The organism is Streptomyces sp. 17_S59 (assembly GCF_056930295.1).
The window spans coordinates 2,163,699-2,221,369 of the sequence record NZ_JBXOWD010000001.1 but is presented as its reverse complement, the minus strand read 5'-3'; the positions used below and the strand labels follow the sequence as shown (position 1 = coordinate 2,221,369).

General features: G+C 71.8%; 48 protein-coding genes and 2 tRNA genes (2 of these 50 cut by a window edge). 36 read left to right on the top strand and 14 right to left on the bottom strand.

Annotated features, from left to right (window positions below):
• Positions 1-295: the start of a zinc-dependent alcohol dehydrogenase family protein gene (locus AC1Z4A_RS09850; RefSeq protein WP_483677502.1), read on the bottom strand. It extends 695 nt beyond the left edge of the window; only the first 295 of its 990 coding nucleotides appear in the window; its start codon is at positions 293-295; its stop codon lies off the left edge, out of view.
• A 146-nt stretch (positions 296-441) separates the two neighbouring features.
• On the opposite strand from AC1Z4A_RS09850, the gene AC1Z4A_RS09845 reads away from it, so the two are divergent.
• Both AC1Z4A_RS09845 and AC1Z4A_RS09840 read left to right on the top strand, forming a co-directional pair.
• Entirely contained in the window at positions 442-1,374 is a 933-nt protein-coding gene (locus tag AC1Z4A_RS09845; RefSeq protein WP_483677501.1) for an AraC family transcriptional regulator, read from the top strand.
• Positions 1,375-1,496: 122 nt separating this feature from the next.
• Positions 1,497-1,868 carry a hypothetical protein gene (locus AC1Z4A_RS09840; protein WP_483683549.1) on the top strand — a complete coding sequence of 124 codons (372 nt, stop codon included), beginning with the start codon at positions 1,497-1,499 and terminating at the stop codon, positions 1,866-1,868.
• Between the two features lie 23 nt (positions 1,869-1,891).
• On the opposite strand, the gene AC1Z4A_RS09835 is transcribed toward AC1Z4A_RS09840, so the two are convergent.
• Positions 1,892-2,134, bottom strand: coding sequence for a DUF6255 family natural product biosynthesis protein (locus AC1Z4A_RS09835; protein WP_483677500.1), 243 nt, complete (start codon positions 2,132-2,134; stop codon positions 1,892-1,894).
• Positions 2,134-2,391, bottom strand: coding sequence for a hypothetical protein (locus tag AC1Z4A_RS09830; RefSeq protein ID WP_483683795.1), 258 nt, complete (start codon positions 2,389-2,391; stop codon positions 2,134-2,136). Before AC1Z4A_RS09830 ends, AC1Z4A_RS09835 begins: the two co-directional genes overlap by 1 nt.
• Here AC1Z4A_RS09830 and AC1Z4A_RS09825 point away from each other — a divergent pair.
• The 7 genes from AC1Z4A_RS09825 to eccCa all read left to right on the top strand — a co-directional run bounded on the left by AC1Z4A_RS09825 (position 2,276) and on the right by eccCa (position 10,670).
• Complete coding sequence (locus tag AC1Z4A_RS09825; RefSeq protein WP_483677499.1) at positions 2,276-2,917, top strand: DUF5753 domain-containing protein; 642 nt, start codon at positions 2,276-2,278, stop codon at positions 2,915-2,917. The two genes, AC1Z4A_RS09830 and AC1Z4A_RS09825, sit on opposite strands and share 116 nt — an antisense overlap.
• Positions 2,918-2,941: 24 nt before the next feature.
• Complete coding sequence (locus AC1Z4A_RS09820) at positions 2,942-3,070, top strand: DUF397 domain-containing protein (RefSeq protein WP_483677498.1); 129 nt, start codon at positions 2,942-2,944, stop codon at positions 3,068-3,070.
• A gap of 148 nt (positions 3,071-3,218) precedes the next feature.
• Positions 3,219-3,770: a hypothetical protein gene (locus AC1Z4A_RS09815; RefSeq protein WP_483677497.1), complete on the top strand. Its 552-nt coding sequence runs from the start codon at positions 3,219-3,221 to the stop codon at positions 3,768-3,770.
• A gap of 52 nt (positions 3,771-3,822) precedes the next feature.
• Positions 3,823-4,149, top strand: coding sequence for a hypothetical protein (locus tag AC1Z4A_RS09810; RefSeq protein ID WP_483677496.1), 327 nt, complete (start codon positions 3,823-3,825; stop codon positions 4,147-4,149).
• Positions 4,150-4,162: 13 nt separating this feature from the next.
• Positions 4,163-5,524, top strand: a complete 1,362-nt coding sequence (eccD, locus tag AC1Z4A_RS09805; protein WP_483677495.1) for a type VII secretion integral membrane protein EccD — start codon at positions 4,163-4,165, stop codon at positions 5,522-5,524.
• Between the two features lie 29 nt (positions 5,525-5,553).
• A complete protein-coding gene (locus tag AC1Z4A_RS09800) occupies positions 5,554-6,696 on the top strand; it encodes a MinD/ParA family ATP-binding protein (protein ID WP_483677494.1) in 1,143 nt (380 codons plus the stop codon).
• A complete protein-coding gene (gene eccCa, locus AC1Z4A_RS09795) occupies positions 6,693-10,670 on the top strand; it encodes a type VII secretion protein EccCa (protein WP_483677493.1) in 3,978 nt (1,325 codons plus the stop codon). Before AC1Z4A_RS09800 ends, eccCa begins: the two co-directional genes overlap by 4 nt.
• A gap of 21 nt (positions 10,671-10,691) precedes the next feature.
• On the opposite strand, the gene AC1Z4A_RS09790 is transcribed toward eccCa, so the two are convergent.
• Complete coding sequence (locus AC1Z4A_RS09790; protein WP_483677492.1) at positions 10,692-11,768, bottom strand: acyltransferase family protein; 1,077 nt, start codon at positions 11,766-11,768, stop codon at positions 10,692-10,694.
• 289 nt (positions 11,769-12,057) lie between these two features.
• On the opposite strand from AC1Z4A_RS09790, the gene AC1Z4A_RS09785 reads away from it, so the two are divergent.
• Positions 12,058-12,252 (top strand): hypothetical protein, encoded by a 195-nt coding sequence (locus AC1Z4A_RS09785; protein ID WP_483677491.1) that lies wholly within the window; start codon positions 12,058-12,060, stop codon positions 12,250-12,252.
• Positions 12,253-12,324: 72 nt separating this feature from the next.
• On the opposite strand, the gene AC1Z4A_RS09780 is transcribed toward AC1Z4A_RS09785, so the two are convergent.
• A tRNA-Gly gene (locus tag AC1Z4A_RS09780) sits at positions 12,325-12,398 on the bottom strand.
• Between the two features lie 191 nt (positions 12,399-12,589).
• Between AC1Z4A_RS09780 and AC1Z4A_RS09775 the strand changes: the two genes are divergently transcribed.
• From AC1Z4A_RS09775 to clpX, 5 genes are all read left to right on the top strand, one after another.
• Positions 12,590-12,666, top strand: a tRNA-Pro gene (locus AC1Z4A_RS09775).
• Positions 12,667-12,811: 145 nt separating this feature from the next.
• Positions 12,812-14,182 (top strand): trigger factor, encoded by a 1,371-nt coding sequence (gene tig, locus AC1Z4A_RS09770; protein ID WP_483677490.1) that lies wholly within the window; start codon positions 12,812-12,814, stop codon positions 14,180-14,182.
• Between the two features lie 464 nt (positions 14,183-14,646).
• Positions 14,647-15,252 carry an ATP-dependent Clp protease proteolytic subunit gene (locus tag AC1Z4A_RS09765; RefSeq protein WP_483683548.1) on the top strand — a complete coding sequence of 202 codons (606 nt, stop codon included), beginning with the start codon at positions 14,647-14,649 and terminating at the stop codon, positions 15,250-15,252.
• A gap of 69 nt (positions 15,253-15,321) precedes the next feature.
• Positions 15,322-15,975 carry an ATP-dependent Clp protease proteolytic subunit gene (locus AC1Z4A_RS09760; protein WP_483677489.1) on the top strand — a complete coding sequence of 218 codons (654 nt, stop codon included), beginning with the start codon at positions 15,322-15,324 and terminating at the stop codon, positions 15,973-15,975.
• Positions 15,976-16,152: 177 nt separating this feature from the next.
• Positions 16,153-17,439, top strand: a complete 1,287-nt coding sequence (gene clpX / locus AC1Z4A_RS09755; RefSeq protein WP_086566545.1) for an ATP-dependent Clp protease ATP-binding subunit ClpX — start codon at positions 16,153-16,155, stop codon at positions 17,437-17,439.
• A 79-nt stretch (positions 17,440-17,518) separates the two neighbouring features.
• On the opposite strand, the gene AC1Z4A_RS09750 is transcribed toward clpX, so the two are convergent.
• Positions 17,519-18,502, bottom strand: a complete 984-nt coding sequence (locus tag AC1Z4A_RS09750; RefSeq protein WP_483677488.1) for a hypothetical protein — start codon at positions 18,500-18,502, stop codon at positions 17,519-17,521.
• A 155-nt stretch (positions 18,503-18,657) separates the two neighbouring features.
• A complete protein-coding gene (locus AC1Z4A_RS09745) occupies positions 18,658-19,635 on the bottom strand; it encodes a hypothetical protein (protein ID WP_483677487.1) in 978 nt (325 codons plus the stop codon).
• Between the two features lie 148 nt (positions 19,636-19,783).
• Between AC1Z4A_RS09745 and AC1Z4A_RS09740 the strand changes: the two genes are divergently transcribed.
• Positions 19,784-22,420: a valine--tRNA ligase gene (locus tag AC1Z4A_RS09740; protein ID WP_483677486.1), complete on the top strand. Its 2,637-nt coding sequence runs from the start codon at positions 19,784-19,786 to the stop codon at positions 22,418-22,420.
• A gap of 116 nt (positions 22,421-22,536) precedes the next feature.
• Here the strand turns inward: AC1Z4A_RS09740 and AC1Z4A_RS09735 are convergent, their stop codons facing one another.
• The 5 genes from AC1Z4A_RS09735 to AC1Z4A_RS09715 form a co-directional block, all read right to left on the bottom strand.
• Positions 22,537-23,757, bottom strand: coding sequence for a hypothetical protein (locus AC1Z4A_RS09735; RefSeq protein ID WP_483677485.1), 1,221 nt, complete (start codon positions 23,755-23,757; stop codon positions 22,537-22,539).
• Between the two features lie 125 nt (positions 23,758-23,882).
• Entirely contained in the window at positions 23,883-25,247 is a 1,365-nt protein-coding gene (locus AC1Z4A_RS09730; protein WP_483677484.1) for an XrtP-associated glycosyltransferase, read from the bottom strand.
• Positions 25,248-25,388: 141 nt separating this feature from the next.
• Entirely contained in the window at positions 25,389-26,519 is a 1,131-nt protein-coding gene (wecB, locus tag AC1Z4A_RS09725) for a non-hydrolyzing UDP-N-acetylglucosamine 2-epimerase (RefSeq protein ID WP_483677483.1), read from the bottom strand.
• A 157-nt stretch (positions 26,520-26,676) separates the two neighbouring features.
• On the bottom strand, positions 26,677-27,429 hold the full coding sequence (locus AC1Z4A_RS09720; RefSeq protein WP_483677482.1) for a response regulator transcription factor: 753 nt from the start codon (positions 27,427-27,429) through the stop codon (positions 26,677-26,679).
• Positions 27,426-28,568 carry a PAS domain-containing sensor histidine kinase gene (locus tag AC1Z4A_RS09715; protein WP_483677481.1) on the bottom strand — a complete coding sequence of 381 codons (1,143 nt, stop codon included), beginning with the start codon at positions 28,566-28,568 and terminating at the stop codon, positions 27,426-27,428. Before AC1Z4A_RS09715 ends, AC1Z4A_RS09720 begins: the two co-directional genes overlap by 4 nt.
• Positions 28,569-28,767: 199 nt before the next feature.
• Between AC1Z4A_RS09715 and folC the strand changes: the two genes are divergently transcribed.
• The 15 genes from folC to obgE all read left to right on the top strand — a co-directional run bounded on the left by folC (position 28,768) and on the right by obgE (position 49,153).
• Entirely contained in the window at positions 28,768-30,318 is a 1,551-nt protein-coding gene (gene folC, locus AC1Z4A_RS09710) for a bifunctional tetrahydrofolate synthase/dihydrofolate synthase (protein WP_483677480.1), read from the top strand.
• A 1-nt stretch (position 30,319) separates the two neighbouring features.
• On the top strand, positions 30,320-30,676 hold the full coding sequence (locus AC1Z4A_RS09705; RefSeq protein WP_483677479.1) for a DUF4233 domain-containing protein: 357 nt from the start codon (positions 30,320-30,322) through the stop codon (positions 30,674-30,676).
• 98 nt (positions 30,677-30,774) lie between these two features.
• Positions 30,775-31,188, top strand: coding sequence for a nucleoside-diphosphate kinase (gene ndk, locus AC1Z4A_RS09700; RefSeq protein WP_483677478.1), 414 nt, complete (start codon positions 30,775-30,777; stop codon positions 31,186-31,188).
• A gap of 350 nt (positions 31,189-31,538) precedes the next feature.
• Positions 31,539-32,558, top strand: coding sequence for a rod shape-determining protein (locus tag AC1Z4A_RS09695; RefSeq protein WP_004950903.1), 1,020 nt, complete (start codon positions 31,539-31,541; stop codon positions 32,556-32,558).
• A 129-nt stretch (positions 32,559-32,687) separates the two neighbouring features.
• Positions 32,688-33,620: a rod shape-determining protein MreC gene (gene mreC, locus AC1Z4A_RS09690; protein ID WP_483677477.1), complete on the top strand. Its 933-nt coding sequence runs from the start codon at positions 32,688-32,690 to the stop codon at positions 33,618-33,620.
• A gap of 4 nt (positions 33,621-33,624) precedes the next feature.
• Complete coding sequence (mreD, locus tag AC1Z4A_RS09685) at positions 33,625-34,332, top strand: rod shape-determining protein MreD (protein WP_483677476.1); 708 nt, start codon at positions 33,625-33,627, stop codon at positions 34,330-34,332.
• A complete protein-coding gene (mrdA, locus tag AC1Z4A_RS09680; RefSeq protein ID WP_483677475.1) occupies positions 34,329-36,533 on the top strand; it encodes a penicillin-binding protein 2 in 2,205 nt (734 codons plus the stop codon). Before mreD ends, mrdA begins: the two co-directional genes overlap by 4 nt.
• Positions 36,530-37,729, top strand: coding sequence for a rod shape-determining protein RodA (rodA, locus tag AC1Z4A_RS09675; RefSeq protein WP_483677474.1), 1,200 nt, complete (start codon positions 36,530-36,532; stop codon positions 37,727-37,729). The genes mrdA and rodA overlap by 4 nt, the downstream gene beginning before the upstream one ends.
• A gap of 72 nt (positions 37,730-37,801) precedes the next feature.
• The gene (locus AC1Z4A_RS09670) at positions 37,802-39,328 is read left to right on the top strand and encodes a CYTH and CHAD domain-containing protein (RefSeq protein WP_483677473.1); all 1,527 of its coding nucleotides are present in this window, start codon (positions 37,802-37,804) and stop codon (positions 39,326-39,328) included.
• A gap of 85 nt (positions 39,329-39,413) precedes the next feature.
• Positions 39,414-41,336, top strand: coding sequence for a TIGR03960 family B12-binding radical SAM protein (locus AC1Z4A_RS09665; protein WP_483677472.1), 1,923 nt, complete (start codon positions 39,414-39,416; stop codon positions 41,334-41,336).
• Between the two features lie 224 nt (positions 41,337-41,560).
• On the top strand, positions 41,561-42,340 hold the full coding sequence (locus AC1Z4A_RS09660; protein WP_483677471.1) for a TIGR03936 family radical SAM-associated protein: 780 nt from the start codon (positions 41,561-41,563) through the stop codon (positions 42,338-42,340).
• A gap of 224 nt (positions 42,341-42,564) precedes the next feature.
• Complete coding sequence (locus AC1Z4A_RS09655) at positions 42,565-46,758, top strand: Rne/Rng family ribonuclease (RefSeq protein WP_483677470.1); 4,194 nt, start codon at positions 42,565-42,567, stop codon at positions 46,756-46,758.
• Positions 46,759-46,993: 235 nt separating this feature from the next.
• Positions 46,994-47,314 (top strand): 50S ribosomal protein L21, encoded by a 321-nt coding sequence (rplU, locus tag AC1Z4A_RS09650; RefSeq protein ID WP_483677469.1) that lies wholly within the window; start codon positions 46,994-46,996, stop codon positions 47,312-47,314.
• Between the two features lie 14 nt (positions 47,315-47,328).
• Entirely contained in the window at positions 47,329-47,583 is a 255-nt protein-coding gene (rpmA, locus tag AC1Z4A_RS09645) for a 50S ribosomal protein L27 (RefSeq protein WP_030961848.1), read from the top strand.
• Positions 47,584-47,713: 130 nt separating this feature from the next.
• Positions 47,714-49,153: a GTPase ObgE gene (obgE, locus tag AC1Z4A_RS09640; RefSeq protein ID WP_483677468.1), complete on the top strand. Its 1,440-nt coding sequence runs from the start codon at positions 47,714-47,716 to the stop codon at positions 49,151-49,153.
• Between the two features lie 274 nt (positions 49,154-49,427).
• Here the strand turns inward: obgE and AC1Z4A_RS09635 are convergent, their stop codons facing one another.
• Positions 49,428-51,461, bottom strand: a complete 2,034-nt coding sequence (locus AC1Z4A_RS09635; RefSeq protein ID WP_483677467.1) for a hypothetical protein — start codon at positions 51,459-51,461, stop codon at positions 49,428-49,430.
• Between the two features lie 262 nt (positions 51,462-51,723).
• Here AC1Z4A_RS09635 and proB point away from each other — a divergent pair, with 262 nt between their 5' ends.
• The 5 genes from proB (at position 51,724) to AC1Z4A_RS09610 (ending at position 57,032) form a co-directional block, all read left to right on the top strand.
• Positions 51,724-52,863, top strand: a complete 1,140-nt coding sequence (gene proB / locus AC1Z4A_RS09630; RefSeq protein ID WP_483677466.1) for a glutamate 5-kinase — start codon at positions 51,724-51,726, stop codon at positions 52,861-52,863.
• 342 nt (positions 52,864-53,205) lie between these two features.
• Positions 53,206-53,691 (top strand): hypothetical protein, encoded by a 486-nt coding sequence (locus AC1Z4A_RS09625; RefSeq protein ID WP_483677465.1) that lies wholly within the window; start codon positions 53,206-53,208, stop codon positions 53,689-53,691.
• A 109-nt stretch (positions 53,692-53,800) separates the two neighbouring features.
• The gene (locus tag AC1Z4A_RS09620) at positions 53,801-55,099 is read left to right on the top strand and encodes a glutamate-5-semialdehyde dehydrogenase (RefSeq protein WP_483677464.1); all 1,299 of its coding nucleotides are present in this window, start codon (positions 53,801-53,803) and stop codon (positions 55,097-55,099) included.
• Positions 55,100-55,164: 65 nt separating this feature from the next.
• A complete protein-coding gene (locus AC1Z4A_RS09615; RefSeq protein WP_483677463.1) occupies positions 55,165-55,800 on the top strand; it encodes an SCO2584 family spore wall biosynthesis protein in 636 nt (211 codons plus the stop codon).
• Between the two features lie 173 nt (positions 55,801-55,973).
• A complete protein-coding gene (locus tag AC1Z4A_RS09610) occupies positions 55,974-57,032 on the top strand; it encodes an SCO2583 family membrane protein (RefSeq protein WP_483677462.1) in 1,059 nt (352 codons plus the stop codon).
• A 24-nt stretch (positions 57,033-57,056) separates the two neighbouring features.
• On the opposite strand, the gene AC1Z4A_RS09605 is transcribed toward AC1Z4A_RS09610, so the two are convergent.
• A protein-coding gene (locus tag AC1Z4A_RS09605) for a M48 family metallopeptidase (RefSeq protein WP_483677461.1) crosses the window boundary here: on the bottom strand, positions 57,057-57,671 show its 3' portion. Its footprint extends 519 nt past the window's final position; only the last 615 of its 1,134 coding nucleotides appear in the window; its start codon lies beyond the right edge, outside the window; its stop codon occupies positions 57,057-57,059.

The window sequence follows — 57,671 nt, the reverse complement described above, 5'->3', positions numbered from 1 at the left end:
CGGAACTCATCCCGCCGACGCCCGCCGTCAGCACCGCATCGCCCACCGTGAAGCCGGACACCCCCGCACCGACCGCCAGCACCTCCCCGGCCGCCTCGTAACCGATCCGCGACCCCGGCAACGTCGGCTGGTAGTAATAGCCGCCCGAGCGGAACAACGCCTCCGCCCGGTTCAGCCCCAGCGCATCCACCCGCACCAGCACCTCGCCCGGCCCGGGCTCACCGAGATCCACCTCCTCGAACCGCAGCACCTCGGGTCCGCCCAGCTCGTCGAACACCACACGCTTCGCCATCATCCACACTCCGCACGTAAGTCGAGTGACGGAGCGTCAGATACCTCGCGCCCCGCCCGTAGACCCACCGTACGAAGGTCACACCCGGCCGCCCATGCCACAGCGTCTCGCGATCATGTGCGTCCGTCTCCCCGGCTACGCTCACCTGCATGGACGTACTCAGCGACGCGATCACCGCCATGCGCACCGGTCGCCCCCACGCTGCCCGCAAGCACCGCCACGGCGCCTGGGGCCTGCGCTTCCCCGCCACGGCCGGCGTCGGATTCCACGCGGTCCTCGACGGCACCTGCTGGGTACTCCCCGAAGACGGCACCCCACCCATCCGGCTCGACGCCGGCGACCTCGCCTTCGTCCACGGCGTCGCACACGGTCTCGCCGACGACCCCGCCACCCCACTCGGCGAAATCACCCAGAACCCCGATGGCTCCTGGCCCCCCGGCCCGCCGACACCGGACGACGGAACCCCCGGCACCCAGCTGATCTGCGGCGCCTACCGCCTCAACCGCTCCCGCCCCCACCCCCTGCTGACCTGCCTCCCCACCGTCATCCGTCTCCCCACCCGCAACCGCCCCCTCGGTGCCGTCCTCGACCTGCTCCGCGCCGAGACCGCCCGCCCCCGCCCCGGCGCGGCCGCCGCCACCAGCGCACTCCTCGACACGACCCTGCTCTACATCCTCCGCGCCTGGTACGACGAGCACGCCCGGGCCACCACCGGCTGGGCGGCGGCCCTCCACGACCCCGCCATCGGCCAGGCCCTCGGCGCCGTCCACCACGACCCGGCCCACCCCTGGACCGTCGAGGAACTCGGCACCGTCGCCGGCCTCTCCCGCGCCGCCTTCGCCAAACGCTTCACCGCACTCGTCGGCGAACCACCCCTCGCCTACCTGACCTGGTGGCGCCTCACCCTCGCCGGCCGCCTCCTCCGCGAGGGCGACCAGCCCCTGCGCGCCATAGCGCAACGCACGGGCTACACCTCGGAATTCGCCTTCGCCAAGGCATTCAAGAGGGAATACGGCACAGCTCCGGGCCGCTACCGCACCCAGCAGTCCGCCGCGCTTGCGGCGACGGGGGCAGCGCTCTAGGACTTCGTGCAGGAGGGCGACGGAGATGTTCAGCGCCTTACGGCTCTAAAGGTGGGGCGAGCGGCTCCGGCGGTTCGTTGTGGGCGTGCGATCGTTGGCGGGTGACTGCTGCTGCTGAGAACATGCTCCCGGGACGGCCGGACGACCGCATCGCGTCTGTCCTGCGCTTCGCGGTGGAACTCGTCGCCTGGGTGGCGGCGCCCTGGGCACTGGCCAACTACTCGTGGCTTCTTGCCGTTCTGTCTCTGGTGCTCCTGATCGGCCTGCCGACGTGCCTGTCCACTCCGGGTGACAAGAACAGCGTGATCATTGCGGTGCCGGGTTGGGTCACGGTTCTTCTCGTCCTGCTCCAGATCGTCGCGGCGGTGACGTTCTCGTGGATGACCTGGCCGGCGTGGGCGGCGGTCCCGGCGACGTTGCTGGCTATGGCCACCTTCGTCACCGAGCGTCGACGCTGGCGGTGGCTCCTCTCCGCCCGCCGAACCGCCAGCTGAAGGCCTGCGCCGGGGCTCGGGGTCTATTGACGAGCTGTGACGCACCCTTCTGATGGAGGGAATCTGCCAAAGAAAGGTCGAATTGCCCCTTTCTTCGGCAGGTTTTCGCCATCAGGATCGGCGATGACAGCCTGCGGCAGCCCCGGGGGTCGGAGTGCGCCGTAGTCGGTGAAGCGGCGGACGCCGCACCGGGTGCAGCGGGATTCGCCTCCCGTGTGGGTCCAGCTCTCGCGGTGCTGGCAGTTGCCGGTGAGGAGGTGATTCATCACGCGCCTCCACTGTGCGACAGGTGTGCCTGACGGAAGTGGTTCCGCACCGCGATCGTCGCGGCCACGGCGCGCACTCTGTTCCCGCCGTCGACGGCCGACCGCTGGGTGGTCTGCAGGTCGACGCACTCGGCGCAGCTGATGGGCGTGGCGGACACGTTGCCCGGAAGGCCGGCCGCTTCGCGCTCCTCGCGCGTCGCCAGTCGCAGTGCGGCCGTGGGTACCTCCCACTCACGGCCTCCGGCGGGCGGCCTCACCTGGACACACGGCGAGGTTGTCCCGGGGCTTCTGCAAACCCGACCGTACGCGACGGCCGTCATGTCTGGATCCCCTGATCCCTTGACCGATGCTGAGCTGGAGTTCTATGTCGACCTCCGGTTGAAGCGGCAGGGCATCTTCAGCAAGGAAGTTCCTCCGCAGTACCTGTGCATTTTGCCGGAAGGAGTTCTCCGGCAACGGATTGGGGGATCCGTGGTCATGGCTGCGCAGCTCCGCCACCTGAATGCGATGGGTCAACTGCCGTACGTGACGATCCTGGTCATCCCGTTCTCCCAAACCGCGTTCACCTGCACCAGTGGAAGCTTTATCTTCTACTCGTACCCGGATCACCTGGACTTGGACGTTGTTCGGATCCCCTACCTCGACGGTTGGGTGTCCTTGGAGGAGCGCGAGGCCGTGGCAAAGTACCGTCGGGTGCTCGGCATGCTTCGGGCTTCGGCATTGTCTGCGCAGCAATCAGCCGAGCTGATTGCGTCCGTCGCGCATGAGCTTGAACGGGAGTGATGCACGGAGCGGCATCTCTTGCTCATGACTGATGGCAACCTCATAGCCGTACGTGACAGCAAGGATCACGCGCGTGGTGGGTTCGTCCTTAAGCCTGCGATGTGGTCCGTTTTCATCGGGGCTGTGCAAGTCGGCCGCATGGGTGAGTCGTGACGGGTAGGAGCCAGATCCACCGGCCCATCTGATCGGCTGCGTTGCACGCCCAATGCAACGTTGATAGACAATGGTCGCCGGTGCGCGGCCGTACCGTACGCGCTCGCGCCCGCTATCTGTTTACTTGAGCCACTTCGGGGGATATTTCGTGGCGACTCCGCCGCCTCAGCAGCCCTTCCCGCCTGCCCAGCCTCAGCAGTTCGCACCCCAGCAGCCGGGATTCCCGCAGCCCGGAATCCCGCAGCAGGGCGGCTTCCCGCCGCCCCAGGGCTTCCCGCCCCCGCAGGGTTTCGCGCAGCCTCACCCCACCCAGGCCTACTGCCGTATCTGCGGCGGATTCCCCGCCGTCGAGGCGACCGTCCGTGGGCATCAGGGCATTCTGATCATGATGCGGTTCCTGACCCTCAAGGGGCCGTTCTGCCGCACCTGCGGCACGTCCGTGGTGCGGGAGATGACGGGCAAGACGCTGTTGCAGGGGTGGTGGAGCCCCGTTTCCCTTGTCATCTTCACCCCGTTCACCCTGCTCTGGAATCTCTTCGTCCGGGCCAAGGTGAAGAAGCTTCCCGAGCCCGTTCCCGGGCAGCCCCGCCCGCAGCTGGATCCCGGTGTTCCGCTGCTGAAGCGGCCTGCTGCGCTCGGGCTGTTGCTGCCCGTCGCGTGGGTGATCTTCCTTGCCATTCAGTACGCGCGGGGCACCTGAGTCCCGGAACACCCGGAACGGGACGGTCGAAACAACGGCGTAGGGACCCAACATGTCGAAGGATTACGACAGTCAGCTGCTGGAGTCCGTCTCCGTGCGGCGCCGTCGGCTGCGCGATGCGCTGCTCCACGGCGCCCAGCGGGCCCGCCGCACCGCCGACGAGAAGCTCGGCAAGGTTTTCGCCGGAATCGCCATTGCCGCGGTGCTGTGCGCCGGTTGTGTCGGATGGTCGTTCATCCAGCACACCCTGGCGAAGCAGAAGGAACAGCAGAAGCAGCAGCAGCGACAACAGCAGCAATATGCACCAAAAGTGACGGATAAGCCGGCGGATGAGCCGACGGATAAACCGACGGAAAAAGTGACGGAGTCACCCCAGTGATAGGTTCGGCCGCGTGGTGAATGTGGGGGCGGGGCAGCGCACGGAATTGAGCCGGGTCACCCTGATCGGCGAGCGCCGCCGGGTGGATCTGGTACTGCCCGCCGACGAGCCGATCGGGCGGCTTCTTCCCGATGTGCTGCGGCTGCTGGACGACAAGGTCGGCGAACGGCCCGCCGCCCGGCACCTGGTCACCTCCGACGGAACGGTTCTGCCGCAGGACGGCACCCTCGCCGGGGCCGGCGTGCCCGACGGGGCGCTGCTCCGGCTCGTACGGGTCCACGACGCGCCCTCCGCGCCCGTCGTGCACGACGTCACCGACGAGGTCGCCGAGGACCTGGACGTCCGCGCCTGGCGCTGGCGTCCCGAGGCCCGGGAGTGGACCGCGGGACTGACTGCGATGGTCCTGGCCGTGGCCGCAGGTCTGCTCGCGCGCACCGGGCTCGGTGCCGGAGCCGTGGCGGGCCCGCTCGTGGTGGCCGCCGTCTGCGTGGCGGCTGTCGGAGCCGTGGCCGGGAAGGTGCTCCGGGCCGACGGCCGGGCGCTCGGCACGACCCTCGTGCTCACCGGAGGCGCCCTCGGCACGCTCGCCGCCTGGACCGCCGCCGACGCGCACGCCTGGTCCGGGACCGCACGCCTGGCGGGAGTCGCCACCGCGCTCGCCGCCACCCTGGCCCTGCTCGGCCTGTTCTCCCGCCTCGGCAGGGGCGGGCTGATCGGGGCGGGAGCCGTCGCCGCGATCACGGCCGTCTGGGAGACCGTCGCGGCGTTCCAGGGCGACCCGGCGCGCCTCGGCACCGTCATGGCCGTCGTCTCCGTCGTCCTCCTCGGGCTGCTCCCGCGCCTCGCGCTGATGGCGGCCGGTCTGACCGCGCTCGACGACAGCCGTTCCGGCGGCGCGTCCGTCAGCCGCCACGCGGTCGAGACCGCCCTGGCGGCCACCCACCGGGGCCTGACCCTGGCCACGGTCGTGGTCGCCGCGTCCGCCACGGCGGGTGGGCTGCTGGCCGTCAGCAGGGTCCCCACCGTGTGGACCGTCGCGCTCACGGCCGTGCTCGCCGTCGTCCTGCTGTCCCGCGCCCGGGCCTTCCCGCTGGTGGCCGAGGTCGTGACGCTGCTGTCCGCGGCCCTGGTGCTGCTCGTCCGCCTCGCCGTGCTCTGGCTCGACCGCCCCCACGGCACCCCGTACGGGCCAATCGCCGCGCTCTGCCTGGCCGCGCTCGTACCGCTCGGCGTGCTGGCGGTCCGGCCGCCGGAGCACGTGCGCGTACGGCTGCGCCATGCCGTGGACCTGGTCGAGACCGCCGGCGTGATCGCCCTGTTCCCGCTCGCGGTCGGGGTGTTCGGCGTGTACGCACGCCTGCTCCACCAGTTCTAGTTCCGTTCCGGGAAGGCAGGGAGAGACACATGTCCCAGGACGAGGACTGGCAGGGCGACGTACTGCGGAGCCTGCGCAATCTGTCGGCAGGGCTCGGGGAGGCGGCCAAGGCCGTGGAGACGGCCAAAGAGCCGGAGCCGGAGCCGGAGGCGGCAGCGGCAGCGGTGGCGGAGCCCGCGCGGCCCGTACCGCCGCCGGCCGCCGAGGCCCCCGCGCCGCCGCCCCCGCCCCGCCCCCTCCCCACACCCATCACCCTCGAACTGCCCCTCCCCGACGAGCTGACCAAGGGCAAGCCCCTCAACGGCGACTCCGCCGCCAAGCGCACCGGCCGCTCGCTGCGCCGCCTCGTCGGTTCCTCGGCCGCCCGCGAGGTCGAGGAGGCCACCCGCACCGCGCAGGCGCTCCAGCAGCCCCTGACCACCGGTCGGCAGATCGTCGTCACCGGCATCCGCGGCGGCGCGGGCAAGACCACCGTCACCGCGCTGCTGGGGCGCACGTTCGCGCACTACCGCCAGGACCCGGTGCTGATGCTGGAGGCGGACGCCTCCCTCGGCACCCTGCCGGCCCGGCTGGGCGTGACCAAGGTGCGCTGGACCACCAGCGACCTGGCGCAGATCCTGGACCCGTCCATGCAGCTGACGGACGTCGTCGGCTACCTGGTCCAGCTGCCCGAGCGCGGCTGGCTGCTGCCCGGCAGCCAGGGCCGCGTCGGCAACCGGCTGGAACTCGCGGAGTACCGGGCGGCGATGGTGGCGCTGCGCCGCTACTTCGGCATCACCGTCGTCGACTGCGACTCCCTGCCCAGCGAGCTGTCGCGCACCGCCCTCTCGGCGGCCCAGGCGCGCGTCCTCGTCACCCTGGCGACCACCGAGGGCGTCATCAGCACCCGCGCCGTGCTGGACTGGATGGCCTCCGTGCCACGGCCGAAAATGCTGGCCGGAACCGTCGTGGTCGTCGCCGCGTCGTCCCCCCATATGACGCTCGACGTGACCGCGGCGAGCGAGCACCTCCAGCTCGACGGCGTGAAAGTGCTGATGCTTCCGTACGACCGGCACCTCGCCGCCGGCGGCCCGATCCGCACCGATCTGCTCGGCCAGGTCACCCGCGAGGCCGTGGCCGAACTCGCCGCCGAAGTCCTCACCCGAGCCATGAGCAGGCGAACCTCCCGATGACCACGCGCATAGTCCACCGCCCCGCCCGCACCACCCGGCCGCTGCCCACGCCGGAGGAGCGCACCATCGAGCCGCCGCCCAATCTGCCCGAGGGCAAGGCGGGCGGCGTCCTGCACACCCTCATGCCCATCGCGGGCGTGATGAGTTCCGTCGTGATGATGACGGTCGTGCGCAACAGCCAGTTCGCGGGCATCGGCGCGATCGTGCTCGTCATCACCGTGCTCGGCTCCATCGGCATGCTGGTGTCGCAGCGCGGCAAGGCCCAGCGCACCCGGCGCCGGCAGCGCGAGCGCTACCTCGAGTACCTGGAGGAGCTGCGCGAGGAGCTGGGCGGCGAGGAGCGCGAGCGCCGCGCGGCGGCCCGCCTCCTGGACCCGCCGCCCGAGGCGCTCCACGACATCGTGCGCGACCCGGCCCGGCTGTGGGAACGCCGCCGCCTCGACGCCGACTTCCTGCGCGTGCGCGTGGGCACCGGCCGGATGCCCGTACGGTCCCTGAAGGTCGGCCAGCAGGGCGGCAGCGTCCTCACCCCGCCCGACCGCTTCATGCTCAACGAGGCCGGGGCGCTGAAGAACCGCTTCTCCAGTGCGGCCGACCTGCCGCTGACCGTCCCCCTCGACCGGGCCGGCGACGTCAGCATCGTCGGCGCCCGCGAGGACGTGCTGCGCGTCGCCCGCGCCCTGCTCGCCCAGACCGCCGTCGCCCACGCCCCCGACGACGTCGCCCTCGCCCTTGCCTGCCCCGGTGACCGGATGGCCGACTGGGCCTGGCTGAAGTGGCTGCCGCACACCCTCGACCCCGAGGAGCACGACGGGCCCGTCGCCGCCCGCCGTATCGCCCCCTCGCTCGGCACCCTCGGCCGCCTGATGAGCCGGGACCTGCGCCGCCGCGCCTCCTACGCCGCCGAGGTACGGCGCGGCCTGTCCGGCAAGGACGCCCTCGAGATGGCCGGCCGCCTGCTGGTCGTCAGCGACGGCTACGGCGCGGACGCCGCCGAACTGCCCCGCCCCGACGAGGCGGTGGACCTCCGGCACATGGGCGTCACCGTGCTGCACCTGGTCGCCGAGCGCATCCAGGAGCCCGGCCAGGTGTCGCTGCGCATCACCGTCGACGGCGACGCCGTCGGCATCGAGGACCTGCGCCACCCGGAGCCGGTCACCTCCGACGGCACCGCCGACCCGGCCACCGCCGCGGGCGCCGAGGGACTGGCCCGGCTGCTCTCCCCGCTGCGGCTGTCCGCCGAGTCGCTCGTGGACGCGCCCCTGTCCGGCCCCGTCGACTTCGCCGAACTGCTCGGCATCGACGACCCGGCCGCCCTCGACGTGCGCAGCCTGTGGCAGCCGCGCGGCGAACGCGCCTTCCTGCGCGTGCCCATCGGCGTCAGCGACGGCCGCGAGCCCGTCCTGCTCGACCTCAAGGAGTCCTCCGAACTCGGCATGGGCCCCCACGGCCTGTGCGTCGGCGCCACCGGCTCCGGCAAGAGCGAGCTGCTGCGCACCCTCGTCCTCGCCCTGGTCGCCACCCACCCGCCGGAGGACCTGGCCATGGTCCTCGTCGACTACAAGGGCGGCGCGACGTTCGCCCCCTTCGCCGACCTGCCGCACGTCGCGGGCGTCATCACCAACCTGGAGAACCAGGCGGGCCTCGTCGAGCGCGTCCACTCCTCCCTCGCGGGCGAGGTCCAGCGCCGCCAGCAGGTCCTCAAGAACGCGGGCAACGTCGCCGACATCGGCCACTACGCCGCCCTGCGCGCGACCCGGCCCGACCTCGACCCGCTGCCGCACCTGTTCGTCGTCATCGACGAGTTCGGCGAACTGCTCACGGCCAAGCCCGACTTCATCGACCTCTTCCTGTCCATCGGCCGCATCGGCCGCTCCATCGGCGTGCACCTGCTGCTCTCCAGCCAGCGCATCGAGGGCGGCAAGCTCAAGGGCCTCGACACCTACCTGTCGTACCGGCTGGGCCTGCGCACCTTCTCCGCCGATGAGTCCCGCACCGTCCTCGACACCACCGACGCCTTCCACCTGCCGCCCATCCCCGGATTCGGCTATCTGAAGGTCGACGTCAGCGCCTACGAGCGGTTCAAGGCCAGCTTCGTCTCCGGCCCCTACCGCGGCCCCGCCCTGCGCGAGACCGAGGACACCGGCCCGGTCGTCCTGCCGTACACCGACTACAACACCCTCGACGGGCCCGAGGCCGCCCCCGGCGACGGCGAGCCCGCCATGCGCCACCGCAACCCCGGGCCCACCACGATGTCCGTCATCGTCGACCAGCTGCGCGCGGCCGCCGCCCCCACCCGGGCCATCTGGCTGCCGCCGCTGCCCAGGGCCGTCTCCCTCGACGTCTCCGCAGGGCCCGTGAACTCCGGCCCGCGCGGCATGCAGCTCGCCGGGCGCCCGGGCTTCATGAAGGTGCCGCTGGGCATCCTCGACGACCCCGCCAAGCAGTGGCAGGGCCAGTGGGTGCTCGACCTCTCCCTGGCCGGCGGCCACGCCGCCGTCATCGGCGGACCCCAGTCCGGCAAGACCACGCTGCTGCGCACCCTCGCCCTGTCGCTGGCGATGACCCACACCCCGCGCGAGGTCGGCATCTACGGCCTCGACCTGGTCGGCGGCGGCCTGGCCGCGCTGTCCGGGCTGCCGCACGTCGGCGGCATCGCGGGCCGGGCCGACCGCGAGCGCGCGGCCCGCACGGTCGAGGAGGTGCGCGCCATGCTCATCGCCCGCGAGGACCTCTTCCGCGAGCACGGCATCGACTCCGTCGAGCGGCTGCGCGAACTGCGCGCCGAAGGCAAGGTCCCCGAACTCGCCTCCACCGAGATCGTCCTGGTCATCGACGGCTTCGGCGCCCTGCGCGACGATTTCGCCGAGATCGAGGACGCCGTCACCGACCTCCTCAAGCGCGGCGGCGGCTACGGCATCCACGTCGTCGCCTCCATGCTGCGCTGGAACGACGTGCGCATCGCCACCCAGGCCACCTTCGGCACCCGCGTCGAGCTGCGCCTGAACGACCCCGGCGACTCCAGCATCGACCGCAAGCTCGCCGAGACGATCGCGCCCGACGAGCCCGGCCGGGTGCTCACCGACGGCAAGCTGTTCGCCCAGACCGCACTGCCCCGCATCGACTCCCTCGCCTCGACCTCCGAGCTGGGCCCGGCCGTCGAACAGGCGGCCATGGTCGTCCGCGCGTCCTGGTCCGGCGACGGCGCCCAGCGGGTGCGCGTCCTGCCCGCCCGCATGCCCGCGGCCTCGCTGCCCTCGCCGACCGCCGAGCCCAACCGGGTGCCCGTCGGCCTCGACCAGACCGCGCTGGCGCCCGTCCTGCTCGACCTGTTCAAGCGCGACCAGCACCTGGTGATCCTCGGCGACAGCGAGTGCGGCAAGACCAACCTGCTCAAGCTCGTCGCCCAGGGCCTGATGGAGCGCTACAGCGACGAGGAGCTGGTCTTCGCCGTCATGGACCCGCGGCGCGGCCTGCGCAAGCTCGTCCCCGAGGAGTACCGCGGCGGCTACGCCCACAACTCCCGGCTCTGCGGCGCCCTGGCGACCGGCATCGCCACCGAGCTGGAGAAGCGCATGCCGGACGATCTCGGCGCCCAGGACGCCCTGTCCTCGGGCACTTGGTACTCCGGGCCGCGCATCGTCATCCTCATCGACGACTACGACGTGCTCACCACCGCCGGTCAGCAGCCGCTGGCGCCCTTCCTGCCGTTCATTCCCTCCGCGCAGGACATCGGCCTGCACTTCGTCGTCACCCGGCGCGTGGCGGGCGCCTCCCGGGCCCTGTACGAGCCGTTCCTGATGACGCTCAGGGAGAGCGGCACGACCGCCCTCGTCATGACCGGCGACCGGCAGGAGGGCCAGCTGTTCCCCGGCGTCTACGCGGCCGCGCAGCCGCCCGGCCGGGGGACGCTCGTACGCCGGGGCGAGCCGACCCGGCTGATCCAGACGGCGCTGGCCGAGGAGGACGCGTAGGACCGGCGCCGTGTGCGGCCGTTACGAGGTCTTCCGGAAGGCCCAGTCCATCCGTGGTTCCACCACGAACCGGAAGACCCGCCGCACCGGCTCGGTGCACAGCACGGTGATCAGCGCGATCGCCAGCAGCGTCACCACGAGCAGCCCGAGGGGGCCCCGGATCCACGGGGCCGCCTCGTACCAGTCCCACCAGCGTGAGAGCTTGATCACGAAGCCGTGCAGCAGGAACCCGTACAGGGTGCCGCCGCCGAGCGCGGTGAACCACGTCGTCCGGCGCGGCACCCAGGCGAAGAAGCACACGGTGAGCACGACGGCGACGGCGAAGAGGACGAACGTCATCACCGGGGCCGTCCAGAGCGGCTGGTGCAGGGCCTGGACGGCGTAGTTGCGATTGAGCCAGCCCTCGTCGAAGTCCGGCGCCAGCCAGTAGGCCACCGCGAGGGCGGCGGCGAAGACCGGCACCGCCGCGATCCGCACCCGGCGCTGCCGCACCAGCTCGAAGTGCTCGCGCTTCAGGTGCAGCCCGAGCACGAAGTACGGCAGGAACTGGAGCACCCGCTGGAGGTCCAGGTCACCGCCGATGTGGGGGCAGACCGCGCCCACGATCGCGAGCGCGAAGGCGACCGGCAGGGGGTGGCGCACGACCTGCCAGATCGGCGTGGTCAGCCGCCAGAGGAAGAGCGTGGCCAGGAACCAGTTCAGATACCAGGGGTTGAACGGCTCGAACGGGTCCGGTGCCGCGTCCTCCGCCACGTGCTGGAAATAGGTGTACGCCACCTGGAAAATTGCGTACGGCACAGCGACACCCGTGACCAGCCGTTTCACCTTGGCCGGACGCAGATCGAAGCCGCGCGAGAAGTAGCCGGAGATGACGATGAAAGCCGGCATGTGGAACGCGTACACCGTGAGGTACAGCGCCGTCGCCGCACGGCTGGTGTAGGTGAGCGGCTGCCATGCGTGGCCGAGAGCCACCAGGACGATCGCCAGATACTTCGCGTTGTCGAAGAACGGATCGCGTCCCGCCGGGGCGGCGGAGGCCCCGGCAGGGCCGGCCGATGGGGTGCGGGCCACCGTGGCAGGTGTGGCGGTGGGGGACATTCGAGGCACCCTAGCGGCGGAAAGTGAACCGGTAAAACCCCCTGTTCGAGCGGCTTGTGCGGGGCTTCTCCAGGGTCCGTCCTTTGTCGGACTTTTGCTCCGTAAGCATGGATCCGTGGCGGAATGCGGCTGAATGCAACCCCTACGAACCCCGGGTAAGTGGTCGATGAATCGTCACGGAACCACACTGGTGGCCGAGTTGGTGGCACGATGGGTTCGAGTGGGGGGCGTGCGGAGGGCAAGGCTCCCGGGCCCGGCCAGGTGTTTCCGACCGAAGGTGTGATCAGTTGTGGCCATTTCGCTGTCCGTGGTGCTGCTCCTGGCGATCATCCTGGTGGTGATGATCCGCAGCAACAACATCAAGACCGGGCCTGCGATCGTCGCCATCCTGTTCGGCTTCTTCCTCGCTTCCACGGGCATGGCGCCGTCCATCAACCGGTTCCTCGAATCGGTTGCGCAGACCATCAACGGCATCAAGTTCTGACGTTCTGCTCGCGCTGCCGCAAAAAGGTCGTAAGAAAACAAGAACGCCTCCGGCCGTGGCCGGAGGCGTGTCTGGAGCGGGCGACGGGAATCGAACCCGCGTAGCCAGTTTGGAAGACTGGGGCTCTACCATTGAGCTACGCCCGCGCGCGCCGCTGAATCGACTCGCGGCTCACCCCGGGGTGAGCGCGTGAATGCGGCGCGGCACGTCGTGCATCGTAGCGGGTCCGGGCCGCGCGCCGCACGTCACCCCCGCGAATGCTCCGCACGCCCGGAGGAGACGGCCGTCAAGCGGTCTGCGGGGCGTCTTCGGGCATGTACCCTACGTCTCGCACCGACGGGGTGTGGCGCAGCTTGGTAGCGCGTCCGCTTTGGGAGCGGAAGGTCGTCGGTTCGAATCCGGCCACCCCGACCAGCAAGATCACCTTGTGGGCCCCATCCTGCTTGCGGTTACTATGCAAGCTGCGCGTCTGTGTGTCTCTGTACCGGGCGCGGTCGGCTGCACAGCGACAACCGCTGAGCAGCAGAAACCCAGAAGTCAGCCCCAAGGAGACCGAACCGTGAAGAGCGCCGTGGAGACCCTGAACCCGACTCGGGTTCGGCTCACTGTCGAGGTGCCCTTCGAGGAGCTCAAGGCCAGCCTCGACGCGGCGTACAAGAAGATCAACAACCAGGTCACGGTGAAGGGCTTCCGTCAGGGCAAGATCCCGGCCCGCGTGATCGACCAGCGCTTCGGCCGCGGTGCGGTGCTGGAGGAGGCCGTCAACGACGCGCTTCCGAAGTTCTACACCGAGGCGATCAACGAGGCCGAGCTGAACCCGCTCGGTCAGCCCGAGGTCGACATCACCGAGCTGAAGGACGGCGAGCTGCTGGCCTTCACCGCCGAGGTCGACATCCGCCCGGCCCTGGAGATCCCGGACTACTCCGGCATCGAGGTCACCGTCGACACCGTCGAGGTGTCCGACGAGGACGTCGAGAAGTCCGTCGAGCAGCTCCGTGAGCGCTTCGCCACCACCTCCCCGGTCGAGCGCGCCGCCGCCGAGGGCGACATCGTCACCGTGGACCTGGAGGCCAAGGTCGACGGCGAGGTGCTGGAGGACGGCGTCGCCAACGACGTCGACTACACCATCGGCTCCGGCCAGCTGCTCGAGGGCATCGACGCCGCCGTCACCGGCCTGGAGGCCGGCGCCTCCGCCACCTTCGCCTCCGAGCTGAAGGGCGGCTCCGCCGAGGGCAAGGAGGCCGAGATCTCGGTCACCGTCAAGGCCGTCAAGGCCCGTGAACTGCCCGAGCTGGACGACGACTTCGCCCAGATGGCCAGCGAGTTCGACACCCTCGACGAGCTGAAGGCCGACAGCCGCAAGCGCCTCGAGCGGATGAAGAAGTTCGACCAGGCCACCCAGGCCCAGGAGAAGGTCCTCGACGAGCTGATCAAGCTGGTCGAGGTCCCGATGCCGGAGAAGCTGCTCGCGGACGAGGTCAACACCCGCAAGCACAACCTCGAGCACCACCAGCTCGGCCAGATCGGCATGAACCTCGAGAAGTACCTCGAGATGCAGGGCAAGACCGTCGAGGAGTTCGAGGACGAGCTGAAGCAGCAGTCCGAGAAGGGCATCAAGACCCAGTTCATCCTCGACGAGATCGTCAACAAGGAGAAGGTCTCCGTCGGCCAGGACGAGCTGACCGAGCACCTCATGCGCCGCGCGCAGTCCTCGGGCATGGCCCCCGACCAGTTCGCGCAGGCCATCGTCGAGCAGGGCCAGGTCCCGATGCTCGTCGGTGAGGTCGCCCGCGGCAAGGCCCTCGCGACCGTCGTCGAGGCCGCCACGGTCAAGGACACCAACGGCGAGATCGTCGACCTCGAGGACGAGGACGACGAGGTCGAGGCCGCCGTCGAGACGGTCGAGGCCGCCGAGGGCACCGAGGCCTGAGCCTCGCCCCTCTCCTGAGCTTCCCGAGGCGCTCGCGCCTCCCGAGGCAACCGGGCCTCCGGCCCCCGGGCCCGTACGGACTCCCTCCCGGAATCCGTACGGGCCCGGCCCGGAGGCACCACGGACGGGCCCGGACCCTGAGCCCCGCCGACAGCGGCGGACGGCTCACGGCCGGGCCCGTCCGTGCTCCCCGGACCCCGGGGGTGTCCGATGGCCCGCACCGGCCCATTGGACACCCCCGGCCCGGACGCCCCGCGGGGTGGCCGAACCTGCGCTCAGAGCGAACAGTTACTGATGCGGGATGGCGGCTGCCGACCAGCGCGTTAGGGTCCGTAGATACGAGGGCAGGGGAAGACTCGGCAGTGCGCGGGCAGCAGTCCGGACGCGCCGGCCCCGGCCCCCGAGAAGACGCGGAGACGGCCCGTAGCCGTCAGAGACGAGCAGGTGGATACGTGACGAATCTGATGCCTTCCGCCGCCGGTGAGATCGCCATCGGTGGTGGCCTCGGCGACCAGGTCTACAACCGGCTGCTCGGGGAGCGGATCATCTTCCTGGGCCAGCAGGTCGACGACGACATCGCCAACAAGATCACCGCGCAGATGCTCCTCCTGGCCGCGGACCCGGACAAGGACATCTTCCTCTACATCAACAGCCCCGGCGGCTCGGTGACGGCCGGCATGGCGGTCTACGACACCATGCAGTACATCCCGAACGACGTGGTCACCATTGGCATGGGCCTCGCGGCCTCGATGGGTCAGTTCCTGCTGACCGGCGGTACGCCGGGCAAGCGCTTCGCGCTGCCCAACACCGACATCCTCATGCACCAGGGCTCCGCGGGCCTCGGCGGCACGGCCTCCGACATCAAGATCCAGGCCGAGCAGCTGCTGCGCACCAAGAAGCGCATGGCCGAGATCACCGCCCTCCACACGGGCCAGACGGTGGAGACGATCATCCGCGACGGTGACCGCGACCGCTGGTTCACGGCGGAGGAGGCCAAGGAGTACGGGATCATCGACGAGATCATCACGCACGCCTCCGGCGTTCCGGGCGGCGGCGGCACCGGGGCCTGAGCCCCGGCAGTACCTTCCGCCACCAGCCGCACCCAGCCCACCGACCGCCATCAGGATGGTGAAACCCGCATGAACATCTCGTCCCCCAGCGGCCTGTACACGGGCCCCTCGGCCGAGGCCCGCTACGTCGTCCCGCGCTTCGTCGAGCGCACCTCGCAGGGCGTGCGCGAGTACGACCCGTACGCGAAGCTCTTCGAGGAGCGCGTGATCTTCCTGGGCGTCCAGATCGACGACGCCTCGGCCAACGACGTCATGGCGCAGCTGCTGTGCCTGGAGTCGATGGACCCGGACCGCGACATCTCGATCTACATCAACAGCCCCGGCGGCTCGTTCACGGCCCTCACGGCCATCTACGACACGATGCAGTTCGTGAAGCCGGACATCCAGACGGTCTGCATGGGCCAGGCCGCCTCCGCCGCGGCCATCCTGCTGGCCGCCGGCACCCCCGGCAAGCGCATGGCGCTGCCCAACGCCCGCGTGCTGATCCACCAGCCCTCCAGCCAGACGGGCCGCGAGCAGCTCTCCGACCTGGAGATCGCCGCCAAGGAGATCATGCGGATGCGGACGCAGCTGGAGGAGATGCTCGCCAAGCACTCCACCCAGCCGATCGAGAAGATCCGCGACGACATCGAGCGCGACAAGATCCTCACCGCTGAGGACGCGCTCGCGTACGGTCTCGTCGACCAGATCGTCTCGACCCGCAAGTCGTCCGTGACGGTCTGACCGGTACCACCCACCGGTCGGTCCGGTCCCGGCCATTGCGCGCCGCCGTGGACGGGCCCTCCCTTGGCCGAGTAGGGCCAAGGGGGGCCCGCGCGGGGGCCCCGGCAAGGTACCGTCGATAGGCAAGCACCCGGGTCCGCAGAACAAGGCGGATCCCAGGCGAAGGGGAAGCACCTCGTGGCACGCATCGGTGACGGCGGCGACCTGCTCAAGTGCTCGTTCTGCGGCAAGAGCCAGAAGCAGGTGAAGAAGCTCATCGCGGGTCCTGGTGTGTACATCTGCGACGAGTGCATCGACCTCTGCAACGAGATCATCGAGGAAGAGCTGGCGGAGACCTCCGAGGTGCGCTGGGAGGAACTGCCCAAGCCCCGTGAGATCTACGAGTTCCTCGAGGGCTATGTCGTCGGCCAGGAGGCCGCGAAGAAGGCCCTCTCCGTCGCCGTCTACAACCACTACAAGCGGGTCCAGGCCGGCGAGAACGGCGGCCACAACCGCGACGACGGCATCGAGCTGGCGAAGTCCAACATCCTGCTGCTGGGCCCCACCGGCTCCGGCAAGACGCTTCTCGCCCAGACGCTCGCGCGCATGCTGAACGTCCCCTTCGCGATCGCGGACGCCACGGCCCTCACCGAGGCCGGCTACGTCGGCGAGGACGTCGAGAACATCCTCCTGAAGCTGATCCAGGCCGCCGACTACGACGTCAAGAAGGCCGAGACCGGCATCATCTACATCGACGAGATCGACAAGGTCGCCCGAAAGAGCGAAAATCCGTCGATCACACGGGATGTGTCCGGCGAGGGCGTCCAGCAGGCCCTGCTCAAGATCCTCGAGGGCACCACGGCCTCCGTCCCGCCCCAGGGCGGCCGCAAGCACCCGCACCAGGAATTCATCCAGATCGACACGACGAACGTCCTGTTCATCGTGGGCGGCGCCTTCTCCGGCCTGGAGAAGATCATCGAGTCCCGGGCGGGCGCCAAGGGCATCGGCTTCGGCGCCACGATCCGCTCCAAGCGCGAGATCGAGGCCAGTGACCAGTTCCAGGAGGTCATGCCGGAGGACCTGGTCAAGTTCGGCATGATCCCGGAGTTCATCGGCCGCCTCCCCGTCATCACGAGCGTTCACAACCTCGACCGCGAGGCGCTCCTCCAGATCCTGGTGGAGCCGCGCAACGCCCTGGTGAAGCAGTACCAAAGGCTCTTCGAACTCGACGGTGTCGAGCTGGACTTCGACCGCCCGGCCCTGGAGGCCATCGCCGACCAGGCGATCCTGCGCGGCACGGGCGCGCGCGGCCTGCGCGCCATCATGGAGGAAGTCCTGATGTCGGTGATGTACGAGGTGCCGTCCCGCAAGGACGTGGCCCGCGTCGTCATCACGGCCGACGTGGTCCAGTCGAACGTCAACCCCACGCTGGTGCCGCGCACGCGGGGCAACGAGCCGGGCGAGCGGCACGAGAAGAGCGCGTAGCGCGCGCGATGCGCATGCACTGAGGGGGCGCCCGGCGGATGCCGGGCGCCCCCTCAGTTGTGCAGGCCCTTTCGGGCAGTTACTTGTTCTTGCGGACCTCGCCGCGGACCTTGACGGCCGTCTCGGAGAGTTCCTTGGGGGCCAGCACGGCGCCCGTGGGGACCGGGGCGCCCGGCACGGAGCTCTTGGAGATCTGGTGCTGGACGATGCCCACCGCGCTGGCATCACCCCAGATGCAGGCCGAGGCGTCGGACGACGAGGACATTGTCCCGAGGGAGCTGGTGATCTTCTGCTGACGGCACTTCATCACCTTGCCGTCGAAGCCGCTCGGCTTGTAGTCCGTCCACGGGGAGACCGTCTCGATCTTGGCGTTGAGGGAGCCCGCGACCTTCTGCTGCTGCTCGTCGATCTTGGCGATCAGCGCGTCGACGGCCTTGCCCGGGTCGGCGACGTCGCCGTAGGCACCGCTGACCGTCAGGCGCTGGTTCTCGGAGTTGGTGTAACCGCCGCTGACCGCCGTGCCGTTCTGAATACCCATTGCCTGGGCGTCCTTGTCGTTGGCGACGCTCTGGGACCCCTTGTCCTGGCCCGTCGGGGACGCCGCCTTCGTGTACTTGCCGTCCAGCAGCGTCTGGGGCAGCTCCATGGTGTACGGCGTGAAGGGCTTGCTGCTGTCGCCGCCGACGGTGCTGCTGCCGCCACCGCCCCCGCTGTCGCTCTTCCCGCCCTTCATGAGGACGACGCCGCCCACGATCGCGCCCACCACCACGAGCACACCGATGGTGATACCGATGGCCTTGCCCTTGCCGCCGCCCTGCGGGGGCACCGGCGGCGGGTACTGGCCGGGCATGCCCGGCTGCTGGCCGTACGGGCCCGGGGCCTGCGGCTGGCCCCAACCGCCGGGCTGGGGCTGGCCGTACGCGGGCGGGGCGCCGTAGGGGGCCGGGGGCTGCTGGGGGTAGCCGTAGCCGGGCTGGCCGGGTGCGCCGCCCTGGCCGTACGGGTTGGGTCCCTGGGGCGGCTGCGGGGGCTGGCCGTACGGGCCCGGCTGGTTGTAGCTCATCGTGTCCTCTTCAGACTTCAGACTCGAGACTTCGGACGCAGGTCTCACGCGACAGTTCTGCGCCATCTTTCCCGATGGCTTATCCCGGCATTACCTCGGGCCCGCAACGGTTTCGGAACAGTGGTGCACGGAGCGGCGCTTCGGGTTACTTCGGGTTACTTCGTCACCTCGACGCGCAGCGCCTGGCGGAGCTTGGCCGCCCGGTTGGCCGCCTCGTCCAGGCCGAGGGTCTTGCCCTGAAGGATCGTCGGCATGTCGCCGACGAACACCATCCCGACAGTGCTGTGGTCCGCCCAGATGCACACCGGCATCGAGATGTTCTGGGGGCCGGAACCCTTGCCGCTCATCTTGGCGTTCTGGCACTTCATCACGGCGCCCGGCTCGAGCCCTTCAGGCGTCACCTTCTGCGGGCTGCCCTCCACGCCCGTGTGCACCTCGGGGTCGTTGTCCTTCGCCGTCCCCTGCTTGACGCTCATGAACATGAGGTCCACCGCCTGCTCGGGGTTGTCGACCTTGTCGCCCCAACCACCGGTGAACGTCAGCAGCTTCTGCGTGGCCTTGGCGTCGCCGCCGGACTTGTACACGGCGTCGACGCTCTGCGGGTTGGTGACCCCGAAGAGCCTGAGCGCGTCCTGGTCCTCCTTGGAGCCTGCGGCGCCCTGGTCCTCCGAGTGGTCCCGGGTGTACCCGTCGGGCAGCGTCTCGGGGGTGGTGAGCTTGTACCGCTTGCCGGCGGGGCTCGGGGAGGCGCCCTGCGACGGGTTCGCCGGGGCGCTGGGCGTGGCCTTGCCGCTCGCCTTGTCCGCCTCGTTGGAGTGATCGCCCTTCTTGTCCTTGCCGCCCTTGAGGAGGAGGGCCCCGCCGCCCACGATGGCGCCCACCAGCACGACCACGGCGACCGCGATCGCGGCCTTCTTCCCCTTGCCGCCGCCCTGCGGGGGCACCGGCGGCGGGTACTGCGCGCCGGGGTACTGCGGCTGTCCGGGGTAGGGCTGCCCGGGGTACGGCGCCGCCGGGTACTGCGGCGGGGCCGACGGTGCGCCGTACGGGGGCTGAGGCGCGCCGTACGGAGGCTGCTGCGGCGGCTGGGGCGGGGGCTGCTGGCCGTACGGGCCCGGCTGGTGGTGGCTCATCGCGTCTCGGGTTCTCTACGCCGGGGAGGCCCACGGCAGTGACAGGTCCGGGACATCTTTGCCGATCCCCCCGCGGGGTCCGGCGGCGGGGCGCCACAGGGGGGAAACGGGTTCGTGAGCTGTCGGCCCCTCCCCGTAGAATTCCCCCGTGACCGAGAACACTCAGCAGAGCCCCGACCGCGGGCCGAACGACAGCACCCCCGAACTGCCGACCCAGTACGCGCCGGCCGAGGTAGAGGGGCCGCTGTACGAGCGCTGGGTAGAGCGGGGCTACTTCGAGGCCGACGCCAAGAGCGACAAAGAGCCGTACACCATCGTCATCCCCCCGCCGAACGTCACGGGCTCGCTGCACCTGGGCCACGCCTTCGAGCACACGCTGATCGACGCCCTCACCCGCCGCAAGCGCATGCAGGGCTTCGAGGTCCTGTGGCAGCCGGGCATGGACCACGCCGGCATCGCCACGCAGAACGTGGTCGAGCGCGAGCTGGCCAAGGAGGGCAAGTCCCGTCACGACCTCGGCCGGGAGGCGTTCGTCGAGCGCGTCTGGCAGTGGAAGGCGGAGTCCGGCGGTCAGATCTCCGGCCAGATGCGCCGTCTGGGTGACGGCGTCGCCTGGTCGCGCGAGCGCTTCACCATGGACGAGGGCCTGTCCAAGGCCGTCCAGACGATCTTCAAGAAGCTCTACGACGACGAGCTGATCTACCGCGCCGAGCGCATCATCAACTGGTGCCCCCGCTGTCTCACGGCCATCTCCGACATCGAGGTGGAGTACCAGGACGACGACGGCGAGCTGGTCTCCATCCGCTACGGCGAGGGTGACGCCTCCATCGTCGTCGCCACGACCCGCGCCGAGACGATGCTCGGCGACACCGCCGTGGCCGTCCACCCCGAGGACGAGCGCTACAAGCACCTCGTCGGCACCGAGATCGAGCTGCCGCTGACCGGCCGCCGCATCCCGGTCGTCGCCGACGAGCACGTCGACCCCGAGTTCGGCACGGGCGCCGTCAAGGTCACCCCGGCCCACGACCCGAACGACTTCGAGATCGGGCGTCGTCACGGCCTGCCGAGCCTCACCGTGCTCGACGAGCACGGCGTCATCACGGTCCACGGCCCCTTCCTCGGCCTGGACCGCTTCGAGGCCCGCTCCACGATCGTCGGCGCGCTGCGCGCCGAGGGCCGGATCGTCGCCGAGAAGCGCCCGTACACCCACTCCGTCGGCCACTGCTCGCGCTGCAAGACGACGCTCGAGCCGCGTCAGTCCATGCAGTGGTGGGTCAAGACCGCGCCGCTGGCCAAGGCCGCCGCCGACGCCGTCCGCGACGGCAAGGTCAAGATCCACCCGCAGGAGATGGAGAAGCGGTACTTCGACTGGGTCGACAACCTCCACGACTGGTGCATCTCGCGCCAGCTGTGGTGGGGCCACCGCATCCCGGTCTGGTACGGCCCGGACGGCGAGATGGTCTGCGTCGGCCCGGACGAGCAGCCGCCGGCCGGCGAGGGCTGGCACCAGGAGACCGACGTCCTCGACACCTGGTTCTCCTCCGGCCTGTGGCCCTTCTCCACGCTCGGCTGGCCCGAGAAGACCGAGAGCGTCGAGAAGTTCTACCCGAACTCCGTCCTGGTCACCGGCTACGACATCCTCTTCTTCTGGGTCGTCCGGATGATGATGTTCGGCCTGTACGCGATGGACGGCACCCCGCCGTTCCACACCATCGCCCTGCACGGCATGGTCCGCGACCAGTTCGGTAAGAAGATGTCGAAGTCCTTCGGCAATGCGGTCAACCCGCTGGACTGGATGGACAAGTACGGCTCCGACGCCGTCCGCTTCACGCTCGCCCGCGGCGCCAACCCCGGCGTCGACGTGCCGATCGGCGAGGACTGGGTCCAGGGCTCGCGGAACTTCGCCAACAAGATCTGGAACGCCACGCGCTTCGCGATGATGAACGGCGCGACGGTCGAGGGCGAGCTGCCGCCGGTCGAGAAGATGTCGGCCGCCGACCGCTGGATCATGTCGCGCCTCAACGCGACCGTCGCCGAGGTCGACGCGTACTACGACGACTACCAGTTCGCCAAGCTGTCCGACGCCCTCTTCCACTTCGCGTGGGACGAGGTCTTCGACTGGTACGTCGAGCTGTCGAAGACGACGTTCATGGCGGGCGGCGAGCAGGCCGCGGTCTCCGCGCGCGTGCTCGGCGAGGTCCTGGACGTCACGCTCAAGCTCCTGCACCCGGTCGTGCCCTTCGTCACCGAGACGCTGTGGACCACGCTCACGGGCAAGGAGTCGGTCGTCGTCGCCGACTGGCCGACGGACAGTGGCTTCCGTGACACCGCCGCCGAGGCGGAGATCGAGCAGCTGCAGCAGGTCATCACGGAGGTCCGCCGCTTCCGCGCCGACCAGGGCCTCCAGCCCGGCCAGCGCGTCCCGGCCAGGCTCGACCTGGCGGGCACGGTGCTCGCGGCCCACGAGGACGCGATCCGTCAGCTGCTGCGTCTCCAGCCGGCCGAGGACGGCTTCCAGGCCACCGCGACCCTCCCGGTCGCCGGGGCCACCGTCGCCCTCGACCTGTCCGGCACGATCGACGTCGAGGCCGAGCGCAAGCGTCTGACGAAGGCGCTGGCCGCGGCCGAGAAGGAGAAGACACAGGCCACGGCCAAGCTGGGCAACGAGGCCTTCCTGGCCAAGGCCGCCGAGGTCGCCGTGGAGAAGATCCGCACGCGCCTGGCGACGGCCGAGGCCGATATCGAGCGGATCAGCGCTCAGCTCGCGTCGCTCCCGGGCGCCTGAGCCGGTACCGGACGCCTTACGCGGTGCGGCCGGGTCATCCCCACTCCGGTGGGGGTGACCCGGCCGCGGCCGTTTTCGGATGATCCAGGCGATCAGACGATCAGGGGTTCAGGGGATCAGCGGTCGGTGACCGGCCGTGCCTCCCACGGCCTCGTCCGCCCCGGGTCCCACATGGGACCCCACGGCCCTTCCACAGGCACCTCTTCCACCCGGTCGAGGGACCTGTGCTGGTTCCGGTCCCGGCGGTCCCGTACGGGGGCGAAGAGCACATACGCCGTGGACACCACGACGAAGCCCAGCCGGATCAGGCCCTTGGCCGACTCGTCGTGCACGGCGAACACGCTGCCGTACAGCACGATCAGCGCGATCCAGCTCCACCACGGCACCAGCCGCCGCTGCCCGCACACGTCCCACAGCAGGGTGCCCAGCAGCACGGAGGCCGTGTAGTACGTGTAGACGCTCGGGTCGAGGACGATGCGGGCGTTGGCGCCCAGCAGGACGACCGCCGCCCACCGGCCGCGCCAGACGGCGATCGCCCCGAGCGCGAGGCCCAGCGCAGCCTGCGCGGGGCGGGCCCAGTGCGGCGTCTGGGGGTCGTTGGCGCCCAGCCAGCGCAGCGCGGACGCCGGGTTGTTGGGGATGGTGAACTTCGCGGCGGCGAAGGAGTGCGGGTCGACGATGAAGAACGGCAGCCAGGCGGCCGCCACCAGACCCACGCACCACAGTCCTGCGCGCAGCCACCGCTCCTTCGGCAGGGCGAGCAGCAGCGGCAGGAAGGCCAGCGCCGTCGGCTTGGAGTCGAGCGCGAGGGCCATGCAGATGCCGGTGCCGGCCGCGTTGCAGCGCGTCAGGTAATAGACGGCGAGAGCGGTGAAGAACAGCGCGAGGACGTCGTCCAGATGGGCGAACCGGACCGAGACCTCGATCCACATGGGGATGAACGCCAAGCCGGCGATCAGCACCCGCTGCCGCAGCCGCTGGTGGTTGGTGCCCGTGCCCAGGAAGTGCCGGGCGGCGCTGCGGCCCGCGAGGACCAGGACCACCAGGCCCAGGACCGACATCAGCGCCTCGGCCAGCACCTGCCCGACGACGGCGGGGAAGGGGTTGAACAGCCCCGCCACGAGGAAGCTGACCGGGCCCATCTGCAGCTCGGGGTGACGGGCGTAGAGGTTGAGCCCGCCGTCGCCCGAGGAGCCGCCGTCGTAGATCAGCTCGCCCCCGGTGCGCAGGTAGTGCCACGAGAAGCCGCCGCTGGGCTCGACTATGACGAACCAGAGCACCGCCCATGCCGTGAGCAGCAGCAAGTGCGTCCGATTGCCGAGTCGTGGTGTGCGCACATCACTCCGTTCCGCCACCCGGAACCGCTCCGGGCATGGACATCACCGGCGGTCAGATGGCGGAACGGAGCGGAAAGTTGCCCCGCCGGCCACTTCTGTGACCGAACTCATGGGGGGTCGGGGGTTTAGGCCTCGACGGCCACCGGCCCGGAGCCGGTGCGCTCGGCGTTGCGCCGGGTCTTGGCCCAGCCGTTGCGGCCGCGCAGCATCCGGACGAACCCGCGGGCGGACGCCGGGAAGAGGTGGTACGCGTACAGCCACAGCGCCAGGCCCCACAGCAGGGCGGTCAGCAGCGACCGGTCGGACGCGCGGTCCCGGCGGTAGACCGGGCCCCACAGCACGAACGGCAGGACGGACACCACGGCCAGGGCGATCACCAGCGGCCAGAGCGCCAGCATGCCGCCGAAGGCCGCACCGGCCCCGTCCTCGGCGGCCGTCAGGCCCAGCAGGACGAACATGACCGCGCACAGCGCCAGCGTCACCAGGTGGGCGACCGGCTGGAGGAAGGTGTAGAGCGTCTCCAGGACGCCCTTGCCGCCGTAGTGGCGCGAGGAGACGATGCGAGGCGCGTAGCGGACGCACTGCAGGTTGCCCTGCGCCCAGCGGGTGCGCTGGGTGAGGAACCGGCGGCCGTGCGGCAGGCCCTCCTGGGAGACCCAGGTGTCGGCTATGTGCACTATCCGGTCACCGCTGAGGATCATGTGCAGGCCCAGCTCGTAGTCCTCCAGCAGCGCCCCGCGCTGCCAGGGGCGGCGCTCGGCGGCGGCGATGCGGTCCAGGGCGGCGAGCCGGGTGAACTGGCCGTTGCCGCCCAGGCCCACGGAGCCGGTGCGGCCGCGCAGCAGCTGCATGCCGGCGTTGGAGACGGAGAACTCCATGTCCTGCATGCGGACGAGGAGGCGGGCGAAGGCGTTGCGGATCCGGCCGCGGTCGGCCAGCGGCCGCGGGTCCTCGGTGTTGCGCATCCGGACACTGACCTGGACGCCGCCGGTCTCGGGGTCGCCGAAGCCCTGGGGGCCGCCGACGAGGGCGAGGGCGTCCGGGGCGAGCTGGCCGTCGGCGTCGATGACGCACACGACGACGCGCTCACGGTCGACGTCCTTCGGCAGGAACTCGTTCAGCTCGTCGTACGCGGCGTTGAGCGCGGCGCCCTTGCCCTGGCGGGCGTTGGGGCGGTGCCGGCGCACGAGATGGACGCGGCGGTCCTCGTCGGCCAGCCCGGCGACGATGGCGCCGGTCCGGTCGTCGCTGTCGTCGTCGATGACCCACACGTGGGCGGTGGGGTGGTCGGCGCGCAGCCGCCCGACGGTGGTGCCGACGACGGCCTCCTCGTCCCGGCAGGGCACGAAGAAGTGCCAGTCGAAGGCGTCGGGGTTGCCGTGCTCGACGGCGGGGCGGCGGAGGTAGGCGTGGCGGGCGCCGGCCCAGTAGAGGAGGAAGCAGAGGAGGAGGAAGAAGGGGAAGGCGAGGAGGAGGGGGCTGGAGAACAAGGGGGAGGCTCCGGGGAGTTCGGGGGGTGCAATTTCAGCCCGTCCGGCGTTTGAGGACCGGGGGTCCGGGGGCGAGCCCCCACGCGGCGGAGCCGCACATCAGGCACAGCCGGGAAGGGGCGGGACTGGGGAAAGAACCCCCTACGCCGCGGCCACCAGCCGGTGCTGCGCGCCGATCGCTACCAGCAGCTCGACGATCCGCTCCGACGCGCGCCCGTCCCCGAAGGGACTGGGCAGCGCGGCCAGCCGGGCCAGACCCACCGGCCCCTCGGCCAGCCGCCGCCGCGCCGCCGCCCCGATCCCCGCCCCCGGCGACACCAGGTCCGCGAAGTCCCCCATCGCCTCCGGCCGTTCCGTCGAGCGCCGCACGACGACCAGCGGCCGCCCCAGCACCGTGCACTCCTCCTGGATGCCGCCCGAGTCGGAGACCAGCAGCGCGGCGTGGCGCGCGAGCGCCAGGAACTCGGAGTAGCCGAGCGGGGCCGTCACGGTCAGCGGGGCCAGCAGGCCCGTGAGGCCGGCGGCCTCGATGCGGGCCCGGGTGCGCGGGTGCAGCGGCAGCACGACCGGCCGGCCGTCCGTCGCCAGTGCGCCCAGCTCGACGAGGATCGCCCGCAGCGCCTCGGCCGAGTCCGTGTTCTCGGGCCGGTGCACGGTGGCCAGTACGTAGCGGTCGGCGGCCAGCCCGTGGCGGGCCAGCAGCGCCGCGCGCCCGTCCGCGCCGGGCAGCTGGCCCAGCACGGCCTCGACGACGGTGTTGCCGGTGACGGCGATACGGGAGTCGTCGACGCCCTCGGCGAGCAGGTTCGCCCGGTTGTCCTCGGTGGCGGCGCACAGCACGTCGGCGATGCGGTCGATGAGGACGCGGTTGTGCTCCTCGGGCATGTTCCGGTCGTGGCTGCGCAGGCCGGCCTCGACGTGCAGCAGCGGGATCCCGCGGGCATTGGCGGCCAGCGCGCCGGACAGGGCGGCGTTGGTGTCGCCCTGCACGACGACGGCCAGCGGCGGCTCGGCGAGGAACAGCTCGTCCAGCTGCGCGAGGGCGGCAGAGATCTGCACCGCCCGCGGCTGCCCGCCGACGCCCGTGAGGAAGGTCGGCTCGGGCAGGCCCAGCTCGCTCAGGAAGCGGCCCGACAGCTCCTCGTCGTAGTGCTGCCCGGTGTGCACCAGGTGGGCGGCGGGGCCCAGCAGGCGCACGAGGTCCGTGAGCTTGACCAGCTCGGGGCGGGTACCGAGAACGATGGCGACGCTACGCGGGGGCAGGGACAGCACGATGAGGCACTCCTGGGGCTGACGGGGGCGGTGACAGCTCCCGAGCCTGTGCGTCGACGGTTGCGCGTCAGGAGGGCCTTCGGTTGCCGGACGGTTGCGAAGGGAAGACCGGGGACCTTGGTCCCGGAGGGAACCGGGGACCTTGGTCCCGCGGGGGTCAGGGACCTTCGGCCCCGGCCTCGCTGTCCTGACCGCCCGGCCCGCCGCCGGGTGCGTCCCCCTCGCCGTCCGCCCGGTACCGGTACCCCAGCCCCCGCACCGCCTCCAGCGGATCCGCCGCCTCGTCCCCGGCCGCCTGCCGCAGCTTGCGCCGCACCCGCAGCACGGCGAACTTCACCCGTTCCCGGCCGGTGCCGTGCGGGTCGTCCCAGACCCGGTCGAGCAGCTGGTCGGTGGTGATCACCCGGCCCCGGTTGCGCACCAGCACCTGGAGCAGCCGGTACTCGATGTCGCTGAGCCGGGCCTCGTGCCCCTGCCACACGGCCGAGCGCCGCTCGGGCACCAGCCGCAGGCCGTCGTCGCCGTAGGCGTCGCCCGCCCAGCGGGCGGGCGCACTGCGCCGCAGCAGCGCCTCGACGCGGGCGAGCAGCTCGTCGTTGCCGAAGGGTTTGGGCAGGTAGTCGTCCGCCCCGGCGCGCAGGCCGCGCACCCGGTCGCTCTCGGCGCCGCGCGCGGTGAGCAGCAGGACGGGCAGGTCGCTGAGGTCCCGGGTGCGCTCCAGCACCTCCCAGCCGTCCAGGCCGGGCAGGCCGACGTCGAGGATCATCAGCGCGGGCCGCTCGGCGAACAGCAGCCGCAGGGCGTCGCGGCCGTCGTCGGCGGGCACCACCTCGTGCCCGGCGCGGGTGAGCAGGACGCGCAGGGCGAGGGCGAGGTCGGGGTCGTCCTCGACCACCAGCACCCGGGTCACGGCTCCTCCCGCGCGGCGGGGGCGGGCGGCGGTCCCGCGACGGGCAGCCGGATCCGGAAGACGGCGCCCTCGCCCACCCGGCCGCCGACGGTGATCGTGCCGCCGTGCAGCTCGACGACGGTGCGCACGATGGCGAGGCCGAGGCCCGTGCCGGGGTAGCCGCCCTTGCGGGCGTTGGGCGCCCGTACGAAGCCGCTGAAGATCTCGTGGCGGTACTCCTCGGGGACGCCGATGCCGGTGTCGGCGACCTCCAGGTCCCAGTGGACGCCCCGGGGCGCGGCGGTGATGCCGATCCGGCCGCCCGGCGGGGTGAACTTGGCGGCGTTCTCCAGCAGGTTGCCGAGCACGTGCTGGAGCCGGTGCCGGTCGCCGCGCAGGGCGGGGCCGGGCTCGCAGTCCAGGACGGCGAACAGGCCGGCCCGCTCGATCTGGCCCATGTGGTCGAGCAGCGCCTCCATGAGCATGTCCGGCACGTCCACGGGGGCGAACTCCAGCTCCGGGCCGACGGCCCGCATCTTCGTGGTGAGCAGCAGGTCGGAGATCACCCGCTGCATCCGCTCGCTGTTGCGCCGGATGGCGTCGACGAACGAGGACTGGTCGGTGTTGAGGGGGCCGTAGGCGGGGTCGGTGAGGAGTTCGGCGAAGCTGCCGATGGTGGTCAGCGGGGTGCGCAGCTCGTGGGAGGCGGCGGCGGTGAAGGCGTTGCGCTGCCGGGCCAGCTCGGTCAGCGCGAGGTTGTCGCGCTCGAGGTCGCGCTCGCGCCGCTTGGCGTCGGTGATGTCGGTGAACGTCCACAGGGCGCCCAGGTACTCGTCACCCTTGCGCAGGGGCTCGACCTGGCGGCGCACGGTCCGGCCGTCGGTGAGCGGGATCTCCGCGACCCGGTGCACATGGCGGCGGGCCTGGATCTCGTTCGGGCTGGTGGGGGCCGCGAAGTCGCCGGTGAAGAAGGCCCGCACGAGGGGGACGACGGGCTGCATGGAGACGCCGGGGGAGAGGTCGACCTTCCCCTCCAGGCCGAACATGGCCACGAACTTCCGGTTGACCGCCAGCACCTCGTCGGCCGGGCTCTGCAGGAGCGCACCGGCCGGCAGCGCCTCCAGGACCGCCTGGAGCCGGTCGCGGTCCTCGGACCCCATGGCTCTCACCCGCCGGAATCTGGCCTGACAGCTGCATTCCCGAATGCAATACCGAATCATTCGGGAGAAGACAGAAAAACCGTAAGCCAAAGCGGATCGGCCCGCTCTTCCTGCCGCCTGCATGCCGCCTGCATGCCGCCTGCATGCCGCCGGAGGTGCGCCGGGCCGTCCCGCGCCCCCGGTCCGTAGACTGGACCGCGTGACCGAGCGCCCCCTGAACGACCCCACCGACGACAACGAACCCGGCGAACCGGGCGAAAACGCCACCCCGGACCAGTTCGACGAGATCGTGGAAGCCGAGACCGACCGCGACCCCGACCTGGCGGTGATCGAGGCCGGCAGCCGCACCCTGCGCACCCAGGCCGGTCCCCCGGAGGGCGACGGCGTTCCCGCCCGCCCGGAGGACCCGGAGGTGGACCGGGCGCTGCGCGAGGTGGAGGCCGAGCTGGCGGGCCGCTGGGGCGAGACCAAGCTGGACCCGTCGCTGGTCCGCATGCAGGCGCTGATGGACATCCTGGGGCAGCCGCAGCGCGCGTACCCGTCGATCCACATCACCGGCACCAACGGCAAGACCAGCACCGCACGCATGATCGAGGCCCTGCTGGCCGCCTTCGACCTGCGCACCGGCCGCTACACCAGCCCGCACGTGCAGTCCGTGACCGAGCGCATCAGCCTGGACGGCGCCCCGATCACGGCCGAGCGCTTCATCGAGACGTACCGGGACATCGAGCCGTACGTCCGGATGGTCGACGAGCGCGAGCAGTACCGCCTCTCGTTCTTCGAGGTGCTCACCGGCATGGCCTACGCGGCCTTCGCGGACGCCCCGGTGGACGTGGCCGTGGTCGAGGTCGGCATGGGCGGCGCCTGGGACGCGACCAACGTGGTCGACGGCACGGTCGCCGTGGTCACCCCGATCGCGCTCGACCACACCGACCGGCTCGGCGCGACGCCCGGCGACATCGCCAAGGAGAAGGCCGGGATCATCAAGGCCGACGCCACCGCCGTGGTCGCCCAGCAGCCCGTGGACGCCGCGCAGGTGCTGCTCAAGCACGCCGTGGAGGTGGACGCCACGGTGGCCCGCGAGGGCATGGAGTTCGGCGTCACCGCCCGCGAGGTCGCGGTCGGCGGCCAGCTGCTGACCCTGCGCGGCCTGGGCGGCGACTACGAGGACGTCTTCCTGCCGCTGTACGGCGCCCACCAGGCGCACAATGCCGCGGTCGCCCTGGCCGCGGTCGAGGCGTTCTTCGGCATCGGCTCGGAGCACGCCCGCACGCTCGACATCGACACCGTCCGCCGCGCCTTCGCCTCGGTCACCTCGCCGGGCCGGCTGGAGGTCGTCCGCCGCAGCCCCACCGTGGTGCTGGACGCCGCGCACAACCCGGCGGGCGCGCTGGCCACGGCCGAGGGCATCACGGAGGCGTTCGGTTTCAGCCGTCTTGTCGGCGTCGTGGGCACCAGCGCCGACAAGGACGTGCGCGGTCTGCTGGAGGCCTTCGAGCCGATCTTCGCGGAGGTCGTCGTCACCCGGAACTCCACCCAGCGCGCCATGGACGTGGACGAGCTGGCCGCCCTCGCCGTCGAGGTCTTCGGCGCCGAGCGGGTCCAGGTCGAGCCGCGGCTGGACGACGCCCTGGAGGCGGCGATCACGCTCGCCGAGGAGGAGGGCGAGTACGCCGGGGCGGGCGTCCTGGTGACCGGCTCGGTGATCACGGTCGGCGAGGCCCGGGTGCTGCTGAAGGGAAAGGGCTGACATGCGGACGCTGTGCGCGAGCACGCTCATCGGCGAGTTCTTCGTGATCGGCTTCGCCGGCCTGGTCGCGATGCAGACCTCGGACCTGTCCACGGGCACGGTCTGGGCGGTCAGCGGCACCGCGATGGTGCTGAGCGTCCTGCTGTGCGGGATGCTCACCCGCCCGGGGGGCGTGCAGCTCGGCTGGGCGCTCCAGATCGGGCTGATCGCGAGCGGTCTCGTCGTGCCGATGATGTACATCCTGGGCGTGGTCTTCGCGGGCCTGTGGTGGGCGTCCGTGCACTTCGGCCGCAAGGTCGACGAGGCGAAGGCCCGCTTTGCGGCGGCCGCCGCGGAGGCCTCCGCCGAGGGCGCCTGAGCTGTGGTTTCGGGCCGGACCCGGTGACGGGCGGCCCGGCCGCCCCTGTACCCTTCGGCCCACCGCAATCGTTACGCCTGCCTGCAAGGAGCCGCACCATGAGCCAGCGCACCCTCGTCCTCCTCAAGCCCGACGCGGTGCGCCGCGGCCTGGTGGGCGAGATCATCGGCCGCATCGAGCGCAAGGCCGGCTGGACGATCAGCGCGCTGGAGCTGCGGACCCTGGACCGCGGGACCCTGGAGCAGCACTACGCCGAGCACGTCGGCCGGGAGTTCTACGAGCCGCTGATGGGCTTCATGGCCTCCGGTCCGGTCGTCGCGCTGGTCGTCGAGGGCGAGCGCGTCATCGAGGGCGTCCGGGCGCTGGCGGGCCCGACCGACCCCATCGCGGCCGCGCCCGGCTCCATCCGCGGCGACTTCGGCACCATCACGCGTGAGAACCTCATCCACGCCTCGGACTCCGAGGAGTCCGCACAGCGGGAAATCAAGATTTTCTTTCCCGGCCTGGCCTGATACACCGGATACACCTGATACCGGATCAGCCGAACGCGCATTCTGATCAAGGGCGGCCGACTGCTGCATTTTCCCGGGGGGCAACCCCCGGACCCCCGGCCGGGAAAACTAGTCCGGCCGCCCTTGGCATATGCGTGCCAATCGGGGGAACCTCTCACTCCGACACGACGTCACCATTACTGAGGCCGACTCGTGTTCCGCCCACAATGGCGGAGGAACCCTCGCGCCGCGTTCGACCGGTCGAGACTACGATGAAGCCTCCGCGCCCCGCAGCGCACCGCACACCTGCCGACCTCGAGTAAGCAATCGCTCCAGCTGGGAAGGCCAGACGTATCCTCATGGGGAACAACATGTCGTTCATCGGCCGTGACATGGCTGTCGACCTCGGGACCGCCAACACGCTGGTGTACGTCAGAGGCCGCGGGATCGTCCTCAACGAGCCGTCAGTCGTTGCGATCAATACGAACACCGGGGGCATCCTGGCCGTCGGCGCCGAGGCCAAGAAGATGATCGGCCGCACGCCCGGCAACATCGTCGCGGTCCGCCCGCTGAAGGACGGCGTGATCGCCGACTTCGAGATCACCGAGCGGATGCTCCGCTACTTCATCCTCAAAATCCACAAGCGGCGCTGGATGGCCCGCCCGCGTGTCGTCGTCTGCGTGCCCTCCGGCATCACCGGCGTCGAGCGCCGCGCCGTGATCGAGGCGTCCACCCAGGCCGGTGCCCGGCAGGTGCACATCATCGAGGAGCCGATGGCCGCCGCGATCGGCTCCGGCCTGCCCGTCCACGAGGCCACCGGCAACATGGTCGTGGACATCGGCGGCGGCACCACCGAGGTCGCCGTGATCTCGCTCGGCGGCATCGTCACCGCCCAGTCCATCCGGGTGGCGGGCGACGAGCTGGACAACGCGATCATCCAGCACATCAAGAAGGAGTACAGCCTCCTGCTGGGCGAGCGCACCGCCGAACAGATCAAGATCACCATCGGTTCGGCCTACGACCTGGAGCAGGACGAGCACACCGAGATCCGCGGCCGCGACCTCGTCAGCGGTCTGCCCAAGACCGTGGTCATCTCGGCCGCCGAGGTCCGCAAGGCCATCGAGGAGCCCGTCAACTCCATCGTCGACGCCGTCAAGACCACGCTCGACAAGTGCCCGCCCGAGCTGTCGGGTGACGTGATGGACCGCGGCATCGTTCTCACCGGCGGCGGCGCCCTGCTGCGCGGCCTCGACGAGCGGCTGCGCCGGGAGACCGGCATGCCGATCCACATCGCCGAGGACCCGCTGGACTCCGTCGCGCTGGGCTCCGGGAAGTGCGTCGAGGAGTTCGAGGCGCTCCAGCAGGTGCTGGACGCCCAGCCCCGCCGGTGACCGAAGGCGGCCCCCTGGACTCCCGGTGCGCCGGGAGTCCCGAAACAACCTGATATACAGGCAGAACGCTTCCGACGACCGCCCGGTCCCGCAGCCGGACGGTCCCACGAGAAGGGCACGCCGCCGCACGTGAGGGACACACGAGAGAGCCGGCTGCTGCTGGTCTTGCTGATCGCGATCGCCTTTGCGCTGGTCACGGTCGACATCCGCGGCGGTGAGCAGTCCCCGCTCGACGGCCCGCGGCACGCGGCCGCCTCGGTCTTCGGCCCGGTGGAGAAGGGGGTCGCCGCCGCCGTCGACCCCGTCGGCGACGCCATCGCCGCCGTCCGGGACTCCGGCGACCGGAGCAGACGGATCACCGCGCTGGAGCGGGAGAACACCGCCCTGAAGCAGAAGCTCGGCAGCAACGACCGCAACCGCGGCCGCCTCCGCGAGCTGGACGCCATGCTCAAGACGGCGGGCCGCGGACAGTACGGCATCAAGGGCGCGCAGGTCATCGCCATAGGAGCCGCGCAGGGCTTCTCCTGGACGGTCACCATCGACATCGGCTCCCACGACGGCATCCGGCGCGACATGACGGTGATAAACGGCGACGGCCTGGTCGGCCGCGTCACCACCGTCGGGCCCTCCACCTCCACCGTGCTGCTGGCCAGCGACCCCAAGTTCACCGTCGGCACCCGCATGGAGAAGAGCGGCGAGCTGGGCTTCGCCAACGGCCAGGGCGACCGCTCGCTGCGCGTCGAACTGCTCAACGGCAAGGCCGGCGTCCACGAGGGCGACCGCCTGGTCACCTTCGGCTCCAGCAAGGACAAGCCCTTCGTCCCCGGCGTGCCCGTCGGCGAGGTCACCCACGTCGAACCGTCCGGCGGCGGCCTGACCCGCACTCTGCTGGTCCGCCCCTTCGTCGGCTTCAGCAAGCTCGACATCGTCGGCGTCGTCGTGGAGGCGCCCCGCGAGGACCCGCGCGACACCGTGCTGCCGCCCAAGCCCGAGGCTCCCAAGCCCACCCCCACGGTGACCGTCACCGTCACGCCCTCCCCGAGTGCCAAACCCCAGGACTAGACCGATGCGCCTGAACCGGATCCTGCTGTCGGCCGCGCTCGTGACGGTGGCCCTGGTCGTCCAGGTGAGCATCTTCGCCCGCCTGCACCTGCCCGGCGCCGCCCCCGACCTGCTGCTCCTCGTCGTGGTCGCCCTCGCCCTGGTGTACGGCCACACGGCCGGCTGCCTCGTCGGCTTCGGCGCCGGGCTGCTCGCCGACCTGGCGCCCCCCGCGGACCACGCCACCGGGCGCTACGCCCTGGTGCTCTGCGTCGTGGGCTACCTCGTCGGCCTCGCCCGGCCCGACACCGGCCGGGTCCGCTCGGCCACGGTGCCCATGGTGGCCGTCGTCGCGGCGGCCGTCGCCTCCACGCTGCTCTACGCCGGGGTCGGCTCGCTCGTCGGCGACACGGCGGCCCGTCACGTGGGCCTGACCGGCCTGGTGCTCACCGCCGCCGTCTACGACCTGCTGCTCGCGCCCTTCACGGTGCCCCTGATCATGGCCCTCGCCCGGCGCACGGCCGGTGACCCGCTCACCGCCGAGGGCACCGCCGTCGCGGCCGCCGCCGAGGGCTCGTACCACCGGATGTCCGGCAGCAGCTTCCGCATCGGCCGCATGAGCCGGAAGGGGCGGCTGGGGCGCAAGGGCCGGATCGGCGTGCACAGCAGCGGGCTGCTGAGCCGCCCGTCCAGGAAGCCCCGGCTCAAGATCAAGGGGGCCAAGCGGCTGTGAGCAGTCTTCCGGACTCCGGGCGGACCTCGCGGGTCACCATCCGGCTGGTCGTCATCCAGATCCTCGTCTTCTCCCTGCTGCTCACCCTGGCCGGCCGGCTCTGGTACCTCCAGATCCGCAACGGCGACGAGTACACGGCCGAGGCGGCCAGCAACCACATCCAGCAGGTCGTCGCCCCCGCCACCCGCGGCTCGATCCTCGACGCCCGCGGAGTGCCGCTCGCGGACAACGAGACCCGCCTGGTGGTTTCCGCCAACCGCACCGAGCTGATGAAGATGAAGGACCGCGGCCGGACCGTCCTCAACCGCCTCTCCGGGGTCCTGGGCCTCAAGCCCGAGGAGGTCACCGCCAAGGTGCGGCTGTGCGACGCCAGGACGCCCAAGCCCTGCTGGGCCGGCTCGCCCTACCAGCCCATCCCCATCACCGACGAGGCCACCACCCAGCAGGCCCTCCAGATCCGCGAGCGCCAGGAGGACTTCCCCGGCATCACGGCCGAGCCCACCGCCGTGCGCCGCTACGCCGGCCCCGGCGGCGCCAACGCCGCCCAGGTACTGGGCTATCTGTCGCCCGTCACCGACGAGGAGATCACCAAGGCCAAGGAGTCCCACCACACGCTGATGCGCTCCGACCAGGTCGGCCGCTCCGGCCTGGAGCGCCAGTACGACTCCCAGCTGCGCGGCAAGGCGGGCGTCACCCGCTACGAGGTGGACAACCTCGGCCGCGTCATCGGCAAGGCCAAGAGCGACAAGGCCGTGCCCGGCGCCAACGTCGTCACCAGCATCGACGCCCGCGTGCAGGCCATAGCGGAACGCGAGCTGGACCAGGCCATGAAGGACGCCCGCAAGGAGATGGACCACAACACGGGCACCAACTACAAGGCCGACTCGGGCGCCGTCGTGGTGATGGAGTCGAAGACCGGCCGGATCGTGGCCATGGCCTCCAACCCCACCTACGACCCCAACGTCTGGGTCGGCGGCATCTCCGCCAAGGACTATCAGGCACTCACCGGCAAGGACTCCGACTACCCGCTGCTCAACCGCGCCATCCAGGGGCAGGCCGCACCCGGCTCGATCTTCAAGGTCGTCTCCACGACCGCCGCGGTCGCCGCCGGCTACCCCTTCGACGGCAACTACAACTGCTCCAGCTCGTACAACATCGGCAGCCAGGTCTTCAAGAACTACGAGTCCAAGGGGTACGGCGCCATCAACCTCGGCCGGGCGCTGGAGGTCTCCTGCGACACCGTCTTCTACGACCTGGCCTACCGCCAGTGGCAGAAGGACGGCGGCAACAACCCCAAGCACCCGGCGGACTGGTTCTACAAGACCGCCCACCAGTTCGGCCTCGGCAAGGAGACCGGCGTCGACCTCCCCAACGAGGTCCGCGGCCGGGTCCCCGACCGCGAGTGGAAGAAGCGGTACTGGGACGCCAACAAGGACGCCTGGTGCAAGCAGGGCAACGGCGACGACAGCTACGCCGGGAAGATCGCCAAGGAGAACTGCGAGTCCGGCATGCGCATGCGCGCCGGTGACTCCGTCAACTACTCCATCGGCCAGGGCGACACCCTCGTCACCCCCATCCAGATGGCCACCATCTACGCCGCCATCAGCAACGGCGGCACCCTCTACAACCCCAGCGTGGGCAAGGCCGTCGTCAGCCCCGACGGCAAGCGCGTCGAGGAGATCAAGCCCACCGCGCACGGCAAGCTGCCGTTCGACTCCAGGACCCGCGACCAGATCGACTCCGCCCTCGCCGGCGTCGCCACCCAGGGCACCGCCGCCTGGCGCTTCCAGGGCTGGCCGCAGGGCGCGATCCCCATGCACGCCAAGACCGGCACCGCCGAGGTCTACGGCAAGCAGACCACCTCCTGGTTCGCCACCTACACCGGCGACTACACGGTCGTCATGACCATCTCCCAGGGCGGCACCGGCTCGGGCGCCTCCGGCCCGGCCGTGCGCAACATCTACAACGCCCTCTACGGCGTCGACGAGAAGGGCGCCATCGACACCAGCAAGGCACTGCTGCCGCACCCCGAGGCCGGGCTCCCCAAGATCGAGAAGGACGGCAGCATCGAGGCGCAGCCCATGCCCTCCCCGTCCCCCTCGGCTTCCGGGTCGCCCTCCGCGTCGCCGTCCGACGGGGCGTCACCGTCCCCGTCGGACTCCGGGACCCCGGCCGTCCGCAGGGAGGAGGAGAACCGATGAGCACCGCCCAGGGCTACCGCATCCGCCGCTTCTCGCCCGAGCGCGGCGCCTGGTCCCGCCTCACCGCCCGCGACTCCGTGCTCCGCCGCCTCGACTGGGTCATGCTGCTCGCCGCCCTGGCCCTCTCCGGCATCGGCACGCTGCTCGTCTACTCCGCCACCCGCAACCGCACCGAACTCAACCAGGGCGACCCCTACTCCTTCCTGCTGCGCAACCTCCTCAACACCGGCATCGGACTGGCCTTCGCCGTGGGCGCCGTCTGGCTCGGCCACCGGGCGCTGCGCGGCGCCGTGCCCATCCTCTACGCCGTCTCCGTGCTGTTCACGGCCGCCGTGCTCACCCCGCTCGGCGCCACCATCAACGGCGCCCGCTCCTGGATCCAGCTCGGCGGCGGATTCTCCATCCAGCCCTCCGAGTTCACGAAGATCACCATCACGCTGGGCATGGCGATGCTGCTGGCCGCCAAGGTGGACGGCGGCGACCGCCGCCACCCCGACCACCGCACCGTCGTGCAGGCCCTCGGCCTCGCCGGCCTGCCGATCGCGGTCATCCTGCTGATGCCCGACCTCGGCTCGGTCATGGTCCTCGTGGTCATCGTGCTCGCCGTCCTGCTCGCCTCCGGCGCCTCCAACCGCTGGGTCGCCGGCCTGGTGGGGGCGGGCGTGGTCGGCTGCATCCTCATCTGGCAGCTCGGCGTGCTGGACGAGTACCAGATCAACCGCTTCGCCGCGTTCGCCAACCCCGCCCTCGACCCCTCCGGCGTCGGCTACAACACCAACCAGGCCCGCATCGCCATCGGCTCCGGCGGCCTGACGGGCGCCGGGCTCTTCCACGGCTCCCAGACCACCGGCCAGTTCGTGCCCGAGCAGCAGACCGACTTCATCTTCACCGTGGCCGGCGAGGAGCTGGGCTTCGTCGGCGCGGGCGCGATCATCCTCCTGCTGGGCGTCGTCCTCTGGCGCGCCTGCCGGATCGCCCGCGAGAGCACCGAGCTGTACGGGACGATCGTGGCCGCCGGGATCATCGCCTGGTTCGCCTTCCAGAGCTTCGAGAACATCGGCATGACGCTGGGGATCATGCCCGTCACCGGGCTGCCGCTGCCGTTCGTCTCGTACGGCGGCTCGTCGATGTTCGCGGCGTGGATAGCGGTGGGACTGCTCCAGTCGATCAAGGCGCAGCGGCCGGTCTCGGCCTAGTGCCGGCCTGGTGCCGCCCCGACGACCGTCACGGTCTGCCGCTCCGGCCGTTCGCGCACTAGATTCGGCGGCATGGCGGACACCGTGCGAGAGATCGAGCGGAAGTACGAAGCCGGAGACGACGCGGGCGAGGCCCGCCTCCCCGACCTGAGCAGCGCCGGGCCCGTGGCCACCGTCGCCGACCGGGGCACCGTGGAGCTGGACGCCGTCTACTACGACACCGCCGACCGCCGCCTCGCCGCGGCAGGCATCACCCTGCGGCGCCGCACGGGCGGCCCGGACGAGGGATGGCACCTCAAACTCCCCGTCGCCCCCGGCGTGCGGGACGAGATCCGCGCCCCCCTCAGGGCGGGCGTGCCCCGGCCTCTCGCGGCGCTGGTCCGCTCCCGCACCCGGGACACCCCGCTGGCGCCCCTGGTACGGATCGTCTCGCGCCGCGGCGTACGGCACCTGCTCGCCGAGGACGGCACGCTGCTGGCCGAGGCCACCACGGACGCGGTCACCGCCACCCACCTCGGGGACGGGGAGGGCACGGCCCGCTGGACCGAGTTCGAGATCGAACTGGCCCCCGGCACCGGTCCGGAGCTGTTCGACGCCCTCGAACCCCACCTGCGCAAGGCCGGGCTGCGCCCCTCCGCGGCCCCCAGCAAGCTGGCCCGCGCCCTCGCGGAGACCGGCGCCGGGGAGGTGCCGGAGCACCGCGCCGCCCCGCTGCCCCGCAAGGCCACCGCGGGCGACCACGTCCTGGCCTTCCTCCGCGAGCAGGCCGAGGCCGTCACCGCCCTCGACCCCGCCGCCCGCCGCGGCACCGAGGACTCCGTCCATCAGATGCGGGTCGCCACCCGGCGGCTGCGCAGCGCCTTCCGCACCTACGGCAAGGTCGTCGACCGCAGGACCACCGACCCCCTCGGCGACGAGCTGAAGTGGCTCGCCGCCGAGCTGGGCGTCGACCGCGACCGCGAGGTCCTCTCCGAACGGCTCCGCGAGCGCCTGGACGAGGTGCCGCGCACCCTCGTCCGCGGACCCGTGCGGGCCCGCCTGCGCAGCTGGTCGAGCGGCAACCGCGCCACCGCCCGCCGCCGCGTGGCCGACGTCCTCGACAGCAAGCGCTACCTGGCGCTCCTCGACGCCCTGGACGCCCTCCTCGCCGACCCGCCGCTGCGCCCCGCCGCCGCCCGCCCGCCGGGCCCGGTGCTGGCCAAGGCCGTGCGGCGCGACTACGGGCGGCTGGCCGGGCGCATTGAGCACGCGCTGACCACCGAGGCCGGCCGGGAGCGGGACGTGGCCCTGCACGAGGCCCGCAAGGCGGCCAAGCGCGCCCGCTACGCCGCGGAGGCGGCCGCCCCGGCCCTGGGCAAGCCCGCGAGACGGTTCGCCGGCCGGGTGAAGGACGTACAGAGCGTCCTCGGCGACCACCAGGACAGCGTCATGGCCCGCGCCGCGCTGCGCAGGATCGCCGACCAGGCGGCGGGCGCGGGCGAGCCCACGTTCACGTTCGGCCTGCTCTACGGGCGGGAGGAGCTGCGGGCGGAGCGGGACGAGCGGGAGCTGCCGGAGGTGTGGGGGCGGGTGTCGGTGGCGGCGGGCTCCCTGCCCTGACCCCGGAATCCGGCGGCACGGGCACCCTCGCGCGGCACGTTACGCTTGAGAGTCGCCCCTTGCCTGCTCACGAAAGTTCGCCCAGATGACTGCCGAATCGGTCTTCCCACAGCTCGAAGCCCTGCTCCCGCATGTGCAGAAGCCCATCCAGTACGTCGGTGGAGAGCTCAACTCCACGGTCAAGCCCTGGGAGAGCGCGGACGTCCGCTGGTGCCTGATGTACCCGGACGCCTACGAGGTCGGCCTGCCCAACCAGGGCGTCATGATCCTTTACGAGGTCCTCAACGAGCGGGAGGGCGTCCTCGCCGAGCGCACCTACAGCGTGTGGCCGGACCTCGAGGAGCTGATGCGCGAGCACAACGTGCCGCAGTTCACCGTGGACAGCCACCGCCCGGTCCGGGCCTTCGACGTTCTCGGCATGAGCTTCTCCACCGAGCTGGGCTACACCAACATGCTCACGGCGCTGGACCTGGGCGGCATCCCGCTGGAGGCGAAGGACCGCACGATCGACGACCCGATCGTCCTCGCGGGCGGCCACGCGGCGTTCAACCCCGAGCCCATCGCGGACTTCATCGACTGCGCGGTCATCGGCGACGGCGAGCAGGCCGTCCTGGAGATCACCGAGATCATCCGGGCCTGGAAGGCCGAGGGCCGCCCCGGCGGCCGTGACGAGGTGCTGCTGCGCCTCGCGAAGACCGGCAGCGTGTACGTGCCGCGCTTCTACGACGTGGAGTACCTGCCCGACGGCCGCATCGCCCGGGTCGTGCCCAACCAGTCGGGCGTGCCGTGGCGGGTGTCCAAGCACACCGTCATGGACCTCGACGAGTGGCCGTACCCGAAGCAGCCGCTGGTGCCGCTCGCCGAGACCGTTCACGAGCGGATGTCGGTCGAGATCTTCCGCGGTTGCACGCGCGGTTGCCGCTTCTGCCAGGCCGGCATGATCACGCGCCCGGTGCGGGAGCGGAGCATCACCGGCATCGGCGAGATGGTGGAGAAGGGCCTCAAGGCGACCGGCTTCGAGGAGGTCGGCCTGCTGTCGCTGTCCTCGGCCGACCACACCGAGATCGGCGACATCGCCAAGGGCCTGGCCGACCGGTACGAAGAGGACAAGATCGGTCTGTCCCTGCCCTCGACCCGTGTCGACGCGTTCAACGTCGATCTGGCGAACGAGCTGACCCGGAACGGCCGCCGCTCCGGTCTGACCTTCGCCCCCGAAGGCGGCTCCGAGCGCATGCGCAAGGTCATCAACAAGATGGTCTCGGAGGAGGACCTCATCCGGACCGTCGCCACCGCCTACGGCAACGGCTGGCGCCAGGTGAAGCTGTACTTCATGTGCGGCCTGCCGACGGAGACCGACGAGGACGTCCTCCAGATCGCCGACATGGCGATGAACGTGATCCAGAAGGGCCGCGAGGTCTCGAAGTCCAACGACATCCGCTGCACGGTGTCGATCGGCGGCTTCGTGCCCAAGCCCCACACCCCGTTCCAGTGGGCGCCGCAGCTCTCCTCCGAGGAGACGGACGCCCGCCTGGCGAAGCTGCGCGACAAGATCCGCGGCGACAAGAAGTACGGCCGCTCCATCGGCTTCCGCTACCACGACGGCAAGCCCGGCATCGTCGAGGGCCTGCTCTCGCGCGGCGACCGCCGGATCGGCTCGGTCATCCGCGCGGTCTACGAGGACGGCGGCCGCTTCGACGGCTGGCGCGAGCACTTCAGCTACGACCGCTGGATGAAGTGCGCGGAGCAGACGCTGCCCGAGCAGGGCGTCGACGTCGACTGGTACACCACGCGCGAGCGCACGTACGAGGAGGTCCTGCCCTGGGACCACCTGGACTCCGGTCTGGACAAGGACTGGCTCTGGGAGGACTGGCAGGACGCGCTCGACGAGACCGAGGTCGAGGACTGCCGCTGGACCCCGTGCTTCGACTGCGGCGTCTGCCCGCAGATGGACACCCACATCCAGATCGGCCCGACGGGCAAGAAGTTGCTGCCGCTCTCGGTCAAGTAACGTAGAGTAGCGCTGTGATGACCGTCATGCTTTCCCCGCCCTTGCGGGGGTGATCCGCTGCTGCCGCTGACGGTCGTCAAGTGGCACGCGTGTGCGAACAAGGGCCCTGCCGGGTTGGCGGGGCCCTTGTTGCACGTACTCTAGGTAGCAGTACGACCGCACTCACGAAGGACTGAAAGACACTGGGCAAGCGACAGCCCGAAGGCCCCCCGCCCGCACCTGCGGTGCAGCGCATCCGACTGCGCTACACCAAGCGCGGCCGCCTCCGGTTCACCAGCCACCGCGACTTCCAGCGCGCCTTCGAGCGGGCGCTGCGCCGTGCCGAGGTGCCCATGGCGTACTCGGCGGGCTTCACCCCGCACCCCAAGGTCTCCTACGCCAATGCCGCCCCCACCGGCACGGGCAGTGAGGCCGAGTACCTGGAGATCCAGCTCGCCGAGGTCCGGGACCCCGGGACTCTGCGGGCGCTGCTCGACGAGTCGCTGCCCGACGGGCTCGACATCACCGATGCGGTGGAGGCTCACACCTCCTCGTTCGCCGACCGGCTGCAGGCCTCCGTGTGGGAGCTGCGCCTCGACGGCGTCGAGGCGGCGGACGCGGAGCGGGCCGTCACGGCCTTCATGGCGGCCGGGAGCGTGGAGGTCCAGCGACGCACCAAAAACGGGTTGCGCACCTTCGACGCCCGTGGCGCGGTGTGCCGACTCGAGGCGCTCGAAGCTCCGGCCGATAGGCCGGGCGACGGTGCCTGTGCGATACTGCGGCTGGTTGTTCGGCACGTGACACCTGCCGTTCGACCCGACGACGTCCTGTCCGGTCTCCGCGCTGTGGCCGACCTGGCGCCGCCGGTCCCCGCTGCGGTGACCAGGCTGGCGCAGGGGCTGCTCGATGAGGAGTCCGGCACGGTGACCGACCCGCTCGCGCCCGACCGCGAGGCCGCCCCGGCCGCCCCACCCACGGCCGCCGGGCCGACTGCCGCGCAGCAGGTGCCGGAAGGTTCCGCGTAAGGACGGCCGTCGAAGCGCCGCCGCGCCACCAGGGAGCCACCCGGTCCGGCAGGCGCACTGACCAGGAGACTTTTCGCCGGTGCCGTTGACTTGCGGAACCGGCGAGCGAGACGACAGCTCCCGTGCGGCGACCGCGCCCCGGACGGCGGTACCGCGCTCATCACGCGGACCGGCGGGCCGGAACACGGCGCGGCGCCCGGGAGCGTGACGGGAGAACCGCCCGCATGCTCGATTCCATTGAGCCCACGGAGCCGGGGGCCGCGCAGAGCGTCCCCGGCAACAACGCCGAGAATTCGCCCAGCGACACGCTGCCGCCGCGGCGCCGCCGCCGTGCGGCGTCCCGCCCGGCGGGCCCGCCCGCCGGGCAGGCCGAGGCATCTGCCGAGCCCGCCGCCGCTGCCGCCGAGGCCGCGCCGGAGACCCCTGCGCGCCCGCGCCGCCGGGTGACCCGCAAGACCGCCGCCGCGGCCGCACCGGCCGCCGAGCCGGTTGTCGAGGCTGCCGCACCGGAGGCCGAGGAGGCCGCTGCTCCTGCCCGTACGCGCCGTCGTGCGACGCGCAAGGCTGCCGCGCCGGAGGCTGCTGCCGCCGAGCCGGTTGTCGAGGCACCCGCCGCCGAGGAGGCTCCGGCTGCCGCTCCGGCTCGTACGCGCCGTCGTGCGACCCGCAAGGTTGCTGCTCCTGCCGCTGCGCCGGAGGCCGCTGCCGCCGAGCCGGTTGCCGAGGCTGCGGCCCCCGAGGCCGAGGAGGCCCCGGCCCGTACGCGCCGTCGTGCGACCCGTAAGGCTGCTGCGCCTGAGGCCCCCGCCGAGGCTGCTGCCGCCGAGCCGGTTGTCGAGGCACCCGCCGCCGAGGAGGCTCCGGCCGCTGCTCCGGCTCGTACGCGCCGTCGTGCGACCCGCAAGGTTGCTGCTCCTGCCGCTGCGCCGGAGGCGCCCGCCGCCGAGCCGGTTGCCGAGGCTGCGGCCCCCGAGGCCGAGGAGGCCCCGGTCGCCGAGGCCCCGCGTCCGGCCCGTGCCCGCCGCCGTGCCACCCGGCCCGCTGCCGCCCCCGCGGGCGTCGCGCCGGCCGCCGAGCCGGTCGTCGAGCCCGCTGCCGCCGCCGAGGCCGAGGAAGAGGAGGCCCTGGAGGCCGCCGAGGAGGCCGTGGTCGAGGAGGCCCCGGCCGCCAAGCCCGCCCGCACCCGTCGCCGCGCCACGCGCACGGCCGGTACCCCGGGCGCCGCCGCGCAGGCCGCCGAGCCGGTCGCCGCCGAGGCCCCCGAGCCCGTTGCCGCTGCCGAGGAGCCCGCCGAGGCCCCGCGTCCGGCCCGTGCGCGCCGCCGTGCCGTGCGTCCTGCCGCCGCTGCCGAGGCCGCCGCCCCGGAGGCCCCCGCCGCCGAGGAGGCGCCCGCCGAGGCTGCCCGTCCGCGCCGCCGCGCCGTGCGCGAGGCCGCCGCTCCCGAGGCGCCCGCCGCCGAGCAGGCCCCCGCCGAGGGCGGCCGTGGGCGCCGTCGTGCCGTGCGCCCGCCGTCCGCCGTGTTCCAGGCGCCGGTGTTCACCGAGCCGATGTTCCAGACGCCGGAGACCGCTGCCGCCGCCGCTGCCGCTGCCGCCGAGGAGAGCCGGCAGGAGGAGGAGCGCGCCGTCGAGGCCGCTCAGCCCGCCGTCGGTGGCCGGCGTCGTCGTCGCCGCCGTGGCGAGCCCGCCGAGCAGCCCGTGGCCGAGGCCGCCGTCGTGACGGCCGAGGAGGAAGAGGCCGAGGCAGAGGCCGCCGAGGAGGCGGAGGGCTTCGCGCCGGAGGAAGAGGAGCAGGGCGAGCGCCCGTCGCGCCGCCGTCGCCGTGGTGGCCGTCGCCGCCGTCGTGGTGAGGCCGCCGAGGCCGAGGGCGTCGAGGAGGAGGCCGAGGAGGCCGCCGCCGAGGCCGAGGCCGAGGAGGAAGCTGCCGAGGAGGAGGCCGAGGAGGAGGCCGAGGAGGCCCTGTCCTCCGCCGGCAGCCGCCGTCGCCGTCGCCGTCGTCGCCGCAGCGGCGAGGCCATCGAGGCTGAGCCGGGCGTCGACGAGCCCGAGCGCACGGTCGTCAAGGTCCGCGAGCCGCGCGCCCGCACCGAGGGCGGCACCGGCTTCGACGAGGTGCAGTCCATCAAGGGCTCGACCCGCATGGAGGCGAAGAAGCAGCGCCGCCGCGAGGGCCGCGAGCAGGGCCGCCGCCGGGTGCCGATCATCACCGAGGCCGAGTTCCTGGCCCGCCGTGAGGCCGTCGAGCGCGTGATGGTCGTCCGCCAGAACGGCGACCGCACCCAGATCGGCGTGCTGGAGGACAACGTCCTCGTCGAGCACTTCGTCAACAAGGAGCAGGCCACCAGCTACGTCGGCAATGTGTACCTGGGCAAGGTGCAGAACGTGCTGCCGTCGATGGAGGCCGCGTTCGTCGACATCGGCAAGGGCCGCAACGCCGTCCTGTACGCGGGCGAGGTCAACTTCGAGGCGCTCGGCATGGGCAACGGCCCGCGCCGCATCGAGACCGCGCTGAAGTCCGGCCAGTCCGTGCTCGTCCAGGTCACCAAGGACCCGATCGGGCACAAGGGCGCCCGGCTGACCAGCCAGGTCTCCCTGCCCGGCCGCTACCTGGTCTACGTGCCCGAGGGCTCGATGACCGGCATCAGCCGCAAGCTGCCCGACACCGAGCGCGCGCGTCTGAAGCAGATCCTCAAGAAGATCGTCCCCGAGGACGCGGGCGTGATCGTGCGCACCGCCGCCGAGGGCGCGAGCGAGGACGAGCTGCGCCGTGACGTCGAGCGGCTCCAGGCGCAGTGGGAGGACATCCAGAAGAAGTCGAAGCAGATCTCGACGAGCGTGCCGAGCCTGCTGTACGGCGAGCCGGACATGACCGTCCGCGTCGTCCGCGACATCTTCAACGAGGACTTCTCCAAGGTCATCGTGAGCGGTGACGACGCCTGGGAGACCATCAACGGCTATGTCTCGCACGTGGCGCCCGACCTGGCCGACCGGCTGCAGAGGTGGACGTCCGAGGTCGACGTCTTCGCCACGTACCGGATCGACGAGCAGCTGTCGAAGGCGCTGGACCGCAAGGTCTGGCTGCCCAGCGGCGGCTCGCTGGTGATCGACCGGACCGAGGCGATGGTCGTCGTCGACGTCAACACCGGCAAGTTCACCGGCCAGGGCGGCAACCTCGAGGAGACGGTCACCAGGAACAACCTGGAGGCGGCCGAGGAGATCGTGCGCCAGCTGCGGCTGCGCGACCTCGGCGGCATCATCGTGATCGACTTCATCGACATGGTGCTGGAGTCCAACCGGGACCTGGTGCTGCGGCGCCTGCTGGAGTGCCTGGGCCGGGACCGTACGAAGCACCAGGTTGCCGAGGTCACCTCGCTGGGCCTGGTCCAGATGACCCGCAAGCGGGTGGGCCAGGGCCTGCTGGAGTCCTTCTCCGAGTCCTGCGTGCACTGCAACGGCCGTGGCGTGATCGTCCACATGGACCAGCCGGCGGTCGTGGGCGGCGGCGGTGGCGGCGGCAAGCGCGGCAAGAAGAAGGGCAAGGCGGCCGTGGAGGCCCCCGAGCCCGCTGCCGTGGAGGCCGCCGAGGCGCCCGAGCTGGAGCCCGTGCCGGTGACGGAGGCGGAGCTGCAGCCCGCAGTGGGCGGCGGCGAGGAGTGGTTCGGCAGCCCGGCCGAGGCCGAGGCCGCCGCCAAGCGCGGCCGTACGCGCCGCCGGGCGACCCGCAAGGTGACTGCCCCGGCGGGTGCGCCGAAGGCCGCGCCCGTGGAGCCCGAGATCGTGGTGCAGGCGCCGGCCGAGCCGGTCGCCGAGCCCGCGGTCGCGCCCGCTCCGGTGGTGGAGCCCGAGGTGGCGGAGCCGGTGGCCGAGGCCGTCGCGGCGGCGGAGGCCGCTGCTCCGCCGCGGCCGCGGCGCCGGGCGACCCGGCGGGCGTCCGCCCCGGCGGGCTCGCCTGCCGCGGCCGAGGAGGCCGTGGTCGTCGTCAGCGCCCCGGCTGTCGCCGAGGAGCCCCTGGTGGTGGCCGAGGCCGACGTCGAGGCAGTGGTCGAGGCGGTTCCCGCCGAGGCTGCCCCCGCCAAGGCTGCCCGTCCGCGCCGCCGTGCCGTGCGCGAGGCTGCCGCTCCCGAGGCGCCCGCCGCCGAGGCCGCGGTCGTCGTCGAGGAGGCTCCTGCCGAGGAGCCCGCCGTCGAGGAGGCCTCCGCCAAGAAGACGGTGCGCAAGACGGCCGCCAAGAAGACCGCGGTGAAGAAGACCGCGGCCAAGAAGGCGACCACGGCGAAGAAGACGGTCGCCAAGAAGACCACCACGGCCAAGAAGGCCACGGCGGCGAAGAAGACGACGGTCAAGAAGACCGCCGCGACGAAGAAGACGGCGGCCAAGAAGACCGCTGCGGCCGCGGAGTCCTCCTCCTCGGAGGAGTGACGCCCGGTGGGGGTGGGGACAGGATCCCCGCCCCCACCCCGGCCGGCGGCCCGGTTTGACCCCTGCGGTCGACGGGCCGTAATCTTGACCCTCGGCGTCTGTGTACGCCAAGCCCCTGAGCAAACACCTCCCGGTTCACCGGGAGAGGCCGCTCGTTCATCGGATGTCACGGACCCCCGTGGACCGTGTGAGCGGCTGGCATCAGAGGTCCCGTTCTAGCGAGAGAGAGTTCCGCGTGTACGCGATCGTGCGCACCGGCGGCCGCCAGCAGAAGGTTTCTGTCGGCGACGTCATCGAGGTTGACCGCATTTCCACCAGCAAGGCCGGCGACACCGTCGAGCTCTCCACGCTGCTGGTCGTCGACGGCGACTCTGTCACCAGCGACCCGTGGGTCCTGGCCGGCGTGAAGGTCCAGGCCGAGGTTGTGGACCACCACAAGGGCGACAAGATCCGCATCCAGAAGTACAAGAACAAGACCGGTTACAAGAAGCGCATCGGTCACCGCCAGCTGCACACCGCGCTGAAGATCACCGGCATCGACGCTCCGGCGAAGTAAGGGACTGAGAACACATGGCACACAAGAAGGGCGCATCGTCCACCCGGAACGGTCGCGACTCCAATGCTCAGCGGCTCGGCGTGAAGCGCTTCGGCGGTCAGGTCGTCAACGCCGGTGAGATCCTGGTCCGCCAGCGTGGCACCCACTTCCACCCGGGTGCCGGTGTCGGTCGCGGTGGCGACGACACGCTGTTCGCGCTGAACGCCGGTGCGGTGCAGTTCGGCACCCACCGTGGCCGCAAGGTCGTCAACATCGTTCCGGTTGCCTGATCTCTCTCGGATCAGCTGACGCCGTAGAGCGGTAAGCGAGGGCGGACCTCACCTTCCCTGCGGGGAAGCGGGTCCGCCCTCGCTGCGTTACAACTGAGACATTCCCGTTCGTATCTGGAGGCACACCGCTATGACCACCTTCGTGGACCGCGTCGAGCTGCATGTCGCCGCGGGTAACGGAGGCCACGGCTGCGCCTCCGTGCACCGCGAGAAGTTCAAGCCGCTCGGCGGCCCCGACGGGGGCAACGGAGGCCGTGGCGGTGATGTGATCCTGGTCGTCGACCAGTCGGTCACCACGCTTCTCGAGTACCACCACAGCCCGCACCGCAAGGCCACCAACGGCAAGCCCGGCGAGGGCGGCAACCGCTCCGGCAAGGACGGCACGGACCTCGTCCTGCCGGTTCCGGACGGCACCGTCGTCCAGGACCGGCACGGCAATGTGCTCGCCGACCTGGTCGGTGAGGGCACCCGCTTCATCGCCGCCCAGGGCGGCCGCGGCGGCCTCGGCAACGCCGCGCTGGCCTCGGCCCGCCGCAAGGCCCCGGGCTTCGCGCTGCTGGGCGAGCCCGGCGACATGCAGGACATCGTCCTGGAGCTGAAGACCGTCGCCGACGTGGCCCTCGTGGGCTACCCGAGCGCGGGCAAGTCCTCGCTGATCTCGGTGCTCTCGGCCGCCAAGCCGAAGATCGCGGACTACCCCTTCACCACCCTCGTCCCGAACCTGGGCGTGGTGACCGCCGGCGCGACCGTCTACACCATCGCCGACGTCCCCGGCCTGATCCCGGGCGCCAGCCAGGGCAAGGGCCTGGGCCTGGAGTTCCTGCGGCACGTCGAGCGCTGCGAGGTGCTCGTGCACGTGCTGGACACCGCCACGCTGGAGTCCGAGCGCGACCCGCTGACCGACCTCGACGTCATCGAGGCCGAGCTGGCCGAGTACGGCGGCCTGGAGAACCGGCCCCGGATCGTCGTCCTCAACAAGGTCGACATCCCGGACGGCAAGGACCTCGCCGACATCATCCGTCCCGAGCTGGAGTCCCGCGGCTACCAGATCTTCGAGGTGTCGGCCGTCTCCCGGCAGGGCCTCAAGGAGCTGTCCTACGCGCTGGCCGGCATCGTCGCGGAGGCGCGTGCGGCGAAGCCGAAGCAGGAGGCGACCCGGATCGTCATCCGCCCGAAGGCGGTCGACGACGCGGGCTTCACGGTCACGCGCGAGGAGGACGGCCTGTTCCGCGTGCGCGGCGAGAAGCCGGAGCGCTGGGTGCGCCAGACCGACTTCAACAACGACGAGGCCGTCGGCTACCTGGCCGACCGCCTCAACCGCCTCGGTGTCGAGGAGGAGCTGACCAAGGCCGGTGCCCGTGCGGGCGACGGCGTGGCGATCGGCCCCGAGGACAACGCGGTTGTCTTCGACTGGGAGCCGTCGATGGCGGCCGGGGCGGAGATGCTGGGACGCCGTGGCGAGGACCACCGCTTCGAGGCACCGCGGCCGGCGGCGCAGCGGCGGCGCGAGCGGGATGCGGAGCGGGACGAGGCGGCGCAGGAGTACGAGGGCTTCAACCCGTTCGGGTAAGCGGGCCTGTTGCCTGCAGGGGCGGGGTCGGGGTTTTCTTTCCCCACCCCGCCCCTTCCCGTAACCGGGGCTGCGCCCCAGACCCCGGGACCGCGCTGCGCGCGGTCGTCCTCAAACGCCGGACGGGCTGGAAATCCAGCCCGTCTGGGGGCACCTCCCAGCGGTAGCTGGGGGAGTTTGAGGACCGGGGGTCCGGGGGCAGAGCCCCCGGTTACGGGAAGGGGCGGGGTGGGGAAAAGAAACCCCAGCCCCGCCCCGCAAGGGACCCGCGCGGCTACGCCGTGACCGTTGCTCCCGCCCGCGGGCCGGGGATTTCCGAGGAGCGGGCGTCCATGCGGGCGCGCCGCTCGTCCGCCTTCGCCGCGAGCGCCAGCGCCGCCCCGTTGAAGCGGACCAGCGACGGCGGGTCGGACGGACCCAGCAGATCGACCTTCAGCTCCGCGCGCGCGGCCGCCAGCCCGTCGAGGGAGGGGTCGCGGACGGCCGCGAGGAGACCGGCGACGCCGTCCGCCTCCGGCGTGAGGATCGTCGCCGCGCTCACCGTCGGGAAGTTCGCCCGGAACTCCTCCTCGGACATGCCACTGGTGTTCGCGACCGCGTACGGCTTCTCGCTGATCAGGTAGTCGGAGACGACGCTCGACACGTCGCTGATCAGCAGGTCCGACACGTTGAAGCAGCTGAAGAGCGCCGGCCGGGCGTCCGTGATGATCTGGTGCTCCCACTCCGGCAGGGAGGCCCAGTACGCGTCCTCCCAGGCGGCGGTCGCGGCCTCGACGGTCGCGGCGCGGCCCTGCTCCGGGGTGCCCTGGAGCAGCATGCGCTCGAGTTCGTCGGCGCTGTCGCGGAAGGTGCTGGTGGTGAGCCGGTCCAGCTCGGCCGTGCGGCGCGCCAGCTCGGCGGCGGCCTCGGCGCCCGGGCGGGCGCCGGAGCGGCCCGCGTTGGCCTCGCGGATCATGGCCTGGATGCGCTCGTTGGCGCGGCCCGCGCGCGGGTCGACGGAGCCGGTCATGGGGTGCGGCTTGTAGAGCAGGCGCACGCCCGGGTCGGCCAGCAGGGCGCGGACGATGTTCTCGCCGGCCAGCATGACCGAGGTGTTGCCGGGGTTGCCGTCCCAGCCCTCCCAGGTGGGTGCGTACAGCACGGTGGTGTACGTACCCGCGGGCGCACCCGCGTACGGCCGGATCGGCGCCAGCTGCGGGCGGCCGACCTCGACGACGTCCTTGTCCTCGACGCCGATGTCGGCGAGCTGGTAGCGCTCGCGCGCAGCGCGACCGGCGACCCAGATCTCGTCGTACGCCTTGGAGTAGGGGTTGCAGCTGGAGAGCTTGTCGCTCTCGCCGTGGTTGATGAAGGCGTGCTTGATCGACGGCATGCGCAGGACCTGCGAGGTCTTACCCGAGTTCGCCGGGTGCAGCATCATCTTCAGCGAGGACTTCTCCAGCGCCATCAGGTGCACGACCTTGGGGATGCAGACGATCGGCACGTCCGTCGCCTCGATCTTCTGCATCATGAAGCGCTCACGGAGCACGATGATCGGCTTGCCGTCCAGCTCCGCGAGGGTGGAGAGCCACATGTTGGCCTGGTAGGCCGAGGTGGTGCCGCCGGAGAAGTACATGCCGACGGTGGGCCGGTAGTCGTCCAGCCACTTGTCCAGCCACTGCAGGGCCTGCTGCTCGCCGGCGATGCGCTTCGCGGGCCGCAGCCAGCCGGCCAGCACGACCGTGCCGCCGAGGGCGAGCAGCGCGGCGACGCCCATGCCGATCTCCGCCCAGAGCACGCGGTGGGTGCCCGCGGTGACCAGCAGGCCGGTCGTGGCGGGGATCGCGAAGCGCAGCAGGCGGCGGCCGTGCTGGCGGGCCAGCAGCCGCGGCGGGGCGGCGGTCAGGCGCAGCCCGGAGGCGTCGATGTTGCGGGTGAGGAACGGCAGCGTGCGGGTGCGGCGGACGAGGATCGCGGTGGCCTGGCAGGCCAGGTGCCCGCCGTAGAAGAGGACCAGCCCGGCGACCACGGGGACGTAGCCGCGCAGCGAGTCGTCACCGGTGAGCCGCACCAGTCCGACCAGGACCAGCATGTCGCGCAGCAGCTGCCGCACCATGACATCGAAGCGGATCTTGCCGAGGACGGCGACCAGACCGGGGTCGCGGTGCTGCAGATAGAGGTCGAGCGCGAGGCCCGCCGCCGAGGCGGTGATGAGGATCGGTACGGCGGGCAGCAGCGCACCGACGAGCTGTGCGGCGAAGAACACCAGCATGGCGAGCAGCGCCGCGAGCTGGACCGCTCGGCGGGAGGCTGTTCCGGCAGAAGGCACTGGACGGGCTCCTGGCAGGAGGACTAGGGATCGGGGGGAACCGTCGTGGGCACGGTCATGGGCACGCGGACCCCCGCTGGACAACGGTCGACCACCGACCGTATGACGGCCGCTGGTCCGGGAGCAATCTTCCATCACGCCAACCCTCACAAAATAGGGTCGAACGACCACAATCATCAGACGGTAGATTGGCCGTCCTGGACAGCACCGGCCGAGGTCACGGTCGGGACACGGCATCGGCGAGCACAGGGGTGTACGAACGTTGACAGGGGCAGGGGAGTCGCAGCAGCTCCGGCGGGAGGTCGCGGAGGCCCGCAGGATCGTGGTCAAGGTGGGATCCTCGTCACTCACCACCGCGGGCGGCGGTCTGGACGCCGACCGGGTTGACGCCCTGGTCGACACGCTCGCCAAGGCGTCCGGCGACAAGGAGATCGTCCTGGTCTCCTCGGGCGCCATCGCCGCGGGGCTCGCGCCGCTGGGCCTCGACCGGCGCCCCAAGGACCTGGCCCGGCAGCAGGCCGCGGCCAGCGTCGGCCAGGGGCTGCTGGTGGCCCGCTACACGGCTTCCTTCGCCCGCTACGGCCGCCGGGTCGGCCAGGTGCTGCTGACAACCGACGACACCAGCCGCCGGGCGCACTACCGCAATGCCCGCCGCACTCTGGACCAGCTGCTGGCGATGGGCGCCGTCCCGGTCGTCAACGAGAACGACACGGTGGCCACGGACGAGATCCGCTTCGGCGACAACGACCGGCTGGCCGCCCTCGTCGCCCACCTCGTCCGCGCCGACCTGCTGGTGCTGCTCTCCGACGTCGACGGGCTCTACGACGGCGACCCCAGCACCCCGGGCACCTCGCGGATCGCCGAGGTCGCCGGGCCGCAGGACCTGGCGGGCGTCTCCATCGGCAGCGCGGGCAAGGCCGGCGTGGGCACGGGCGGCATGGTCACCAAGGTGGAGGCCGCCCGGATCGCGGCCGCCGCCGGCATCCCCGTGGTCCTCACCTCCGCCAGCCACGCCGCCGACGCCCTGCGCGGCCGCACCACCGGCACGCTCTTCCACCGCACGGGCCGCCGCTCGGCCGACCGGCTGCTGTGGCTCGCGCACGCCTCCACCCCGCGCGGCGCCCTGACCCTGGACGAGGGGGCGGTGCGCGCGGTGATCGGGGGGAGCGCCTCGCTGCTGCCGGCGGGCATCGCCGCGGTCGAGGGCGAATTCAGCGCGGGCGACCCCGTGGAGCTGCGGGACACCGAGGGGCGGGCCGTGGCCCGCGGGCTGGTCGCGTACGACGCGGGGGAGATCCCGCAGCTGCTCGGCCGCTCCACCCGGGAGCTGGCGCGCGAGCTGGGCCCCGGCTACGAGCGCGAGGTCGTGCACCGCGACGACCTGGTCGTGCTGCACCGCTGACGGCCGTCCGCGGACGGCCGTACCGGCGATGTGACGGCCGTCCGGCGACGCCGTCCGCCGACGTGACGGCCGTCCGCCGACGCCGTCCGGCGATGCGACGGCCGTACCACCGATGCGCTCCGGCGACGCCCGTGCCGCATGGCTGACGGGCGTCACCCCCGGGCGAGAAAGCCGCAGTAAGCGAAGCCTTTCCATGCCTTTCCACGGGGCCTTTCCGTAAAACCGCCACGCGGCCGCCCGCAGGCTGGTCAACTTTGATGCGGGGACGTTCGCGGACTGCGCGGCCCCGCAGCACCACACGGCTCCGCCGCGTGCGGAGCAGCGAGCAACAGGAGGCCGCCGGTGAGACGAGGGCGCCCAGGGGCGCTGCCTCGAGGTGGGGGCACCCCCCAGGCCCGCAGGGCGGTGGGCGAGGAGCGCACACTGACCAGCGTCGGGGCAGGCGAGACGGCAGGCGGGACGGGGGAGCGCACGGGGGAGGAGAACGCATCGCGGCTGTGGCACGTCACACTGAGCGTCTCGGGCGAGGAGGCGCCGCTGAAGGAGGTCCGGCGGGCCCTGGAGCAGCTCGCACACGACCATCCCTTCCTCCTGACCAGCCGCTACGCCAACGACCACGCCGAGATCCGCTACTGGGAGGAGGCGCGCGACCTGCACGACGCGGCGGCCGTGGCGCTGCGCCTGTGGGGCGAGCACCGGTCCACGGCCCGGCTCCCGCCGTGGGAGATCGTGGGGCTCGAGGTCATCGACCGCGAGACCTATCACCAGCGCATCGCCGAGGGCCACGGCCCGCTGCCGGCCAGCCCGGTGGGGGTGCACCCGTTCTGACGGCGCCGACCGGGCCCGGCACCGTCCGGGCTCCGGTCCCGGCCGTCCCGCCCGTCCCGCGGAGTGGAATGCCGTCCGGTCGCGGCCCCGGCCCGGTTAGGCTGCGGCCATGAGCAGCGATTTCCCCTCCCCCCTCGCCGACCCCATGCCGCAGTCCCCGGTCCTGCGTGCCGCCTACCGCGCCCGTGCCGCGGCCGCCGAGCTGGCACCACTGCCGCGCGCGGCGAAGGACGAGGCGCTGCTCGCCGTCGCCGACGCCCTCGAGGTGCGCACCAAGGAGATCGTCGAGGCCAACGCCGAGGACGTGGCGAAGGCCCGCGCCGCCGGCACCAGCGAGAGCGTCGTCGACCGGCTGACCCTCACCCCCGAGCGGGTGCGGGCCATCGCCAAGGACGTGCGGGACGTGGTGGCCCTGCCCGACCCCGTCGGCGAAGTGGTGCGCGGCTCCACCCTGCCCAACGGGCTCGACCTGCGGCAGGTGCGGGTGCCGCTGGGCGTCGTCGGGATCATCTACGAGGCCCGGCCCAATGTGACGGTGGACGCCGCCGCTCTCTGCCTGAAGTCCGGCAACGTCGTTCTGCTGCGCGGCTCTTCCTCTGCCTACGCCTCCAACACCGCGCTGGTGCGCGTCATCCGGGACGCGGTCGGCGGTGCCGGGCTGCCGGCCGACGCCGTGCAGCTGGTGCCGGGCGAGAGCCGGGACTCCGTGCGCGAGCTGATGCGTGCCCGGGGCATGGTCGACGTGCTGATCCCGCGCGGCGGCGCCTCGCTGATCCGCACGGTCGTCGAGGAGTCCACGGTCCCGGTCATCGAGACGGGCACCGGCAACTGCCATGTGTACGTGGACGCCGAGGCCGATCTGGACATGGCCGTGGACATCCTCGTCAACTCCAAGGCGAGCCGCGTCAGCGTGTGCAACGCGGCCGAGACCCTGCTGGTGCACCGGGACATCGCCGAGCGCTTCCTGCCGCGCGCCCTGGCCGCGCTGGCCGATGCGGGCGTGACCGTGCACGGTGACGAGCGGGTGGTGGAGCTGGCGAAGGGCTCCCCGGCCACGGTCGTGCCCGCGACGGCCGAGGACTGGGAGACGGAGTACCTGTCGTACGACATCGCCGCGGCGGTGGTGGACGACCTGGACGCGGCCGTGCGCCACATCCGGCTGTGGACCTCGGGCCACACCGAGGCGATCGTCACCACCTCGCAGGCGGCCGCCCGCCGCTTCACGCAGCTGGTGGACTCCACGACGGTCGCGGTCAACGCCTCGACCCGGTTCACCGACGGCGGTCAGTTCGGCTTCGGCGCCGAGATCGGGATCTCCACGCAGAAGCTCCACGCCCGCGGGCCGATGGGGCTGCCGGAGCTGACCTCGACCAAGTACATCGTCACCGGCGACGGGCACGTGCGATAGCTCCGGGAGTCCTTAATTCCCGTACCACCCGCGCGGATTGACCGGTTCGGGTCTACGCTGGACGCGTGCTGGACGACGTGGGGGGCAAGCCGTTCCCGGACGGCGAGGAGCCCGACAGCCACCGCCACGGAGACGCGGACGATCCGTTCGCCTCCGTGGTCTTCGACGAGGACTTCGTGCGGTCCGCCGCGATCCACGAGCCCTCCGCGGCCGAGCGGCGGCTGGCCGCCGACCGGGCCCGTGCGGAGGCCGACGCCGCGCGCTCCCGGCCGGGCGGCGGCCCCGCCGACGACGAGCCGTACGAGGACGCCGGGGGCTACGGCCCCGGCGGCCCGGCCGTCCGCCGCCACGGCCGCCTCGGGGAGCCGCCGGGCCTCGCCCACGACCTCGACCCGGACGACGCCTACGGCCCCTACGGGCGCTACGGCACCGCGCGCGGCCCCTACCGCGGCCACACCCGCTGGCACCGCCCGGTGGCCTGGGTGCTGGCCGTGGTCATGGGCATAGGCGTGATCGCGCTCGCCTTCACGGCCGTCTACCGCGGCGTTTCCTCCGGCAGCCGGCAGAGCCCCGCCCCGCCGCCCGCCACCTCCGGGGTGGACGCCCCGGGGGCCCCGGCGGGGGAGCGCCAGGCCCCCCTGCCGTCGGTCTCGGCCGACTCCGAGCCCCCCGTGGCCTCCGCCGCACCACCCCGCCGGTAGGCCCGCGAGGCGGTCACACCGAGTGACATCCCGCCGTTCGGGTGACGGACGGTGGATGTGCGCCCGCCCCCTTGGCCAGGGATTTCCGGGGTCCTCGGTCAGCTTGAAATTTCGTCGGAACTTGTCGCGTACCTGCGCGTTTACCTGGGCCCATACGGACCTACTCTTGAGATATGAGTGGGCCTGGCGACCCACCCGAGGGCACGCCCGAGGGTGCCCCGGGAGGCGGCGACGAAGAGTACCGATCCGTCGTCTTCGACGAATCGTTCGTGCGCGCTGCCCGGCTCCGGGAGTTCTCCGCGCGCGAGCGGATGGACGACCACGCTCCCGCCGTCCGCACCCGGCACGCCTGGGCCCGCGTCAGCGCCTCCCGGCAGGTGCTGCTCCTGGTGATCCTGATCGCCCTCGCCTTCGGCACGGCCGTCTACATGGGCCTGCGCCACCCCTACAAGGAGGCCCGGACGCCCGCCGCCGAGCCGCTGCGCAGCGCCGTGGTCCCGCTCGCCCCGCGGGATCCCGTGCCGGGCGGCCCCGCCAAGGACCTCTTCGGCAACAGTCCCGCCGCGCAGTTCCGCGACGGCACCGAGGGCATCAACCTCCCGGCCGCGCGGCGCACCCAGAACTTCTCCGAGAGCCTCGTCATGGCCGCGCTCGCCACGGCCAAGGAGTACACGGTCAAGTCCGCCCTGGACCCGGGCGTTCTCATGGGCGGCAGCCAGCGGCCCGTACGGCTGCTGCTGGCCCCCTCCCAGCTGGAGCAGTTCGACCGCAGCTTCGACCACCCTGCGAGCGACGGGCGGCACGCCGCCACCGCCTGGCTGATCCGCTTCGACCCCGGGCAGGTCGCCCTCGCCGACCCGACGGTGCGCACCCAGGGCACCTTCACCCTCAGCGAGGTCTCCCCGGCGGCCCTGGAGGTCCAGGCCGACCACACCTTCGTCTACGCCGTCCGCCCGGCCAAGGGCCCGGCGGAGGCGTCGCTGTTCGTCGTACGGCGGGTGATGGTCTTCCGCTTCGATCGCGACGACCTCCAGGACCACCATGTGCAGGTCCTGCAGAGCGCGGTGCAGGCGGGCCCGCAGTCCTGCTCGGCCGACGACGCGGCGTACCTCCGCCCGCTCCTGTCCGGCCAGAAGGCAAGCCCCGCCGGCCCGGCCGAAACGGACCCGTTCACAACGGGCCCGACCATGGCGACGCTATGCGGCGCGTTGGCTCCGAGCGCCATGCGTTAGCCCAAGAGAAACCCGCTCGGACCACTACGGCAGCGGCCCGTCCCCCGCCCCGCCCTTGCGCTCGTCCCCCGGCTCCTCCGGAGCCTTCGGCGCAGGCCGACGCCCCGCAAACGTGTCCCGCAGCCGACCGCCGAGGTCCCCCGCCCCGCCCGCAATGTCCCGCACCAGCCCCATCAGCGGATCCTTGCTCGCCCGCACCGACTGCGCGTAGTGGTTCGCCGACTCCCGGAAGGAGTCGGACACCGAGGTGTCCTTGTCCTCCGACCGGCGCGGGTAGTGCCCGTCCAGGATCCGCTGGTAGTCGCGGCTCTCGGCCCACTTCTTCAGCTCCGCGGCCCGCACCGTCGCGAACGGGTGGCTGCGCGGCAGCATGTTCATGATCTTGAGCACGGAGTCGCGCAGGTCGCCGCCCGCCTCGTACTCCTCCGCCTGCGCGAGGAACGCGTCCACGTTCATCTCGTGCAGGTGGTTGCCGCCCGCGACCTTCATCAGGCCGCGCATCGACGCCTGCAGGTCCTGGCCGGCCAGCAGGCCCGCCCGGTCCGCCGACAGCTCCGACTTGCGGAACCACTCGCGCAGGCCCGTCACCAGCGCCATCACCGCGATGTTGCCCAGCGGGATCCAGGCGACCTTCAGCGC

Coding starts and splice junctions, on each gene's coding strand:
- AC1Z4A_RS09665 (WP_483677472.1), top strand. CDS start 39,414: ATGACTGCCGAATCGGTCTTCCCACAGCTCGAAGCCCTGCTCCCGCAT.
- AC1Z4A_RS09715 (WP_483677481.1), bottom strand. CDS start 28,568: ATGGGGTCCGAGGACCGCGACCGGCTCCAGGCGGTCCTGGAGGCGCTG.
- AC1Z4A_RS09800 (WP_483677494.1), top strand. CDS start 5,554: ATGTCCCAGGACGAGGACTGGCAGGGCGACGTACTGCGGAGCCTGCGC.
- AC1Z4A_RS09835 (WP_483677500.1), bottom strand. CDS start 2,134: ATGAATCACCTCCTCACCGGCAACTGCCAGCACCGCGAGAGCTGGACC.
- AC1Z4A_RS09695 (WP_004950903.1), top strand. CDS start 31,539: ATGTCGTTCATCGGCCGTGACATGGCTGTCGACCTCGGGACCGCCAAC.
- AC1Z4A_RS09810 (WP_483677496.1), top strand. CDS start 3,823: ATGTCGAAGGATTACGACAGTCAGCTGCTGGAGTCCGTCTCCGTGCGG.
- rodA (WP_483677474.1), top strand. CDS start 36,530: ATGAGCACCGCCCAGGGCTACCGCATCCGCCGCTTCTCGCCCGAGCGC.
- AC1Z4A_RS09845 (WP_483677501.1), top strand. CDS start 442: ATGGACGTACTCAGCGACGCGATCACCGCCATGCGCACCGGTCGCCCC.
- AC1Z4A_RS09825 (WP_483677499.1), top strand. CDS start 2,276: ATGGGCGTGGCGGACACGTTGCCCGGAAGGCCGGCCGCTTCGCGCTCC.
- AC1Z4A_RS09820 (WP_483677498.1), top strand. CDS start 2,942: ATGACTGATGGCAACCTCATAGCCGTACGTGACAGCAAGGATCACGCG.
- AC1Z4A_RS09670 (WP_483677473.1), top strand. CDS start 37,802: ATGGCGGACACCGTGCGAGAGATCGAGCGGAAGTACGAAGCCGGAGAC.
- AC1Z4A_RS09610 (WP_483677462.1), top strand. CDS start 55,974: ATGAGTGGGCCTGGCGACCCACCCGAGGGCACGCCCGAGGGTGCCCCG.
- AC1Z4A_RS09760 (WP_483677489.1), top strand. CDS start 15,322: ATGAACATCTCGTCCCCCAGCGGCCTGTACACGGGCCCCTCGGCCGAG.
- ndk (WP_483677478.1), top strand. CDS start 30,775: ATGAGCCAGCGCACCCTCGTCCTCCTCAAGCCCGACGCGGTGCGCCGC.
- mreD (WP_483677476.1), top strand. CDS start 33,625: ATGCGCCTGAACCGGATCCTGCTGTCGGCCGCGCTCGTGACGGTGGCC.
- eccCa (WP_483677493.1), top strand. CDS start 6,693: ATGACCACGCGCATAGTCCACCGCCCCGCCCGCACCACCCGGCCGCTG.
- AC1Z4A_RS09705 (WP_483677479.1), top strand. CDS start 30,320: ATGCGGACGCTGTGCGCGAGCACGCTCATCGGCGAGTTCTTCGTGATC.
- AC1Z4A_RS09840 (WP_483683549.1), top strand. CDS start 1,497: ATGCTCCCGGGACGGCCGGACGACCGCATCGCGTCTGTCCTGCGCTTC.
- AC1Z4A_RS09620 (WP_483677464.1), top strand. CDS start 53,801: ATGAGCAGCGATTTCCCCTCCCCCCTCGCCGACCCCATGCCGCAGTCC.
- obgE (WP_483677468.1), top strand. CDS start 47,714: ATGACCACCTTCGTGGACCGCGTCGAGCTGCATGTCGCCGCGGGTAAC.
- AC1Z4A_RS09750 (WP_483677488.1), bottom strand. CDS start 18,502: ATGAGCTACAACCAGCCGGGCCCGTACGGCCAGCCCCCGCAGCCGCCC.
- AC1Z4A_RS09745 (WP_483677487.1), bottom strand. CDS start 19,635: ATGAGCCACCACCAGCCGGGCCCGTACGGCCAGCAGCCCCCGCCCCAG.
- AC1Z4A_RS09790 (WP_483677492.1), bottom strand. CDS start 11,768: ATGTCCCCCACCGCCACACCTGCCACGGTGGCCCGCACCCCATCGGCC.
- rpmA (WP_030961848.1), top strand. CDS start 47,329: ATGGCACACAAGAAGGGCGCATCGTCCACCCGGAACGGTCGCGACTCC.
- AC1Z4A_RS09765 (WP_483683548.1), top strand. CDS start 14,647: ATGCCTTCCGCCGCCGGTGAGATCGCCATCGGTGGTGGCCTCGGCGAC.
- AC1Z4A_RS09655 (WP_483677470.1), top strand. CDS start 42,565: ATGCTCGATTCCATTGAGCCCACGGAGCCGGGGGCCGCGCAGAGCGTC.